Source organism: Klebsiella sp. JN_Kp127, assembly GCF_040062505.1.
In the GTDB taxonomy this organism is placed as follows: Bacteria; Pseudomonadota; Gammaproteobacteria; order Enterobacterales; family Enterobacteriaceae; genus Klebsiella; species Klebsiella quasipneumoniae.
The window spans coordinates 54,292-109,940 of record NZ_JBEAHS010000009.1 but is presented as its reverse complement, the minus strand read 5'-3'; the positions used below and the strand labels follow the sequence as shown (position 1 = coordinate 109,940).

The window sequence follows — 55,649 nt, the reverse complement described above, 5'->3', positions numbered from 1 at the left end:
GCTTCGCCAGGCCGCTGATCTCCTGCGAGATCGGCACCGGGACCTCGTTCATTAACCAGGACAAAGTGAATGGCTGCGTGATCCCGCCGAATGACAGCCAGGCGCTGGTGGAGGCGATGAATGAGCTCTGGCATAACGATGAAACCGCCAGCCGCTATGGCGAAAACTCGCGTCGTCGTTTTGAAGAGATGTTTACTGCTGACCATATGATTGACGCTTACGTCAATCTCTACACTACGCTGCTGGAAAGCAAATCCTGAGGCCAGCTACCCCCGCCGTTGCGGCGGGGGTCAACGCGTTAGTGCCGACTTTTCAGATTATCAATCACTTCCCCGAGATCCAGCCCCTGGTCCTGCAGCAGCACCAGCAGGTGATACATCAGGTCCGACGCCTCATTCTTCAGCTCGAAGCGGTCGTTCACCGTGGCGGCCAGCGCGGTCTCCACGCCTTCTTCCCCCACTTTCTGCGCAATACGCTTGGTACCGCTGGCATACAGCTTCGCCGTGTAGGAGCTCTCCGGGTCGGCGTGCTTACGCTCGGCCAGCAGCTGCTCCAGCTGATAGAGGAACAGCCACTGGTGGCCGGCGTCGCCGAAGCAGCTGGTGGTGCCTTTGTGGCAGGTCGGCCCGATCGGATTCGCCAGCACCAGCAGCGTATCGTTGTCGCAGTCCGGCGTGATGCTCACTACGTTGAGGACATGGCCCGAGGTTTCACCCTTGGTCCACAGCCGCTGTTTGGTGCGTGAGTAAAAGGTGACCTTGCCGGTGGCTTCGGTTTTCTCCAGCGCCTCCTTGTTCATGTAGCCCAGCATCAGCACTTCGCCGGATACGGCGTGCTGTACGATGGCCGGCATCATGCCGTCCGTTTTTTCCCAGTCCAGCTGTTCAGTCAACATACCCTTATCTCCACGCCCTGTGCCGACAGGTACGCTTTCAGTTCGCCAATATTAATAATCTGTTTGTGGAATACCGAGGCCGCCAGCGCGCCGTCAACGTTGGCGTCGCGGAAGGCTTCAAGGAAGTGTTCCATGGTGCCCGCGCCGCCGGAGGCGATCAGCGGCACATGGCACACTGCGCGAACCTTCGCCAGCTGCTGCAGATCGTAGCCGTTGCGCACCCCGTCCTGGTTCATCATATTGAGGACGATCTCGCCCGCGCCGCGCTTCTGCACTTCCTCCACCCAGTCGAGGGTTTCCCACTGCGTCACCCGGGTGCGGCTCTCGTCGCCGGTGTACTGATTGACGTGATATTTGCCGGTCTCTGCATCAAACCAGGTATCAATCCCCACCACAATGCACTGCACGCCAAAGCGGTCGGCAAGGCGGGTGATCAGCGTCGGGTCGGCGAGGGCAGGGGAGTTAATCGAGATCTTATCGGCGCCAAAGGAGAGGATCTGCGCCGCGTCTTCCAGCGACTTGATCCCGCCCGCCACGCAGAAAGGAATATCAATCACTTCCGCCACCCGCGACACCCAGCTCTTGTCGACCACCCGGCCGTCGCTGGAGGCGGTGATATCATAGAACACCAGCTCGTCGGCGCCTTCGTCGGCATAGCGCTTGGCCAGCGGGACGATGTCGCCGATGATCTCGTGATTACGGAACTGCACGCCTTTCACTACCTGGCCGTCGCGGACGTCGAGGCAGGGGATTATCCGTTTTGCCAGCATTGAATGGCCTCCGTTACGTTGAATTTACCTTCCAGCAGCGCGCGACCGACAATCACGCCGCGCACCCCGGTGCCGCGCAGGGCGGCAATATCATTGAGATCGCCGATGCCGCCGGATGACTGAAACGCCACCTGCGGGTAGCGGGCGCAGACTTCCTCATACAGCGAGACGTTGGAGCCCGCCAGCGTGCCGTCACGGGAGATATCGGTGCACAGCACATGCTGCAGGCCGACCGGCAGATAGCTCTCCACCAGCTCCTCCAGGGTCACGCCGGAGTTCTCCTGCCAGCCGCTGACCGCCACCTGCTTATTGCCGTCGGCGTCGATACGCACGTCGAGCGCCAGCACCAGCCGTTCAGGGCCAAAGCGTTTAAACCAGCCTTTCACTTCCTCCGGGGATTTCACCGCGGTGGAGCCGACCACCACGCGGGCGACGCCGGCGTCAAGCAGGGCCGCGACATCCGCCTCGGTCCGCACGCCGCCGCCGACCTGCACCGGGACGTCAACGCCGGCGACCAGCGATTTCAGCAGCGGGATCTGGCGCTTCGCCGGATCCTTCGCCCCGGTCAGGTCGACCAGGTGCAGGACTTCCGCCCCCTGAGCGGCATAGGACTGCAGGCGCGGCAGCGGATCGCTGCCGTAGTCGCGCTGCTGGCCGTAATCGCCCTGGTGGAGACGAACGACGGTGCCGTCGATTAAATCTAACGCAGGAATAATCATCACATCTCCAGGAAGTTTTTCAGCAGCTGCGCCCCGGCGCTCCCGGAGCGCTCCGGGTGGAACTGCACGCCAAAGAAGTTATCTTTCTGCACCGCGGCGGTAAACGCCTCGCCGTAATTGCACTGGGCGATGGTGTACGGGTTGACCGGCATGGCGTAGCTGTGGACGAAGTAGAAATACGCGCCTTCTTCAATGCCGCGGAACAGACGATCGCCCGCTTTGGCATACACCCGGTTCCAGCCCATGTGCGGCAGCGGCAGGCCGTGGTCGGTCATCTTCGGCACCTCTTCCTCGATAATGCCCAGCAGATCGACGCCGTTGTTCTCTTCGCTGCGCTTGCCGAGCAGCTGCATGCCCAGGCAGATACCCAGCACCGGCTGGGTACAGGCTTTGATCAGATCGATCAGCTCGCGGTCGCGCAGCTGGTCCATCGCCGCCTGGGCGGTGCCGACGCCGGGAAGAAACAGTTTATCGGCACGCAATACCACCTCCGGATCGCGGCTGACCACCGGCTCATAGCCGTGGCGGCCAATCGCCGATTTCACCGAATTGAGGTTGGCGCACCCGGTATCAAGGATCACCACATTCATTACAGCACCCCTTTGGAAGACGGCAGGGCATCGCCCTGGACGCGGATCGCCTGGCGCAGCGTACGGCCAAAGGCTTTGAACAGGCTCTCCACGCGGTGGTGATCGTTCTTGCCCTTGGTTTTCAGGTGCAGCGTCACCGCCATGGTGTAAGAGAGCGAGCGGAAGAAGTGTTCCACCATCTCGGTGCTCAGATCGCCGACGCGCTGGTAGGTGAAGTCCGCCTTATACTCCAGGTGCGGACGGCCGGAGATATCCAGCGCGCAGCGGGCGAGACACTCGTCCATCGGCAGCACGAAGCCGAAGCGGTTGATGCCGCGCTTGTCGCCGAGCGCCAGCTTCAGGGCTTCGCCGAGGGCCAGGCCGGTATCTTCCACCGTGTGGTGATCGTCGATGTACAGATCGCCGCCGACGTTGACCTCCATGCGGAAGCCGCCATGGGTGGCGATTTGGTCGAGCATATGGTCAAAAAAGCCGACGCCGGTGTGGATCTTGCTGCCGCCTTCGCGGTCCAGCCACACTTTCACATCCACCTGGGTCTCTTTGGTGATGCGCTCGACGTGGGCATAGCGGTCGCGGCGGGTCAGCTGCTCGCAGATGGTCGGCCAGTTCAGGGTCTCGCGGTCATAGCGCAGACCGATAATCCCCATGTTATCCGCCAGCTCAAGGTCGGTGGCCCGGTCGCCAATCACGTAGCTGTGGGCTTTATCCAGCACGCCTTCTTCCAGCCACGGCAGCACCAGCTGGGTTTTCGGTTTGCGGCAGGCGCAGTTGTCGCCCGGGAAGTGCGGACAAATCAGCACTTCCTCAAAGTTAACGCCCTGCGAGGCGAAGATCTGCATCATCAGGTTGTGTGGGCCATCAAACGCCTCCTGCGGCAGGCTGTCGGTACCCAGACCGTCCTGGTTGGTGATCATCACCAGCTTATAGCCTTCCTGCTGCAGCTTCAGCAGCGCCGGGATCACCTGCGGCTCAAACGCCAGCTTGTCGAAACGGTCCACCTGGAAATCTACCGGCGGTTCGGAAATCAGGGTGCCGTCACGGTCAATAAAGAGATACTTCTGGGTCATACATTCTCCGCAGTCAAGGCGTCAATCACGCGCTGGCTCTCGGCACGGGTACCGATAGTGATACGCAAACAGCCGCTCAATGAAGGTTGTTTATTCTGGTCACGTAAGATAATGCCCTGATCCCACAAAGATTTAAACACTGCGCTGGAGGCGGTTATCCGCGCCAGGACGTAGTTGGTCTCGGAATCGAAGACCTGCTCCACGCAGGCGATGCCGCGCAGCTGTTCCACCAGGTAGCGGCGCTCGTCGAGGATCTGCGCCACGCGCTGACGCATCGCGGCGATCCCTTCCGCGCTCAGCGCCTGGGCGGCGATATCGGCCACCGGCGTGGAGAGCGGGTACGGCGCGATCACTTTCAGCAGCACGTTAATCACCTCGGCGTTGGCGAGGGTGAAGCCGCAGCGCAGGCCGGCGAGGGCAAAGGCTTTGGACAGCGTGCGCAGCACCACCAGGTGCGGGTAGTCGCTGAGCCAGCCGGCGAGCGTCGCCTGCGGGCAGAATTCAATATAGGCTTCGTCGGCCACCACGATGGCTTTGCCGCGGGTCATCTCCAGCAGGTCGCGCATCGACTGCGGGTCGATAATCTGCCCGGTCGGGTTGTTCGGGCTGCAGACGAAGACCACTTTCACCCCGTCCAGCTTTGCCTCGATGCCCGGCAGGTCGAGCTGCCAGTCGGCCAGCGTCGGCACGGTGCGGCATTCGACGCCGATGGTCTCGGCGCTGACGCTGTACATGCCGTAGGTGGGCGGGCAGTAGAGCACCGCGTCTTCGCCTGGCTCGCAGAAGGCGCGGATCAGCAGCTCAATGCCTTCGTCGGCGCCGCGGCTGACCAGCACCTGCTCCGGTTTAACCCCGGCGTAGCGGGCGTAGTTCTCAATCACCGCCTTCGGCTGCGGCTCCGGGTAGCGGTTCAGCGTCTGCTCGGTCAGCTGGAAGGCCACGGCGGTGGGGAATTCGTTAGCGTTCAGCCAGACGTCGCCTTTCCCGCCCAGGCGGCGAGCGGATTGATACGGGGTCAGCGCACGGACGTTGGCGCGGGCTAAATCTTCAATGCTCATGCTTGCTCCTTCAGGGCGGCAACGCGCAGCGTTACGGCGTTTTTGTGGGCGTCAAGGCGCTCGGCGGCGGCCAGAATCTCAATCGTCGAAGCGAGGGCGGCAAAGCCGTCGCGCGACAGCTCCTGCACGGTCATCCGCTTCTGGAAGTCGGCCAGACCGAGGCTCGAACAGGTGGCGGTATAGCCATAGGTCGGCAGGACGTGGTTGGTGCCCGAGGCGTAGTCGCCCGCGGATTCCGGCGACCAGTCGCCAAGGAAAACCGAACCGGCGCTGGTGATGCTGTCCACCAGCTCTCGGGCCTGACGGGTCTGAATGATCAGGTGTTCCGGGCCATACTGGTTGGAGATAGCCACGCACTGCGCCAGGTCGCGGGCCACGATGATGCGGCTGGCGGAGAGCGCCACGCGGGCGGTTTCGGCGCGCGGCAGGGCGGCCAGCTGGCGCTCCACGGCCTCGGCGACGCGGCTGCCCATCCCGGCGTCCGGGGTCAGGAGGATCACCTGCGAGTCCGGGCCGTGTTCCGCCTGGGACAGCAGGTCAGAGGCGACAAAGTCCGGGTTGGCGCCGCTGTCGGCGATCACCAGCACTTCTGACGGGCCGGCCGGCATATCGATGGCCGCGCCGTCCAGACGCTGGCTGACCTGGCGTTTGGCTTCCGTGACGTAAGCGTTACCCGGGCCAAAGATTTTATCCACCTTCGGCACCGACTCGGTACCGAGGGAGAGGGCGGCGATGGCCTGCGCGCCGCCGACGTTAAAGATGGTTTTCACGCCGCACAGCTGCGCGGCGTAGAGGATCTCATCGGCGATCGGCGGCGGCGAGCAGAGCACCACCTGCTGACAGCCGGCGATGCGCGCCGGCGTCGCCAGCATCAGCACCGTGGAGAACAGCGGCGCCGAGCCGCCCGGAATATACAGCCCGACGGAGGCGATAGGGCGGGTCACCTGCTGGCAGCGCACCCCCGGCAGCGTTTCGACATCCACCGCCTGCAGCTGTTGCGCGTTGTGGAAGGTCTCGATGTTTTGCACCGCCACCGCCATCGCCTGCTTCAGCTCGTCGCTGAGGCGCTCGCCGGCGGCGGCAATCTCCGCCTCGCTCACCTGCAGCGCGGCGACGGTGGTTTTATCAAACTTCGCGCTGTATTCGCGCAGCGCCGCGTCGCCGTTGGCTTTGACGTTATCGAGGATCGCCGCCACCGTTTTACTGATGCTGTCGGAGGCGGAAATCGCCGGGCGCGTTAAGAGTTGTTGCTGTTGGTCTGCGCTACAGCCGTTCCAGTCGATGATTGTGTTGAAGCTCATGATTGTTTTCCCCTGTGTGTCCCATGACCGGCTGGCCGATTACTCCATCATCTTCTCAATCGGCAGCACCAGAATGGAGCTGGCGCCCAGCGCCTTCAGTTTTTCCATGGTCTCCCAGAACAGGGTTTCGCTGCTGACCATGTGCATCGCCACGCGCTGCTTGTCGCCCGCCAGCGGCAGAATGGTCGGCCTTTCGGCGCCCGGCAGCAGGGCAACCACTTCTTCCAGACGTTCGGTCGGGGCGTGCATCATGATGTATTTCGACTCGCGGGCCTGGATCACGCCCTGAATACGGGTCAGCAGGCGGTCAATCAGCTGCTGTTTGGCGTCGTCCATTTCGCCGTCGCGCTGGATCAGGCAGGCTTTGGAGCGGTAGATCACTTCCACTTCGCGCAGGCCGTTGGCTTCCAGGGTGGCGCCGGTGGAGACGAGGTCGCAGATGGCGTCGGCGAGGCCGGCGCGCGGCGCCACTTCCACGGAGCCGTTCAGCAGACAGGATTTAAAGGAGATACCTTTTTGATCGAGGTAGCGCTTCAGCAGGTGCGGGTAAGAGGTGGCGATACGTTTGCCGTCCAGCGCCGCCGGGCCGTTCCAGGCTTCATCCACCGGGGTCGCCAGCGACAGGCGGCAGCCGCCGAAGTCCAGACGACGCAGGGTGAAATAGCGCGGGTCTTCGCCCTGGGCGCGGCGGCTGAGCAGCTCTTCTTCCAGCACGTTTTCGCCGATAATGCCGAGGTCGACAACACCGTCCATCACCAGGCCCGGGATATCGTCATCACGCACGCGCAGAATGTCGATTGGCATATTTTCCGCCAGCGCAATCAGACGCTGGGTGTGCAAATTGACTTTAATGCCGCAGCGGCTGAGTAATTCGCGTGAATCTTCGCTTAAACGGCCTGATTTCTGAATAGCTATGCGTAAACGGGTGTTGTCTAACATTGTTCTTTTCCTCTGAATACCTGTCTGAATCTGTCCGAATTTGGTCCAAAAAAAAGCCCCCGGAAGTGAATCTTCCGGGGGCTCTCTGCGCGTTCATGCACCACTGGAAGATCCAAATGTCTTCCAGCACACATCGCCTGAAAGACTAGTCAGGATGATGGTGATGATGGTGGTGTTTAAATTGAACGCGGTTCATAAAAATTCTCTGTGAATGACTATGCATTTGATGTCCTTTAACCTAAACCACTTTCGCCGCAGAAAGCAAGGGCTTTTTTCTATCATTAATTCATTTCACATTGAGCGAAGAAATTGTCAGTTGCCGCTGGCTGGCGTAGCCTGTAATCAGCACAGCGAAAGAGTCAGGAGCCTGGGATGAAAAAGGTCGCGATAGTCGGTTTGGGATGGCTGGGGATGCCGCTGGCGCTGTCGTTGACGGCGCGAGGCTGGCAGGTCACCGGCAGTAAAACCACGCAGGATGGCGTGGAAGCGGCGCGGATGTGCGGGATCGACAGCTATCCGCTGCGCCTGGAGCCGCAACTGGTCTGTGATACCGAGGACCTCGACGCGCTGATGAACGTCGATGCGCTGGTGATCACGCTGCCGGCCCGGCGGACCGGGGCGGGGGAAGGGTTTTATCTGCAGGCGGTGCAAGAGATTGTCGATACCGCGCTGGCGTACCATATTCCGCGGATCGTCTTCACCAGCTCCACCTCGGTGTATGGCAACGCCAACGGTACGGTGAAAGAGAACTCCCCGCGCCTGCCGCAAACCGCCAGCGGGCAGGTGCTCAAGGAGCTGGAGGACTGGCTGCACAATCTGCCGGGGACCTCGGTGGATATTCTGCGCCTGGCCGGGCTGGTGGGGCCGTCCCGCCATCCGGGGCGTTTTTTCGCCGGCAAGTCGGCGCCGGATGGCCAGCACGTGGTCAACCTGGTGCATTTGCAGGATGTGGTGGCCGCCATCGAACTGCTGCTGCAGGCTCCGAAGGGCGGTCACATCTATAATCTATGTGCGCCCCGCCATCCGGCGCGCGGCCTCTTTTATCCGCAGATGGCCCGCGAGTTGGGGCTGCCGCCGCCGGTCTTCAGCGACAGCCCGGACGGCGGCCAGGGCAAGATTGTGGATGGCAATCGTATCTGCAATGAGCTGGGGTTTGAGTACCAGTACCCCGATCCGCTGGTGATGCCGATGGAGTGATCCGCCAGCGGTGATTCGCATACCGTAAGGGGGTAGCGATGAAACCACTGCTGGATGTCCTCGTGATCCTCGACGCGCTGGAAAAAGAGGGGAGCTTTGCCGCGGCGTCGGCAAAGCTCTTTAAAACGCCCTCGGCGCTGAGCTACACCATTCACCGGCTGGAAAGCGATCTCAATATTCAGCTGCTCGACCGCAGCGGCCACCGCGCGCGCTTTACCCCTACCGGACAGATGCTGCTGGAGAAAGGGCGGGAAGTGTTGCACATCGCCCGCGAACTGGAGATCCGGGCGGTTAAGCTGCAGCAGGGGTGGGAACATACCCTCCGCCTGGCGGTGGACAGCACCTTTCCCGTGGCGCAACTCTCGCCGTTGATCGCCGCCTTTTATCAACAGCAGCCGCTGACCCGGCTGCGCTTCACGCTGATCCCCTCGCTGCTGGACTGGCGGCCCTTGACGGAAGGGCAGGCCGATCTCCTGCTGGGGGCGCTCGGCGAGCCGCCGCCGCTGAGCGGCTATGATTATCTTCCCCTTGGCGAGCTGGAGCTGCTGCTGGTGGTCTCCCCGCAGCATCCTCTGGCGGAGCGCCGCGCCCCGTTGAGCTGGCGAACCCTGCGGCGTTACCGCGCGGTGGCCACCGGCGAGGGTGGGACGCTGCTCGCCGATCAGGATACCCTGACGGTGTGTGACGCCGCGGGGCAGCTGGCGCTGCTGCGCATGGGGCTGGGGTGGGGTTGCCTGCCGCGTTATCAGGTGCAGGGGCTGCTGGAGAGCGGCGAGCTGGTCAGCCTGGCCGTGCGCGGGCTGTCGCCTCGTCAGCGCGCGTGGATCGCCTGGAATGACGCCGCCTGCGGTTTGGCTGGGAAATGGTGGCGCGAAGCGCTATTAGCAAATAGTGCTATTTTTACAATTTATCATACGGAAATCGTATAGATATTAGCATCTTAAAAATTATGCTCACGCAATGAACTTCATAACATCTTGTCAACGCCGTTGATATTGTTGCAAAATATGCGGCCTGAAAACCAGAGACTAGCCGACGCTTTTTTTAAAGTGTCGGTTATTTTTTTGGTCGAAAGACACATCATTCAATACCAAGAGGCCGGGCTTCGTACCGGATAGATATTTACTAAAAACCGACAGTCGTTGTCGCTGAGGAATAGAAAGAAATGGGGCAATTTTTTGCTTACGCGCTGGCGTTCACCGTAAAAGGGGATAACTATGTCGCATAACGCTACTCCAAATACCTCTCGCGTGGAATTACGTAAAACACTTACGCTAGTTCCGGTTGTAATGATGGGCCTGGCCTATATGCAGCCGATGACGCTGTTCGATACGTTTGGTATCGTCTCTGGTATGACCGACGGTCACGTGCCGACGGCCTACGCCTTTGCGTTAATCGCTATCCTGTTTACTGCCCTGAGCTATGGCAAGCTGGTACGTCGTTACCCGTCCGCCGGCTCGGCGTATACCTATGCGCAGAAATCCATCAGCCCGACCGTTGGCTTTATGGTGGGTTGGTCCTCGCTGCTCGACTACCTGTTCGCGCCGATGATCAACATTCTGCTGGCGAAAATCTATTTTGAAGCGCTGGTGCCTTCGATTCCGTCGTGGGTGTTTGTTATCGCGCTGGTCGCCTTTATGACCGCCTTTAACCTGCGCAGCATTAAATCCGTGGCCAACTTCAACACCGTGATCGTGGTGCTGCAGGTGGTGCTGATTGCCGTTATCCTCGGCATGGTGATTTATGGCGTGTTTGGCGGCGAAGGCGCCGGTACGCTGGCCAGCAGCCGTCCGTTCTGGTCCGGTGACGCGCACGTGATCCCGATGATTACCGGGGCGACGATCCTGTGCTTCTCGTTTACCGGCTTCGACGGCATCAGCAACCTGTCTGAAGAGACCAAAGATGCAGAGCGCGTCATTCCGCGCGCGATCTTCCTGACCGCGCTGATCGGCGGCCTGATCTTCATCTTTGCCACCTACTTCCTGCAGCTGTACTTCCCGGATATCTCGCGCTTTAAAGATCCGGATGCGTCACAGCCGGAAATTATGCTCTACGTGGCAGGTAAAGCCTTCCAGGTTGGCGCGCTGATCTTCTCCACCATTACCGTACTGGCGTCCGGTATGGCGGCGCACGCTGGCGTGGCGCGTCTGATGTACGTGATGGGCCGTGACGGCGTGTTCCCGAAAAGCTTCTTCGGCTATGTGCACCCGACCTGGCGCACCCCGGCGATGAACATCATCCTGGTCGGCGCTATCGCCCTGCTGGCGATTAACTTCGACCTGGTGATGGCGACGGCGCTGATTAACTTTGGTGCGCTGGTGGCGTTTACCTTCGTTAACCTGTCGGTGATTTCGCAGTTCTGGATCCGTGAGAAACGCAACAAGACGCTGAAAGACCACTTCCAGTATCTGTTCCTGCCGATGTGCGGCGCCCTGACCGTCGGCGCGCTGTGGGTCAACCTGGAAGAGAGCTCGATGATTCTGGGCCTGATCTGGGCCGGTATCGGTCTGGTCTATCTGGCCTGCGTGACCAAAAGCTTCCGCAACCCGGTGCCGCAGTACGAAGACGTGGCGTAAGGCGTAGCGTGATGTGAATGAGAAAAGCCGGAGGGAAACCTCCGGTTTTTTTTCGTCTGCTGTCTGCGTCTGGGGCTGCTTTTTTGCCCGGCGGCGCTGCGCTTGCGCGGGCCTACGGTGATGGTTAACCTTCTGAAATTAAATGGTTATGTAGGCCGGGTAAGCGAAGCGCCACCCGGCAACATATTGGGCACGGAGCCTGATGTATTGCCCGGCGGCGGTGGAGACTGTTATCGGTTTACCACGTTTTCAGACTCCGTAGGCCGGGTCAGGCGCAGCCGCCACCCGGCAATATGTTGGCCACGGAAACGATGGCCGGACAGTTCCGTCTCCCTTGGGGAGAGGGCCAGGGGGAGGGGAAGCAACGCCGTGTGGTCATTTATGTTATCTGTGGCTTCAGCGCACATTGCGCTCCCGGTTAATTTTTCTGCGTAATGTCTCACACCGCACAGGGAGCGCACAGGGGGCGGCCAGTCGCCGCCGCCCCCTGTGCCCCCGGGCTCCGGCCAGCAAAATCGCCGCTACGCGGTACCTTCGACTTATCCCTGCAGGCTTCGGGTCGGGCCGAGGCAGCGTCCGTGCAAAACACGGCCCTCAGCCCGCATCCATGCGGGCTGCCCCGGCCTTCCGGGAACGTCTCAGCGATTTTGAGGCCGCCAGCACCGGCAGTTTCAGCAAGGCTGGTGAATAAATTAACGACAGGTCGCACGAACTCCAGGCCGGGTAAGGCGCAGCCGCCATCCGGCACACAAGCGGCACTGCGCCCGCTGTCCTTGCCCGGCGGCGCGGCGCTTGCCGGGTCTGGGGTGTTGAGTAGCCTTCTGATAGGTAAATGGCATTGTAGGCCGGGTAAGCGAAGCGCCACCCGGCACACAAGCGGCACCGCGCCCGCTGTCCTTGCCCGGCGGCGCTTGCCGGGTCTGGGGTGTTGAGTAACCTTCTGATAGGTAAATGGCGTTGTAGGCCGGGTAAGCGAAGCGCCACCCGGCACACAAGCGGCATCGCGCCCGCTGTCCTTGCCCGGCGGCGCGGCGCTTGCCGGACCTGGGGTGTTGAGTAACCTTCTGATAGGTAGATGACTTTGTAGGCCGGGTAAGCGAAGCGCCACCCGGCAGAAATCCGCGTAAAGCGGTTAAACAGGGGCATTTTTGGGGCAGCCGCAGGGGCACCTGCGGGGTGTCTATTGCGGCGGCGGTTCGAAGCAGCGGCTACGCTCCAGGCATTCGTCGCAGCTCGGCGAGCGGCAGACGATCTCCCCCTGCGACTGCAGGCAGCGCTGGCGATAAAAGAACTTCTTCCAGCGCATATGGTGGACGTTCTGCGCCACCAGCTGCGGAAAGCAGTCGCTCATCAGCCGGCCCAGTTCCGCCCGCGAATCCAGACCCAGATCCTCCCATAGATGATTAAACGCCAGCGCTGCCCCGGCGACGATCGGCGCCATCGGTTCGGCTCCCGGCGCGATCCACTCCGCCAGCCATCGCGCCAGCTGGCGGCGCTCTTCGTCGCGGGTGGCATTCAGCTCCGTCATCAGCCGGCGACGGCTCAGCGCCTCGCTGTCCAGCGGCGTCGCCACCTCGCCCAGCCGCTGCTGCAGGGCCAGCCACGCCTCGACGCTCAGCCCCATGCGCAGCGGAAAGCAGCCTTTTCCGGCGTGATACCGTCGCCACAGGCGGGTCAACCAGTCGACCGGCGCCATCAGGCGACCCCCTGACGCAGGCGCGATGCCGCCAGGCTCTGTCGCCGCCGCTGCCACCAGGCGGGCAGCACCTCGGCGACCGACCGCCACGCGCCGTCCACCTGCGGCTCAATGCCCTGTCGCTCGAGCTGTTGCCATGGCGTATGGCCGATACGCACGCAGAACACCGCTTTCACGTCGGCGAGCAGCGCGAGAAGCGCCGCCAGTCTGGCTTCGTTCTCCTGTGGCTCGCACTCCTCCGCGCCGCGGCAATATTTCGGCGTAAAGCGCTCGCCCACCAGCACCATGCCGGCGGCAGACAGGCTGTAGATCGAGAAGCGGTCGGCATGGCCAAAATGACAATCAATTACCTCGCCGCGGCTGGAGGCCACGGCCACCAGACAGGCATCATCGGCCTCCGACTCTCCCCGGGTGGCGAGGCTGGCATGAAGTTCGGCGCGCTGATGGAGGATGGGCAGCCAGTCGGGGAGGCTGTCCGGGTCCGGCAGCTGGGTAAACTGCTGGCTGCGGTCTTCGCCCAGCATGCCGATGGCGTCGGCGCGGCACTGGTGGCAATGCGTCATCTGCGGCATCGCGGCCCCGCACTGGCTGCGGATCGCGGCGAGCATCCCGGCGTCCGGCTCTGGCTGGCCGTTGAGGCCAAAGACCGTGCCGTGCTCCGGTCTGGCAATCAGCGGCATAATATTGTGAATAAACGCGCCGCTTTCCCGCAAACAACGGCTGACCTCGGCCATGCCGCTGTCGTTGATCCCCGGGATCAGCACCGAGTTTATCTTGACCAGCACCCCGGCGTTGGTCAGCCTGCGGACCCCCTCCAGCTGGCGGGCTATCAGGATCTCCCCGGCTTCCCGCCCGCGGTAGCGTTCGCCGTCGAGCCACAGCCAGGCGTAGATTTGTCCGGCGATGCCGGCATCCAGCGTATTGATGGTCACCGTAACGTGATCCACACCGACCTCCAGCAGGCGATCCACCGCGTCGGGCAGCATCAGCCCGTTGGTCGACAGGCATAATTTCAGGTCCGGAAGCTGATCGCGGACCAGCTCCAGGGTGCGGAAGGTGCGGGTCATATTGGCCAGCGGATCGCCGGGCCCGGCAATGCCGACCACCGACAGCTGCGGGATGGCCTGGGCCACCTGGCGCACTTTCAGCACCGCCTGCTCGGGGGTCAGCAGCGTCGAAGACACCCCGGGGCGGGATTCATTGCTGCAGTCGAATTTACGGTTGCAGTAGTTGCACTGCAGATTGCAGGCCGGAGCGACCGGGAGATGCATCCGGGCGAAACGGTGGTGCCCGCTGCGGGAATAGCAGGGGTGCGCGGCGACCTTATCGGCCACCCGCGGCGCTAACGCGCTGGCGTCCGCCGACTGACAGGCGTTGCCGCCGGAAAAAGAAGAGCAGGAAGTCATGGTCGTACCTTCTTGGTTGGGCGATACCTTCCTGCTGCAAAGGGCATACCAGAGAGGGATTTTTTATCATGCTGAAAAGAAAGGTGTTATTCCGCATCCCTGCGGCAAAATATTGTCGCGTTCCCGCCGCGCAGGCGACAATGTCCTGAACCTGACACCGTGGCTTACAGACGCGGCAGGGTGATATCCATGATCTGGATCCGGTAGGCGACCTGGCGCGGCGTCATCCCCAGCAGCCGCGCCGCCTTGGCCTGCACCCAGCCGGCTTTTTCCAGCGCGGCGATCAGCCGCTGGCGTTCGTCCAGGCTGTTGTCCAGCCAGCTGTCTTCCGCCGGCCCGCTGGCGGGCAGGGCTTTGGCCGGACGTTCCTGGTGGGTGAAGAGGATCACGTCGCGATCGATCAGGCCGCTCTCGGACATCACCGCCGATCGTTCGAGGCAGTTCTCCAGTTCGCGAACATTGCCCGGCCAGCTGTACTCCATCAGCAGACGGATCGCCCCCTCGCTGATCCGCAGCGTGCGCCCTTGATGCTGGCCAATTTTGCGCACCAGAAAGTGCGCCAGCTCGGCGATGTCCTCCTGACGCTCGCGCAGCGGGGGCAGGGCGATGGGCATCACGTTCAGGCGATAGTACAGATCCTCGCGGAAGTGGCCCAACCGGACCTCCTCCTCCAGGTGGCGGTTGGTGGCGGCGATGATGCGGACATTCACCCGCAGGGTCTCATCGCCGCCGACCCGTTCCATCTCTCCCTCCTGCAGGATGCGCAGCAGCTTAGCCTGGAACGAGGCGCTGCTTTCGCCAATTTCGTCGAGGAACAGGGTGCCGCCATCCGCCAGCTCAAAACGCCCCTTACGCTGGCGCACCGCGCCGGTAAAGGCGCCTTTTTCATGGCCGAACAGTTCGCTTTCCAGCAGGTTGTCCGGCAGCGCCGCGCAGTTAAATTTGACGAAGGCGGCGCCAGCCCGCGGGGAATGGTGGTGGATGGCATTGGCGATCAGCTCTTTCCCGGTACCGCTTTCGCCGCGTACCAGCACAGTGGTGTCCCAGCGCGAAACCTGGCGGATCACCTCCACGATCTGGCGCATCGCCGGGCTCTTGCCGACCATATTGTCAAGGCCCACCCCGCGCGACGACGAGCAGGCCGGCGGCCGTTCCACCTTCGGCGGCTGGCGGCCCGGCAGGGTGGCGGAGGCCGGGAGGAGCATCAGCCGGATGGTCTGGGCGATGAGGTTGGCGACGGTTTCGAGAAAGCGGGTGCAGGCCGGCAGCCGCTCTTCCTGGCGCGCCATCGGCTGGGCCGCCAGCACTCCCATGGGCCGGGCGTTGGGCCCCATTAGCGGCACGGCGATAAACGGCAGATCGTAATCGTAGAGGCTCAGGCGGTCGAGAAAACGCTGATCGTCGGCGACCCGGGGCAGCACCAGCGATTGCCCCTGGGCCAGCACCGTCCCCACCAGCCCCTCGCCGGGACGATAGCGGATCTGCGCGCTGCCGGGGAGAGTCTGCTGCTCGGTTTGCTGCAGCGCTTCGATACTGAGGATCTCCTGCTCGCTGTCGTACAGACAGATCATCCCGTGCTGCATAAAGGCATCGTTGTGCAATACGCTGAGCACCTCCTGCAGCGTTTTGCTGGCCTCGGTGGCGCGGCTCAGCACCACGCTTATCCGCTGCATGGCGGTGAACTGCTGAGAGAGGTCGAAGCGTCTGACGGTGGTGTCCGGGTCGGATTCGGGGATCATGCTTCACCTCCGGTCAGGGTGTTAAACAGCGGGAAACGCAGGGTCAGGCAGGTGCCGCCCTGCGGCCGGGAAGTCAGCTCGATGGCCCCGCGATGGTGCGCCACCAGGGTCTGGATCAGCCGCAGCTCCATGCCTTTGCCCGGCGAATTCAGCGCGTCGGGGGAGTGGGCGTAGCGCACCTGCAGCAGCGGCACGTTGTCGGTCAGGTACAGCGCCAGCCAGCCGTCGTTTTCCTCGGCATAGAGCTGCATCGCCAGCGGGACGGAAGGCAGCTCGGCGGCGAGGGCCAGGGTGCGGTCGAACCACAGGCTTAAGCACGCCAGCAGCTGAGTGCGCTGGCCAAAACCGATCAGATGCGGCGAGGCCATGTCCAGCTGCAGCCCCTCGGCATCGAAGCGGGTGCGGTAGAGGGCGCACAGGTCGTCGAAAAAGGGCTGCAGCGGCCAGACGGCGGGGTTTTCGAGATCCAGCGACGGGCGACAGCGCTGGAGCCGGGCCATCGCCTCTTCCCCTTCGCGCCAGGCGGCCTCCAGCGCCACGTTGCCGCTGCTCTCGCCGTTCAGCCGACGGGCCGCCGCCAGCATGTTAATCGGGCAGTTCAGCTGGATCAGCGCGGCGTCCAGCGACTCGCGGATCGCCGCCAGCAGCTTGCCGGCGGTCATTTGCTGCTTCAGCCGGTCGAGGCGGCCCTGCTCCTGCTGCTGGCGCTGCTGGGTACAGTCGGCGATCACCACCAGGGTTCGCGCCAGGGCGCTGTCAATAAAGTAGCGGCTGGCCTCTTCGCTGACGCCGGGCAGCGGCCAGCAGGTCACCGACAGCCAGCGCGCGGCCCCGCGTATCGCCACCGGCAGGATCTGCTCCACGCCGGGCGTCATCCGGCCTGGGGAGACCTGCAGCTCGGTGAGCAGCTCCCGGCCGCCGCAGTCGGCGCAGAAGGTTTTATAGGCAAGGTTGTCCATCACCACCCGATCCTGCTCGTCCACTACCACCACGGCGGCGGGAATATTATTCAGCACCGCCTCCATCAGGGTCATATGGTTGCGCAGCCGCTGCTCCAGGGTATAGCTGACGCTGATATCCCGCTGCATCGCCAGATAATGCTCCAGTTCCCCTTGCGGACTGAGCACCGGAGTGATGTCAATCTCCACCAGGTACAGGCCGCCGTCCCGCCGCTGGTTAATCAGCTGGCCGCGCCACGGCTGACGCTGGAGCAGGGTATGCCACATCTCCTGATAGATCTCGCGTGGCGTCTGGCTGCTGGCCAGCAGGCGCGGGTTCTGATTTAACAATTGCGCCAGCGAATAGCCGGTCTGGCGGCAAAACGCCGGGTTGGCGTAGATGATCCTGGCGCTGGCGTCGGTGAGGGAAATCGCCACTGAGGCCTGTTCCACCATGGTAAAAAACAGCCCCGGATGTTGTTGAGTCAGCGCGCCGGCGATGGCTTCCGGCGCGGCGTTATCGAGCATCATATTCAGGGTCATCGCAAACTCCTGTGTCGCAGTTATGACAAATTGTCCGACACCCTGCGCGGATCGCGGCGGGCTGAGCCGAACCCGGATAACCATGCAAACGGTGCGCCCTTATCGAAACGACCGAACGAAACATTGATCCGACAGGGGGAAAATCCGCTGATTTTTACCTTTCGGTCCGCCGGGGGCGCCTTGCGCGGGCGCTGCGGCGGCGGAAAGCGATCCTGATGGGGCAGGGATGAGCCGTCACGGTGCAGGGCAACCTGGCACAGCCTTCGCAATACCCCTGCGGTAATCCCTATTTCCGACACCATTCCGACAGGAGCGTACTATGGCGAACATTGGCATTTTCTTTGGCACCGATACCGGTAAAACCCGCAAGATCGCGAAACTGATCCACAAGCAGCTGGGGGAGGCCGCCGCCGCCCCGGTCAATATTAACCGCGCCACGCTGGCGGACCTGCTGGCCTACCCGGCCCTGCTGCTGGGCACGCCGACGCTGGGCGACGGCCAGCTGCCGGGCCTTGAGGCCGGGGGCGAGAGCGAGTCGTGGGCCGAGTTTATCCGCAACCTCGGCGACGTCAGCCTGCAGGGAAAAACGGTGGCGCTGTTTGGCCTCGGCGATCAGCGCGGCTATCCCGATAACTTCGCCAGCGGGCTGCGGCCGCTGTACGACGCCCTGCGCGCCCGCGGGGCGACGATGATTGGCAGCTGGCCGAACGAGGGGTATGAGTTCAGCGCCTCATCGGCGCTGGAGGGGGAGCGGTTTGTTGGGCTGGTGCTGGACCAGGATAACCAGTTCGACGAGACCGAAACGCGTCTGGCGACCTGGCTTGAGGAGATCAAACCGCAACTGCTGTAGACGCTGGCGGGTGGCCTGCCGGCTACCCGCACAGCCCCGGCTGGCGCGCTAACATCTCAGCCAGCCACTGGCGCTGGTGGCGGCGCTGGCTCTGTTGAATAAGGTAATCGCGGGCGCTTTCCAGCGCCTGTTCAGGCGTCATCGGCGCGGCGGGGCGGATGGCTTCGCACCATACCAGGTGCCAGCCCAGCTCGCTGGCCACCGGCGCGCTCAGCGCATTTTCCGTCAGCGCAAACAGGGCCTCCTCCAGCTGCGGATAGAGCAACCCCCGCCCGATCCACCCCAGTCGCCCGCCGTCCAGCGCGCTCGGGCAGTGGGAGTGTCGCTGGGCCAGCGGCGCAAACGCCTCGCGGGAGGCCGCGATTTGCCCATGAAGCGCCTGGATGCGCGAGTAAACCGCCTGCTCATCGCCATCGACGGTGAGCAGCAGATGGCGGGTCAACCGCTGTTCCGGGCGCATAAACTGCGCCTGATGCCGCAGATACCAGGCCTGCACCGCGGCGGGATCCGGCTGCGGCGCCTGGTTGGCAATCCCGGCGAAGGCGGTTTCCAGCCGGGCATGGTGCAGGACGATCGCCGCCTGCTCCGGCGGCGTAAATCCGCCCTCATCCAGCCAGAGGCGCAGCGAAGCGGCGAGGCCTTCCCGTAGCGCGGCGGGGATCGCCTCTGGCGCGACCTCGGCGACCAGCGCCTGCTCCACGCGGGCCTGACGCTGCCAGGCCGCCTCGAAGGCCTCCCGGTCCGCCGCGGCGATGGCCGCCGGTTCGCAGTTCCAGCGGCTCTGCGCCAGCCGCCGCCGGCCAAATCGTTGCCATGGCTGCATTATTCTTCCTCCTCTGCCAGGGCCAGCGCGGTCACCGGAACCTGGAACCAGCGGCCGCCGAAGTCGACGATATAGCCGTCCCCGCGCTCGCCCCGATCGGTGGCCTCAATACGCCCCTGCTGACCGACGCTGACCACCACTTCGCCCTGCAACGTCAGCGCCGTCTGGCAGGTGACGTTATCGCCATACTGCAGATTCCCCGCCAGCCAGGGACGATCGCCGGCAATCAGCTCCTGTTCGCGGCAGCCGACGATCCGGTCGCTCTCCGGGAAGTGGACCTGGTAGATGACCTGGTCCTGCAAGAATACCCCCCAGTCGCGGACATAGCCGATGCTGCCCCGGCGCACCAGCAGGGCGCCGGACGGCAGGCCCGCATAGGTGCCATCGTTACGGATGGCGCGCACGACGCGGACCGCTTCGCTAAAGGTAAATGTGGGTCTCATGGCGTGTTCTCCTCGAACTGCTGCTGATAACTCTCCGCCAGCAGCCGGCGCGCCAGCAGCCAGTGGGCGCGCGGGTTCTCCTCCAGCTGGTTGAGCAGGGGCACTTCCGCCCGCAGCTTGCGGTGAAAGGCGGCCAGCACCGGCAGGCTGCAATGGGCCAGACGCTCGGGCTGGTAGGGAACGGCGAAAAACTGAAAGAAGGCGTCGGCGGAGCGCAGGTCGTCTACGCCGGGGATCTGATAAAACCACTCCATGCTTACCCCCTGGCCTGCAGCGTTTCGGCGCCGCAGAGCGCGTGATAGATTGCCGCCAGCTCTTCATCCCGCGGGCTGCGTTTGCCGGTTTCCGCAAAGTGGCGGAGCGCCGGCAGCAGCTGGTCAATTTGCGCTGACGTCAGGTGATAGCCCATCCGGTCGAAGACGCCGTTAACCGCCTGGCGACCGGAGTGTTTGCCCAGCACCAGCCGATAGCCGCGGCCCAGCAGGGCGGGGTCGATCGCCTGATAGCTCTCGCTGTCGCGCAGTAGCGCCGCGACGTGCACGCCGGACTCATGGGTAAAAACCAGCTCGCCCACCAGCGGCTGCTGGGGATCGACAGGGCGGCGGGTGGCGAGGGCCACCTGTTCGCACAGCGCCGGCAGGGCGGTGAAACGCACCCCGGTCTCGACGCCCAGGCAGCGCTCCAGCCCAAGCGCCACCGTTTCCAGCGCCGCGTTGCCCGCCCGTTCGCCCAGGCCCAGCACGGTGGTGTTCACGCTGGTGGCCCCGGCGCGTACCGCCGCGAGGGTGTTGGCGGTGGCCAGCCCGAGATCGTTATGGGCGTGCATCTCGAGTTCGCCGGGCCAGACGTTACGCAGGGCGGCGATCTGCGCCGCGGTGGTAAACGGGTCGAGGATACCGACGGTGTCGGCATAGCGCAGACGGGCAGCCCCCGCCTCGCCGGCCTGCCGGGCAATATCCCGTAGCGTCGCGTCGCTGGCCCGCGAGGCGTCCTCACAGCCAATGCAGACCTTCAGGCCAAGGGTATGGGCGAGGTGGATCAGACCCGTCAGCCGCTCCAGCAGCAGCGGTAAGCTCTCGCGCAGTTTGTACTGCCGCAGCTTGTCGGAGGCGGGGATGGAGATATCCACCCAGTCCATGCCCAGCTCGGCGCTCAGGCGAATTTCGCCGGCCTGCATCCGGCACCAGGTCATCAGCGTGGCGCCAGGGAGCTGACGGCGCACCAGCCGGATACGGGCGCACTCCTCCTCGCCCATCGCCGGGGTGCCGACCTCCAGCGCCTCGATCCCCGCCGCGTACAGCGCCTCGGCGATGGCGATTTTTTCGCTGGCCTGGAAGGCCACGCCGGGACTCTGTTCGCCATCGCGCAGGGTGGTGTCATTGATCAGTACGCGTCCCATTGTCGTCTCTCCGTCTTAACCGAAGACCGGCGCGAAGGCGCCATCCTGCAGGAGCGGCTGGCCGTTTCGCCAGTAGGGCGACAGGGCGCGCAGCCGGTCGATAACAGGAGGCAGGGCGGCGATGACGTAGTCGATCTCTTTTTCCCGGGTGTAGCGCGAGAGGGAGAAGCGAACGGTGCCGTGGGCCGCGGTGTAAGGAATATTCATCGCCCGCATGACGTGCGACGGCTCAAGCGAGCCGGAGGTGCAGGCGCTGCCGCTGGAGGCGGCGATCCCGGCCTGATTCATCAGCAGCAGGATCGCCTCGCCTTCAATGCACTCGAAGGCCAGATTAAGCGTGCCGGGCACCCGCGGCTGGCTGCCGCCCATCACCGTTACCGCCGGAATGGCGCTCAGGAGTTGATGTTCAAGGCGATCGCGCAGTTGGCTAATCTGCGCCATGCCCGGGAGGTGGACCTGCGCCAGCTCGCTGGCGGCGCCCATGCCGACAATGCCGCTGATATTTTCCGTACCGGCCCGCCGGCCATGCGCCTGGTGGCCGCCGCGCAGCAGCGGTCGAAAACGCGTTCCCCGCCGCAGCCAGAGGCAGCCCACCCCTTTGGGGCCGTGGAATTTATGCGCCGAGCAGGAGAGCATATCGATCCGCGTCTGGCTGAGCGCCATCGGGATTTTGCCCACCACCTGCACGGCGTCGCAGTGAAACAGCGCGCCCTGCTCATGGGCCAGCTCCGCCAGCACGGGCACCGGGAACATGACGCCGGTTTCGTTATTGGCCCACATGATGCTGACCAGCGCCACGCGTGGGCTAAGCGCCGCCCGAAACTGCGCCATATCCAGAGCGCCCTGCCGATCCACGGCGATACGGTGGATCAGGTATCCCTGGCGCTCCAGCTGTTCGCACACCGCCAGGGTGGCGGGATGTTCGACCGCGCTGGTGATGATCTCGCGCCGCTCCGGCATCAGGGCCACCGCTGAGGCGATGGCGGTGGTCGTGGCCTCGGTGGCGCAGGAGGTAAAAATGATCTCGCTGGGGTAGTCGGCCCCGAGCAGAGCGGCCACCTGCTGGTGCGCCCGTTCAAGGGCGGCCTGCGCTGGCAGACCAAAATCGTGAATCGACGAGGGATTGCCGTAAAAGTCGGTCAAAAAGGGCATCATCGCGTCGAGAACCATCGGGTCGAGACGGGTGGTGGCGTTGTTATCGAGATAAACAGGTTTCATTGTGTCCCCCTTGGGTTAGTTAACCGCGGCCGGGGCCGCCACCACATCCATGTAACTTCCGGTGCGCTCCATCAGCTTTTGCTGCAGCCAGGCGAGGGTCATGTCGGTCATCATGCAGCCGCTGCAGCTGCCGGAGAGGCTGACGGTGACCTGGCGCGGGGTGACGCTCACCAGCGTCATGTCGCCGCCGTCGGCCTGAATGTGCGGGCGCAGCTCGTTGATGGTATCGACCACGCTTTGCCACTGCGCATCGTGGGCCGTCTCCGCCGGCAGGGGGGCGGGCGGCTGTTGGGCGAGGATCGCCGCCAGCGCCAGCTCAATTTTTTCATGGCAGGCGGTACAGCCCCCGCCGGCCTTGGTGTAGTTGATCACCTCCTCGAGGGTGGTCAGGCCGTTGTTCACCACGGCCCGGCGAATATGTCCTTCGTCGACGCCGAAGCATTTACAGATCAGCTTGCCCTCCTCATGCTCCTCCTCAAGGCTTTCGCCGCGAAAATGGGCGATAGCTGCACGCAGCGCCTCCTGGCCCATCACCGAGCAGTGCATTTTCTCCGGCGGCAGGCCGTCGAGGTAGTCGGCGATCTGCTGGTTGGTGATCTGCCCGGCTTCGGTCAGGGTGTGGCCGATAATCAGCTCCGTCAGCGCTGAAGAGGAGGCGATGGCGCTGCCGCAGCCGAAGGTCTGGAAGCCGGCCTCCTCGATGATCTCGGTGTGCGGATCAACCCGCAGCATCAGGCGCAGCGCATCGCCGCAGCTTAATGAACCCACATCGCCCACCGCGTTGGCGTTGTCGACCACGCGCGCGTTGCGGGGATGAAAAAAATGGTCTTTCACTTTCTCGGAGTAGTTCCACATGCTGTCAGCTCCAGGGATGATGACGAAAACGCCGGGGCGCGGTGCACCGCAGACTGGCGGTGGTACTGTTCCCCAAGCAATTGCGGTACCAACGCATAAAAACCTTATTTGTTAATGACCTGGCGGGTTAACCGCCCCCGACAGAGCCGACACTGTTGTGGCGTTTTGTGGGCTTTGTCACATAAACGACAGGCTCAGGGCTGCGGGTCGGGCTCCTCCCGCCACGTCTGCTCTTCCAGCAGGCGGTTAAAGCGCTGCGGATCGCGTTGCCGCGCGCTGCGGCGCTGCGCTTTTTCATACCAGGAGAGCTGGATCTCCTGCAGTAAGCCGAGGATGGTGGTCTGATCGGGAACCCGTTCGGCGCGGACGCCCACCTGCAGCAGCTGGCGAAAAACCGCCTCGCCAATCGCCACGCAGAACAGGGTGACGCAATCCTCCAGGGCGTGGATGCGCTCGGCAATTTTCTCGGTCTGATGGCCGCTGACGACCGGGAACTCCACCACCCGCAGCAGGGTGACCCGATCCGCCTTGACGCCGTAGACCACCAGCCGCGGCGTGGCGCCAAAATGCTGATCGACATGGCGGTAATCGGAGCTGGCGAAGGCGACTTTCATCGACCACTCGTCGGCGTGGACCATCTCAAACTGACGGTTAATGGGCGGCATAATCGTCTCCTGAAGCTTGCTGGGGGTCGGCGCCCTGGCGAAGCGGCGATCGGTAGAGGGCGGTGTGGTGATGGCGGTCGCGCAGCAGATTGGCCAGCTCAAACAGCGTGTCGCGCATGCCGGCGTACCCCTGGCGAACCCGGCGAAACTCGCCGAGCCGATCGAAAAGAGGAAAGCCGACGCGGATCAGCGGCAGGGCAAACTGCTCCGCCAGATCGCGGGCGTGAGAGTTAGCCACCAGCAGATCGGCGGGTTGCTGGCTCAGCAGCTGCTGGAGATCCTCCAGATCCCCCGGCACCACCTGCTCGACCGGCAGCTGGCGCAGGCTGGGGTGGCTGGTGGGGGCGACCAGCGGGCCGGGCTGTATCCCCTGGCTGCGGGCGAAATCACACCAGGCCGCCAGCAGGTCGCCCTCCGCGGCCATCGCCATGCGCTGGCCCTGCAGCCACATATGGCAGTCGATCATCGCGTCCTGCAGCTGGCCGCGCTGGCGCTCAATCCAGGCCGGTACGCGGCGCCCGGACAGCTTCGCCAGCTGATGAATAAAGGTATCGCAGTGGCCGAGGGTCATCAGGTGCGGCAGGGCGATCACCTCTCCGCGGCTGCGCTGGCTCAGCAGCGATGCCGCCCGCTGCAGCGACACGCCGATGGCGAAGCTGCCCAGACTCTGGCCCATCTGCGCAATCTGGCGCAGCGAGGCGCCGCCCTGGGTCAGGGGCGTAAAATCCCCCTGACCCAGGTGGCCATCCATCGACAGCGAGAGGTCCGGCAGGACCACCGGCTGCAGGCCAAAGGCCTCCACGCAGCGGCTCAGCCATTCGATATCCCCTGGCGAACAGAGGTGGCTGACCAGCAGGTTGACCCGCCGGGGCCGCTGCCCCGGACGCGGCGTCGGCGCCACCCACTGCTCGATGATGCTCTCGATCACCGCGCTGTAGCCGTTTTCCATGGAGCCAAAAAAATCCGGGGTGTTGACGGTGAGGATCGCCACGCCGTTATGGCGGGGATGCGCCTCGCGAAACTGGCGTACCACCCGGGCGATATCGCTGCCCTGCGCCTCCGCCAGTCCGGTGCTGAGCAGCACAATGGCCTGCGGACTGTGGCGCTGGCAGAGGGTGTCGAGCGCGGTGAAGATATTGCCGTCGGCGCCCATGATCGTGGCGGTCGGATCCATGGCCGTCGACTGCAGGGGCACCGGGTCATGAAAATGTTGAATAAAGAAAACTTTGGCGAAGGCGCTGCAGCCCTGGGCGCCGTGGACCAGCGGGATGGCCTGGGCCAGCCCAAGGCTGGCGAGGATCGCCCCGAGCGGTTGCCCGGTTTTAATCGGGCTCACCGCCAGCGGTTTTTCGCTACGGATAAGGTCTGCCATGGTGTTCTCCTAGCGCCACGGGGCGCGGGCATGCGTTTGCGGCCAGACGGGGCTGGCGAGGGTCAGACAGAGCTGGCGGGCGAGGGTGATGATGCCCTGGTAGCCAGCGTAGGCGTGCTCCCGCTCCTGATTGATATCGAGGAACGGCAGCCGGGCTTTCCAGGCGGTGTACATATTGCGTCCGCCGGCGATCATCAGATCCGCCTGATAGCGGTACACCACGTCGAGCAGGGTGCGGGCGTTGCCCTCCTCAAGCATCACCGCCTCGTCGCCCATCAGCTCCCGGATCCGCTGTTTGTCCTCCTCGGTGGATTTCCGCGTGCCGGTGGCCACCACGGTCATGCCGAGATCCTGCAGGGCCGAGACCACCGACCAGGATTTCACGCCGCCGGTATAGAGCAGCACTTTGCGCCCGCGGAGCTGCTCGCGCCACGGCGCTAGCGCCTGCTCCGCTGCTCGCTCCTCGCGGGCGATCAGTGCCTCGGTGCGGCGGCACAGGTCGTCATCCCCCAGCAGCGCCGCCAGCTGGCGCAAGGCGTCGGAGGTGGCGCGGATCCCGTAGAAGCTGCCCTCAAACCACGGCGTGCCGTAGCGTAGCTCCAGCCCCCGGGCGACGTTGATCAGCGCTCGCGAGCACACCAGCATATTGGCCTGCGCCCGGTGCAGGGTCTGGATCTCGGCAAAGCGGCCGTCGCCGGAGAGGCTGCCGAGGACGCGGATCCCCAGCTCGTCGAGCAGCGGCTGGACCTGCCAGAACTCGCCGGCGATATTGAATTCGCCAATCAGGCCGATATCGTGGCGCTGGGCCGGGGCAAAGGGCGTGTTGTCCGGCCATGGGGCGGGTTCGCGCTGGCCAATCACCTGCCTGAGCATTACGTCACCCGCCATCCGGTTGCCAAGATTTTTGCTGCCGTAGAAGCCGGCGGCGTCAATGGCGATGACCGGGACGCCGGTGGCGGTCTGCGCGGCCTGGCACACCGCCTCAATGTCATCGCCTTCCATCGCTGGTACGCAGGTGTTGTAGATAAAGACCGCCGCCGGGCGATAGCGGTCGACGATGTGACGCACGGCATGGAACAGGCGGCGTTCGCCGCGGCCCATAATCACATCCTGTTCGTTGAGATCGGTGGTAAAGCCGAGCCGGTTGAGGGCCGGGCCGGCGCTGACGCTGCCGCGGTTATCCCACGAGCTTCCCGCGCAGCCGATAGGGCCGTGCACCAGGTGCGCGACGTCGGCGATGGGCAGGAGCGTTATCTGCGCGCCGTCGAAGGCGCAGCCGCCGGCGGTGGCGCCGGGCTTAGGGGCGCTGCAGCCGGATTTTTGCTTCTGGTTGTGCTCGCAGGCGGGTTCGTCCAGCAGCGCCAGAATTTCCTTTCCCTTCATAGTGACCTCGTTGACGGTGGGAGACCGGGGAGGTGATGCAATTCGCGCTCCAGGGAGAGGGGGGTTGATTTTTAAGGAAAAAGGGTTGTGGGCTTTGCGACAAAGGCAACAATCAAACAGGGGTAAGGCATGATTTATCGCGCTGATAACTGGATTTACCGCGACAGTATTGCCGCATATTGGCGAATGACGGGAAGCGTCGATAAGGTGGAATATTCCGTTCACCAACCTTCCTCTCTATTTCATCGCGCCCTCTGCGGGTGAACGGCATGGGGGGCGTTTCGCCCGCCCCCCATGACCCCCCGCATGGCGCTGAAAATTGCCGCTGCGCGGTCCGCTCCACTCCGGCTTCATCTGGCGGAACGGGCGGACTCGACATCCTTGTCTCGACCGCCCTCTGGCCGCCGTCCTGGCGGCCAGTCCTGGATGCGCGCCTGCGTTCTCGCCAATTTTCCTGATGCGCCTAACCCCCCGCTGTCACTTTTGTCCCTGTCCTGCGGCGCTTGCCTTGCTGAAAGAAAGGATGTCACCTGCAGGGGCAAAAAAAGGCCCGCGGGGTCGGCGGGCAACAAGCACAACACAACGATTAAAAAACACGTTCCTCCAGAGGGTTATCCCGGTTGAGGCGCTTCGCCAGCCACGGCGGCAGCCGACCGGCCAGCATCGCGCTCACCGCGGCGCACTGGGCCTGGATCGTCGTGCCCGGCGGCGCTTTCATCGGATGGATCTGATGGCGGATCAACCTCGCGGCGGCAGGCCCGCCAATCTCCTGGCAAAACAGCAAATGGCAATCCTCCAGCAGCCTGGCGCGCATCTCGCTGGCGTCAGACGTCGCCGAAGGGGAGGCATAGCGGCGCAGATCCGCCAGCCAGCCGCCCTGGTCATCGAAGGCATAGATAAAAAACAGCCGGTTCTGGCCAAAATGACCATTGATGACCAGGCCATCCTGCGAACAGAAGGCGACCCGCAGCTGCGGCGTCCGCTGGGGTGACCGGGCGATGCGCAAATGGCCGGGCAGCACCCCCTGCAGGCAGGCGATGACCCGCGCCCAGCGGGCCGGGGACATCACCGCCGTCGCCGAAGGAAAGCTGGCGGCCAGCTGAGGCTGCGTCAGGGTGGTTAACCGTTCCGGGGTCAAGGTTTCGCCGCACTCCTGCGCCAGCCAGTCGACGACTTGCACCGGCTGCAGCTCCGGCAGCGTCTGGAACAGCGCCAGCAGACGCCAGAAAAGGGTATCGTTATCGGACATTTCCAGCTCCTTATAGCAGCGTGCTGCGGGTGGCGCGCAGACTTATCGGAAAGACCGGCCGCCCCGGCTGCGGATTGACGTAGTAGCGACGTCCCCCTTCAAGGGCAATCGCGCCGCCCCAGCGGTCCGTCTCGTCATGTTCGACCTGAAGCACCCGGGCCTCCAGATCCTGTTTGGCGATATAGGCATACAGCGCCTCGCCGCGCTCACGGAAAATCACGATGGGCATACTCCCTCCTGGCCCCGCCTGCGGCGGGGCGCCTGATGGTTAACGAACGAGGTCGAAGCTGTAATCGGTTTTGCCCAGCTGGCTGGTGTCGTGGTCCAGTTTTTCCAGCACGGCGTTCACCAGCGTCGTGACGATGTTCATCGCGCCTTCATAGCCCCAGGTGGTCTGGCGGTGCAGATGATGGCGGTCGAACAGCGGAAAGCCGAGACGGATCAGCGGCACTTCGAAGGCTTTGCCCTTCGCCAGGGTATCGCGCTGGATAAACTTGCCGTAGGAGTTACCGATCATAAAGTCCGGCTGACGGGTGAACATCAGCGACCGGAAGTGCCACAGGTCGCAGTTGATGAACACTTCGCTGTCCTGGCCGTAGGGCGAGGCGTCGAGCATTTTCTTCATCGCCTTTTGCCAGCGTTTATTGGCGTTATGGCTGAGGATCACCGTCGGCTCGCAGCCCAGCTCCAGCAGGAAGCGCGTCAGGCCCATCACGAAATCCGGATCGCCGTAGAGGCCGAATTTTTTGCCGTGCAGCCAGGTGTGGGAGTCCAGCATCATGTCCACCAGCCGGCCGCGCTCAAGGGTCAGGGCGTCGGCGATCGGTTTGCCGGTCAGTTGACTGACGGTCATCAGCAGCGCGTCGGTAGCGGCCAGACCCAACGGAACGGCCACCTCCGTGGCGGGCTGATTCCACATCTCCTGAACCACCTTTTTGCTTTTCACCAGCTGCCACGGCTGCAGCAGCAGGGTGTCAATGGCGTCCGGCGCGGTTTTGATCTCCTGCTGGCTGGTGCCGCCGGCGTACATCCGGTAATGGCCGTCGGCGGGGGTGTCGAGCACCTCTGAAGGGTCGGAGAGCAGGCTGCAGGGGACATCCATCTGCGCCATCATCCGCTTCAGCACGCGGAAGTTGCCGAGATAGGTCTCAAATCCGGTCACCAGATTGAGCTTTTGCAGTTTGCCCGGCTGCCCGGCGTAGTCAGCGGTAAAGGTCTTCGCGAACCCTTCGAACATATTGTCCCAGCCGGTGACATGGCTGCCGATAAAGCTGGGGGTATGGGCGTAAGGAATGGCGATACTGTCGTCAACAAATCCCTCTTTTTTGGCGTTGGCGATAAACGCCTGCAGATCGTCGCCGATCACCTCGGCCATGCAGGTGGTGGAGACGGCGATAATCTCGGGTTTATACAGCGCGCTGGCATTCTGCAGGCCCAGATTCATGTTGTTGTTGCCGCCGAATACCGCCGCGTCCTCGGTCATCGAGTCGGAGACGCAAGCCACCGGCTCCTTAAAATGGCGGTTAAAGTAGGTGCGGAAATAGGCGACGCAGCCCTGAGAGCCGTGGACGTAGGGCAGGGTGCCGGCGAACCCCAGCGCGCAGAGCACCGCCCCGAGCGGCTGGCAGGCTTTGGCCGGGTCGACGGTCAAAGCCTCGCGCTGGAAGTTCAGCGCTTCATACTCGGCGGTGGTGGTCCAGGCAAATACCTCCTGGACGCGCTGCGCGTCGTGCGCCTCTTCAAGGCTCTTTTTGTTCTGGAACAGGGTCTGGTATTCATCCTGTTCAAACAGCGGATAACAGCTGTGAATTTTATCGATCGTTTGGCTCATGGTGTTCTCCTCCCGCGCCACAAATCGGTGGACTGACGGGACAGTGAAGGGGCAATCACGCAGACTTCAGCCACGGGGCAGTCAGTTCGTTCCACGCCGGATTGTTCAGGGTCATATCCATATCGCGGGCAAAGATGGCGAAGCCGTCATAGCCGTGATAGGGGCCGGAATAGTCCCAGGAGTGCATCTGGCGGAACGGCACCCCCATTTTCTGGAAGATATATTTCTCTTTGATCCCGGAGCCGATGAGGTCGGGCTTCAGCGCTTTGACGAAGGCCTCCAGCTCATAGCTGCTGGCATCGTCAAACAGCAGAGTGCCCTCTTTCAGGTCCGGCAGGGTGCGGTCGTAATCATCGTTATGGGCAAACTCGTAGCCGGCGGCGATGATCTCCATCCCGAGATCCTCATAGGCGCCGATGACGTGGCGCGGCCGCAGCCCCCCCATGTACAGCAGCACTTTGCGCCTCTCCAGCCGCGGGCGATATTTGGCGATGATGGCCGCCATCTGCCCCTCATATTTGGCGATCACCGCTTCCGCATTGGCGCGAATGGCGTCATCAAATTGATCGGCGATCTTGCGCAGCGATTCGGCGATTTTGGTCGGGCCGAAGAAGTTATATTCCATCCACGGGATCTGATGTTTCTCCTCCATATGGCGGGCGATATAGTTCATCGAACGGTAGCAGTGGACGAGGTTTAGCTTAACGAACGGGGTGTTCTCCATCTCCACCAGGGTGCCGTCGCCGGACCACTGCGCCACTACGCGCAGCCCCATCTCTTCCAGCAGAATGCGCGAGGCCCAGGCGTCGCCGCCGATGTTGTAATCGCCAATGATGGCGACATCATACGGGGTGCTGGCAAACGGCTGCCCTTCGCGGTTGTTCAGCACCCAGTCGCGCACCACGTCGTTGGCGATATGGTGGCCCAGCGACTGCGAGACGCCGCGAAAGCCTTCGCAGCGCACCGGGATCACCGGTTTATCCAGCGCCTTGCTGCTGGCGTTGGCCACGGCGCTGATGTCATCTCCGATCAGGCCCACCGGGCACTCCGACTGAATAGTGATCCCTTTGGTCAGCGGGAACAGTAGCTCCATCTCTTCAATCAGTTTGCTCAGCTTTTTATCGCCGCCGAAGACAATATCGCGCTCCTGAAAATCAGAGGTGAAGTTCAGGGTGCCGAAGCTGTCGACACCGCTGACGCCGGTATAGTAATTGCGCCGTCCGGCGCGCGAATACTGGCCGCAGCCGATGGGGCCGTGCGAGATATGGGCCATGTCTTTAATCGGCCCAAACACCACCCCTTTCGAGCCGGCGTAGGCGCAGCCGCGCACGGTCATCACCCCGGGCTGCGATTTACGGTTCGAGATAATGCACTTGCCGACGCTCTCCATCTGCGGATCGCTGATCATCATGTGCTTTCTGCGCTCTTTGCGCGCGGTTTCGGGAAACACCTCCAGGACTTCCTGGATGAGCGCAAGGTTACGTTCGCCTGTTGCGTTGGTCATGGTGAGGATCCTGTGCTCAGGCCGCGTTTTCTTCAGCGGCGGTTTTACCAATGATGCTGGTGTCTTCTTCTTCCATGATGCCGAACTCCATCAGCAGCGACTCCAGCTCGTCCATGGTGCAGGGGGTCGGCACCACTTTTTTGGTGTTATTGACGATCTTCTGCGCCAGCTGACGATATTCGTTGGCCTGCTGACAGGTCGGGTCGTACTCGATCACCGTCATTCGGCGGATCTCTGCGCGCTGCACAATGTTGTCGCGGGGAACAAAGTGGATCATCTGGGTGCCGAGCTTTTCCGCCAGGGCGATGATCAGCTCGTCTTCGCGGTCGGTTTTGCGCGAGTTACAGATCAGGCCGCCGAGGCGTACCTTGCCGGATTTGGCGTACTTCACGATCCCCTTGGAGATATTGTTGGCGGCATACATCGCCATCATCTCCCCGGAGCAGACGATGTAGATCTCCTGGGCTTTGTTTTCGCGGATCGGCATGGCGAAGCCGCCGCAGACCACGTCGCCGAGGACGTCATAGAAGACGAAATCCAGATCTTCTTCATAGGCGCCTTCTTCTTCGAGGAAGTTGATGGCGGTGATCACCCCGCGTCCGGCGCAGCCAACGCCTGGCTCCGGGCCGCCGGATTCGGCGCAACGTACATCGCCATAGCCGATTTGCAGTACGTCTTCGAGCTCCAGATCCTCGACCGAGCCCACTTCCGCCGCCATCTCCATAATGGTGTTCTGGGCTTTCGCGTGGAGGATCAGACGGGTGGAGTCCGCCTTCGGATCGCAGCCGACGATCATCACTTTCTTACCCATCTCGGCGAGGGCCGCAACGAGATTCTGGGTGGTGGTGGATTTACCGATACCGCCTTTACCGTAGATAGCGCATTGACGCATGGTCATGGTGACTTCTCCTGTTGTTGAGTGTTTGCCAGCAGAGAAGTGCAGGGAACATACCAGCTGTGATTTTTTATTCAGTCTTTTGATAAATAAGTGTTTTCTGTAAACCGGCCGCGCCGGGGGCCTGCGCAAACGGCACAATAACGCCACCAAATGTGCGAAACAGAACAATTTCCCGCCACCGGCCCGGCGCGGCGATTTGTCGCCTGTTCAACAGCTTGTCGCGCCCTGTGTCTTATTCCCCGCAATTCCGCCGGACGGACCTGCGCCTTTCTTCCCTTAACCTGTTGAATTAATAAGCGACAGGCGGCAATCCGCGAGCTGGCACAGGCTGTGCTTGAAGAGGAAACAGGGTTTGCCGCGGGCTGTCGCGGTAAAGAGAACGCTCACCTTCGAGGATTGAACGATGTCCGGAAACATGAAAACAATGGATGGCAACGCGGCGGCGGCCTGGATCTCCTACGCCTTTACCGACGTGGCGGCCATCTATCCCATTACCCCCTCCACCCCGATGGCGGAGAATGTCGATGAATGGGCCGCTAAGGGGAAAAAGAACCTCTTTGGTCGGCCGGTGCGCCTGATGGAGATGCAGTCTGAAGCCGGCGCCGCCGGGGCGGTGCACGGCGCGCTGCAGGCGGGGGCGCTCACCACCACCTACACCGCGTCGCAGGGGCTGCTGCTGATGATCCCCAATTTGTACAAAATTGCCGGGGAGCTGCTGCCGGGCGTCTTTCACGTTAGCGCCCGGGCGCTGGCGACCAATTCGCTGAATATTTTTGGCGACCATCAGGATGTGATGGCGGTGCGCCAGACCGGCTGCGCCATGCTGGTGGAGAATAACGTTCAGCAGGTGATGGACCTGTCGGCGGTGGCGCATCTGGCGGCGATCGCCGGGCGGATACCCTTTATCAACTTCTTCGACGGCTTTCGCACTTCGCACGAAATACAGAAGATCGAGGTGCTGGAGTATGAGCAACTGGCGGCGCTGCTGGACCGCCCGGCGCTGGAGCGCTTTCGTCGTCAGGCGCTGCATCCGGATCACCCGGTGATCCGCGGCACCGCGCAAAACCCGGATATCTACTTCCAGGAGCGGGAGGCCGGTAACCGCTTCTACCTCGCGCTGCCCGATCTGGTGGAAAGCTATATGGCGAAGATCACCGCGCTCACCGGGCGGGAATATCACCTGTTTAATTACCACGGCGCGCCGGACGCCGAGCGGGTGATTATCGCCATGGGCTCAGTGTGCGACACCGTCCAGGAGGTGGTGGATGCGCTGAATGCGGCGGGGGAGAAGGTGGGGCTGCTCAGCGTTCATCTCTATCGGCCGTTCTCGCTGGCGCACTTCTTCGCGCAATTGCCCGCCAGCGTGCAGCGCATTGCCGTCCTTGACCGCACCAAAGAGCCGGGGGCGCAGGCGGAACCGCTGTGCCTCGACGTCAAAAACGCTTTCTATCAACGCGAAGATGCGCCGCTGATTGTCGGCGGCCGCTACGCCCTCGGCGGTAAGGATGTGCTGCCCAACGATATCGCCGCGGTGTTTGACAATCTTCGGCAGCCGCTGCCGAAGGACGGGTTTACCCTGGGCATTGTCGATGACGTCACCTTTACCTCGCTGCCCGCCCGGCAGGTGCCGCTGGCGGTCTCCCACGCCGGGATCACCGCCTGCAAATTCTGGGGCATGGGCTCGGATGGCACCGTCGGGGCGAACAAAAGCGCCATCAAGATCATCGGCGATAACACGCCGCTCTATGCTCAGGCCTACTTTTCCTACGACTCGAAAAAGTCCGGGGGGATCACTGTCTCGCACCTGCGCTTTGGCGACCGGCCAATCACCTCGCCCTACCTGATCCACCGGGCCGATTTTATCGCCTGCTCTCAGCAATCCTATGTCGACCGCTACGACCTGCTGGAGGGGCTGAAGCCGGGAGGCACCTTTTTGCTCAACTGCAGCTGGTCCGAGGCGGAGCTGGAGCAGCACCTGCCGGTCAGCGTCCGGCGCTATCTGGCGCAGGAAAAGATCGACTTTTATACCCTCAACGCCGTGGACATCGCCCGCGAGCTGGGCCTCGGCGGGCGCTTTAACATGCTGATGCAGGCGGCGTTCTTTAAGCTGACGGCGATTATCGATCCGCAAACCGCGGCGGACTATCTCAAACAGGCGGTGGAGAAAAGCTATGGCAGCAAAGGGGCGAGCGTCATTGAGATGAACCAGCGGGCGATCGAGCTGGGGATGGCGGCGCTGCGTCGGGTGACGGTTCCCGCCCACTGGGCGACCCTCGAGGCGCCGGCGCCGCAGGCGACAACCCTGATGCCGGACTTCATCCGCGATATTCTGCAGCCCATGAACCGCCAGCGTGGCGACCTGCTGCCGGTGAGCGCCTTCGCCGGGATGGAAGACGGCACCTTTCCCTCCGGCACCGCCGCCTGGGAGAAGCGCGGCATTGCCCTGGAGGTGCCGGTCTGGCAGCCCGACGGCTGCACCCAGTGTAACCAGTGCGCCTTCGTCTGCCCACATGCGGCGATCCGCCCGGCGTTGCTGAACGCTGAAGAACAGGATACGGCGCCCGCCGGGCTGCTGAGCAAACCGGCCCAGGGGGCCAAAGACTACCACTATCATCTGGCTATCTCGCCGCTGGACTGCTCCGGCTGCGGCAACTGCGTGGAGAGCTGCCCGTCGCGCGGCAAGGCGCTGCAGATGGCCTCCCTCGACAGCCAGCGCGCGATGGCCCCGGTCTGGGACTACGCGCTGGGGCTGGCGCCAAAAGATAACCCGTTTCGCAAAACGACGGTCAAAGGCAGCCAGTTCGAAACGCCGCTGCTGGAGTTTTCCGGCGCCTGCGCGGGCTGTGGCGAAACGCCCTATGCCCGGCTGATCACCCAGCTGTTTGGCGACCGGATGCTGATCGCCAACGCCACCGGCTGCTCTTCGATCTGGGGCGCCAGCGCGCCTTCGATGCCCTATACCACCAACCACCGCGGCCACGGGCCGGCCTGGGCAAACTCGCTGTTTGAGGACAACGCCGAGTTCGGGCTGGGCATGATGCTCGGCGGCCAGGCGATCCGCCAACAGATCGCCGGGGAGATGACTCGCGCCCTGGCGCTGCCGGTCAGCGACGCGCTTCACGCCGCGATGCGGCAATGGCTGGCGCAGCAGGACGAGGGGGAGGGGACCCGCGAACGTGCAGACCGCCTCAGTGCGTTGCTGGCGGCGGAAAAAGAGGGGGTTCCGCTGCTGGAGCAGCTCTGGCAGAACCGTGACTATTTCGTCCGGCGTTCGCAGTGGATTTTCGGCGGCGACGGCTGGGCCTACGATATTGGCTTCGGCGGTCTCGATCATGTGCTGGCCAGCGGGGAAGACGTCAATATTCTGGTGTTCGATACCGAGGTCTACTCCAACACCGGCGGCCAGTCGTCCAAATCGACCCCGGTGGCGGCGATCGCCAAGTTTGCCGCCCAGGGGAAACGCACGCGGAAAAAAGATCTCGGCATGATGGCGATGAGCTACGGCAATGTTTACGTTGCGCAGATCGCCATGGGCGCCGATAAAGATCAGACCCTGCGGGCCATCGCCGAGGCTGAAGCCTGGCCGGGACCGTCGCTGGTGATCGCCTACGCCGCCTGTATCAACCACGGCCTGAAAGCCGGGATGCGCTGCAGTCAGCGCGAGGCGAAGCGGGCGGTGGAGGCGGGATACTGGCACCTGTGGCGCTACCATCCACAGCGCGAAGCCGAGGGCAAAACGCCGTTTATACTGGACTCCGAAGAGCCGGAAGAGAGCTTCCGCGACTTTCTGCTTGGCGAGGTGCGCTATGCCGCGCTGCACAAAACCACCCCGGATCTGGCGGACGCGCTGTTCCGGCAAACGGAGGAGGATGCCCGGGCCCGTTTCAGGCAGTACCAGCGGCTGGCGGGGGAGTAGCAGGCAGCAGGTTAGCGATTCACGACTGCTGCATCACGTTCAGCAGCGTATCCAGCAGGCCGGGAAAACGGGCGTCCAGATCTTCCCGGCGCAGCGAAATCATATTCTCCCGTCCCTGAGGCCGCTGCCAGATCACACCGCTGTCGCGCAGGACGCGCCAGTGGTGGGTCATGGTGGACTTGGCCACCTCTTCCTGACGCAGAGCGTTACAGCTCTGCTCGCTGCCGTCGGCCAGCGTGCGGATGATCTCCAGTCGCAGCGGGTTGCCGAGCGCGGAAAGGACATTTTCCAGGCGAATTTGTTCTCGTTCAGGGTGATTGGCGATCATAATAATCCTGTGTCGGCGGTGGCGCGGCGCATGGCGGTCGCAGCCCGTATCGGCGGCTGGCGGCTACTATACCCAAACTCCTGTTCGCATGCCACGCGCGCCGCCGCAACCTGACCAATCATAATAATAGTAAAAATAGTTCGAATATACTCGTACAATTGTACTATCATAAGCGGCAGTGAAATGAACTGCGGATCATTCCGACCGCAGACTGACAGTCAAAACGACTAAGGACGCATCATGCCCCGACCCATCCCCCTCGAACGTTATCGCAACATCGGTATCTCCGCGCATATCGATGCCGGTAAAACCACCACCACCGAGCGCATCCTGTTTTACACCGGGATGAGCCATAAGCTGGGTGAAGTACACGATGGCGCGGCAACCACCGACTGGATGGCCCAGGAGCAAGAGCGCGGGATCACCATTACCTCGGCGGCGGTGAGCTGCTTCTGGCCGGGTATGGACCGCAGCTTCGAGCCGCACCGGATCAATATCATCGACACCCCGGGGCACGTGGATTTCACCATTGAGGTGGAACGTTCCATGCGCGTGCTCGACGGCGCGGTGATGGTGTATGACTCCGTCGGCGGGGTGCAGCCCCAGTCGGAGACCGTCTGGCGCCAGGCGAATAAATACCATGTCCCGCGGCTGGCCTTCGTCAACAAGATGGACCGCCCCGGCGCGGACTTCTTCCGCGTGGTGCAGATGATGATCGACCGCCTGAAGGCCAACCCGGTGCCGATTGTCATCCCCATTGGCGCCGAAGAGCATTTCACCGGCGTCGTCGACCTGGTGAAAATGCGCGCCATCCTGTGGGATGACGCCACCCAGGGCATGACCTTCAGCTACGGGCCGGTCCCTGACGATCTGCTGGCGACTGCCCGCGAGTGGCGGGAGAAAATGGTCTCGGCGGCGGCGGAGGCCAGCGACGCGCTGATGGATAAATACCTCGAAACCGGCGAGCTGGACGAGGCGGAGATCGTCGCCGGTCTGCGCCAGCGCACGGTGAAGGGTGAAATCCAGGCGGTGCTCTGCGGTAGCGCCTTTAAAAACAAAGGCGTGCAGCGCATGCTCGACGCGGTGGTGGAGCTGATGCCGTCGCCGCTGGATATTCCGGCGATACAGGGCGTGGATGAGAAAGGCCAGCCGGCGGAGCGCCATCCGAGCGACGATGAGCCGCTGTCGGCGCTGGCGTTCAAACTGATGACCGACCCCTACGTCGGCCAGTTGACCTTTATCCGCGTCTACTCCGGGACGCTGAAGAAAGGCGATGCGGTGTGGAATCCGGTGAAGGGCAAGAAAGAGCGCATCGGGCGTATCGTCCTGATGCAGGCCAACGATCGCCACGAAGTGGACGAACTGCACGCCGGGGATATCGCGGCCTGCGTCGGCCTGAAGGATGTCACCACCGGCGACACGCTGTGCGACCCGGATGCGGTGATTACCCTTGAGCGGATGGAGTTTCCGGAGCCGGTGATTTCGCTGGCGATTGAGCCGAAGACCAAAGCGGACCAGGAGAAAATGGGCATCGCGCTGCAGCGGCTGGCGGCGGAAGATCCGTCGTTCCGTCTGCATACCGATGAAGAGTCCGGCCAGACGATTATCTCCGGCATGGGCGAGCTGCATCTGGAGATCATTGTCGACCGGATGAAGCGCGAGTTTAACGTCGAGGCCAACATTGGTCGTCCGCAGGTCACCTACCGCGAAACCCTGCGCAAGAAAGTGACGGACGTGGAGGGCAAATTTGTGCGCCAGTCCGGCGGTAAAGGACAGTACGGGCACGTCGTGCTGACCCTTGAGCCGCTGGAGCCGGGCAGCGGTTTCGTCTTCGAGGACGCCACCAAAGGCGGGGTAGTGCCGCGCGAGTACATCCCTTCCGTGGAGAAAGGGCTGCGCGAAGCGATGGGCACGGGCGTGCTGGCGGGCTATCCGGTGGTTGACGTGAAAGCGACCCTGACCTTCGGATCGTACCACGATGTGGACTCCTCGGAGATGGCGTTCCGCATGGCGGCGATCTTCGGCTTCCGGGAAGGGGCGCGCAAAGCGGACCCGGTGATCCTTGAGCCGGTGATGCACGTGGAGGTGGAAACGCCGGAAGAGTACGCCGGGAATATCATGGGCGATCTCTCTTCCCGTCGCGGGATGGTGCAGGGGATGGAAGAGCGCTTCGGCAGCCAGATCATCCGCGCCGATGTGCCGCTGGCGGAGATGTTTGGTTATTCCACCACGCTGCGCTCGATGTCTCAGGGACGAGCAACCTATAGCATGGAGTTCCACCACTACGCGGAAGCGCCGCGCAACGTAGCGGATGAAATCATCGCCAGCCGCGCGAAAAGTTAAGCAACGTTCCCGGGTGCGACGCGAGGCGTCTTACCCGGGCTACGAGTCCAGCCATCGTTTGTAGCCCGGGTAAGGCGTTAGCCGCAACCCGGGAATTTCAGCCAATCAGACGATATCCTGTGCGTACTGCCACAGCGCCTTCAGCTGCGCCAGCTTCTCTTTATCATCCGCATACAGCTGATACAGTTTGTAGCCCGGGTAAGGCGGTAGCCGCAACCCGGGAATTTCAGCCAATCAGACAATATCCTGCGCGTACTGCCACAGCGCCTTCAGCTGCGCCAGCTTCTCTTTATCCTCCGCATACTGCTGATACAGCATCTGCAGTTCATCGGCATAGGCCTGCAAAAACTCAGGCGTAAATACCTGACGACGGTGCTCTAACCAGCGCTGCTGCTCGGCTTCATCGAGCGTGCCGGGAAAGTTGCGCGCCCGGTAGTTAAACAGCAGGCGTTCGATGCGCTTGTCGGCGAAGGTGATATCCAGCGCCGGCAGATTGCGCGGTTCCGTTTCCAGCACGATTTTCATCGCCGCGCGGTCGGCATCGCTAAAGAACCCATTGTAAAGCTGGGCGTCGACGTTTTCGGACGGCACGAACGGCTCGGCTTCGGCATACACCGCCACCACTTTCTCCCGCACCTGCGGATTCGCCCGCAGCAGTTGGGCATTCTCCAGACAGCGCTGAATGGAGAGCCCCAGCCGGTCGGCATCCTGCGGGCGCAGGGTATTGGCCTGAGCCAGCACCGGACATTTATTGAGATGCACCAGCTTGATCGGCGCCGCCGGCAGATCGCCAAGCTCGGCGCGCGGGGTGTAAAGCCGCTCGCGCAGGGCGTCCGCATCCAGCTCCAGCAGCGGCGCCATATCCCCCGCCAGATCGACCATAATCACCGCATTGCGGTTTTCCGGATGCCAGGCCAGGGGCGCCACCAGGCTGGTGTTGCCGCGCGCGGCGCCGAACATGCCGGAGACATGCACCAGCGGCTTCATCTGCGGTACGTCGATGAGCGTCGCCAGCTTGCGCTTATTGCGGTGGCTGTAGAGATAGTCAAACAGCCGCGGTTGCCGGGTTTTCACCAGCTTCGCCATGGCGATGGTGGCGTACACGTCGGCCATCGCGTCATGGGCGTTCTGGTGTTCAATACCGTTGGCGACGGTCAAATGTTCAAGGCGGAAGCTCGGCAGACCCTCGTCATTTTCCGGCCAGGCGATCCCTTCCGGACGCAGGGCATAGCAGGCGCGCATCACGTCGAGCAGATCCCAGCGCGAGTTATCGTGCTGCCAGCTCCAGGCATAAGGGTCATAGAAGTTGCGATAGAAGATATTCCGCGTCACTTCGTCATCAAAGCGCACGTTGTTATAGCCGACGATGCAGGTTTGCGGCACCGTGAACAGATCGTGGATGCGGCGGGCAAACGCGGCCTCGTTATCCCCTTTGGCCAGCGCTTCCTGCGGGGTGATCCCGGTGATCATTACCGCCTGCGGCTGCGGCAGGTAATCGTCAGCGGGCTTGCAGTAAAACACCTCGGGCTCGCCCAGCACGTTTAACTCCGCGTCGGTGCGGATGGCGGCGAACTGCGCCGGCCGGTCAAGGGAAGGGCTGGTGCCGAAGGTTTCATAATCGTGGAATAAAAATCCGGGCTGGTTGACGCTGTCTTGCATAGTCTGTTCATTATCCGTGGTGGCGTGCGACCGGTATGGTAAACGATTTGCCCGGTCATCAGAAGGGTAACGGCAAGCAACATCCTCCGCCGTGTCATATTTTCTTGCAATTAAACCCTGATATGAAACGCGAAGTTCCGTAAAAAGGACGGCGGATCTGTAAATCTAGAGGATATGCCGTTGAAAGGCCGTTTGTTTATTGCTGTATCTTTGCTCGCTTCGAGCGTTTCCTGCGCATTTGCCGTCGACTTACCTGCTACGGTCGCGCCGCCTTCCATTCAGGCTGGCTCCTGGGTGCTGATGGATTACACCACCGGTCAGGTACTGACCGCGGGTAACGAACATCAGCAGCGCAATCCTGCCAGCCTGACCAAATTAATGACCGGCTACGTGGTCGATCGCGCCATCGACAGCCATCGTATCACCTTTGACGATATCGTCACCGTGGGGAAAGACGCCTGGGCGAAGGGCAACCCGGTGTTCGACGGGTCATCCCTGATGTTCTTAAAGCCAGGGGATCGCGTCAGCGTCCGCGACCTCAGCCGTGGGCTGATTGTCGACTCCGGCAACGACGCCTGCGTCGCGCTGGCCGACTATGTCGCCGGCGGTCAGCCGCAGTTTGTCGCCCTGATGAATCAGTATGTCGAAAAACTGCATCTGCAGGATACCCATTTCGAAACCGTCCACGGCCTCGATGCCCCGGGCCAGCATAGTTCGGCCTATGACCTGGCGGTGCTGTCGCGGGCGATTATCCATGGCGAGCCTGACGTCTACCACATGTACAGCCAGAAAAGCCTGACGTGGAACGGCATTACCCAGCAAAACCGTAACGGTCTGCTGTGGGATAAAACCCTGAACGTCGATGGCCTGAAAACCGGCCACACGTCGGGCGCCGGGTTTAACCTGATCGCCTCGGCGGTGGATGGCCAGCGTCGGTTGATCGCCGTGGTGATGGGTGCCGACAGCCCGAAAGGCCGCGAGCAGCAGGCCGCGAAACTGCTGCACTGGGGGCAGCAAAACTTCGACACCGTGCAGGTGCTGCAGAAGGGGCAGAAGGTCGGCAGCGAGCGCATCTGGTACGGCGATAAAGAGCAGATTAAGCTCGGCACCGATCAGGATTTCTGGTTAGCGCTGCCGAAGGCGGAAGTGTCGCGGATTAAGGCGAAATACGTGCTGGATAAAAAGGATCTGGAGGCGCCGATCGCCGCCAACCAGCGGGTCGGCGAGATTTCGCTGTATGACGGCGACAAGGTCGTGGGCCACTATCCGCTGGTCACCCTCGAAAGCATTAATAAAGGCGGGGTGTTCTCGCGAATGAGCGATTACCTGCACCACGAGCTGTAACCACGCCAACCGCCTCTTTGCAGGCGGTTTTTTTTCGCCTGCCGCCCGGCAGACGCGGTGACAACATCGCCGTTTTTTTCATCAGCCGCAATGGCGACTCTGTGAATTCGCGCACATACTGAGGGGGGATCTCCTGTTAAATTAACTGTATATTCATACAGTCATTTATCTCCAAAGGAGGCAAGATGAACTACAGCGTCACCCCCCTCGGCAAGAAAACCATTGCCGGTTTCCATCTGGTCGGGCCCTGGGATCAAACCGTCAGGCAGGGGTTTGAGCAACTGATGATGTGGGTTGAGGGCCGGCAGGTGCCCGCCCGCGAGTGGCTTGCCGTCTACTACGATAACCCGGAGGACGTGCCGGCGGAAAAACTGCGCTGCGCCACCGTGGTCGCCGTTGACGAGGATTACGTCATTCCCGCTAACAGCGAAGGGGTGATCATAACGGCGATTGCCGGCGGGGATTACGCCTGCGCCCGCGCGCGGGTGGTGGATCACGACTTCGCCACCCCGTGGAGGCAGTTTTTCGACAGCCTGCTGCAGAGCACGGCGTATCGCATCGCCCCCCAGCCCTGCTTTGAGGTCTATCTTAACGACGGCAACCACGACGGCTACTGGGATATCGACATGTATGTTCCCGTCGCCCGCGTCGCGTCGTAGCGATTTACCCCTGTTCCGGACAAGGATTTTTACATTCCCGGCACGCTCCGGGCGAAAAAGCAGTTACAATTGGCCTTTTCGTTTTGCCGGAGAGGGTTGTGCGCGCTGATAAATCACTCAAGCCATTTGAGATCCGTTTGTATCGCCATTATCGGGTGGTGCATGGTGTGCGGATTGCGCTGGCCTTTGTGCTCACCTTTTTGCTGGTGCGGCTGCTGAACGTGCCTGAGGGGACATGGCCTCTCATCACCCTGGTGGTGGTGATGGGGCCGATCTCCTTCTGGGGCAACGTCGTGCCGCGGGCGTTTCAGCGCATCGGCGGCACGATCCTCGGCTCGGCGCTGGGGCTGGTGGCGCTCAAGCTTGAGCTTATCTCCCTGCCGCTGATGGTCCTCTGGTGCGCGGCGGCGATGTTCCTCTGCGGCTGGCTGGCGCTGGGCAAGAAACCCTATCAGGCGCTGCTGATCGGCATCACCCTGTCGGTGGTGGTCGGGGCGCCGCCGGGCGATATGCATACCGCCCTGTGGCGAAGCGGCGACGTGATCTTCGGCTCGCTGCTGGCGATGCTGTTTACCGGTATCTGGCCGCAGCGGGCGTTTATCCACTGGCGCATCCAGATGGCCAGCTATGTCACTAACTTCAACCGCCTCTACCAGGCCGGCTTCTCGCCAAATCTGGTGGATCGGCCGCGGCTGGAAAAGCATCTCCAACAGGCGCTCAACGACGTCGTCAAAATGCGCGGGCTAATCACCCCCGCCAGCAAAGAGACACACATCCAGAAGGCGATCTTCGAGGCTATCCAGACCGTCAGCCGCAACCTCGTGTGCATGCTGGAGCTGCAGATCAACGCCTGGTGGGCAACCCGTCCGGGCCACTTCGTCATGCTCAATGCGCACACCCTGCGGGAGACGCAGCAGATGACCCAGCAGACGCTGTTGGCCATCGCCCACGCCTTGTATGAAGGGAACCCTCAGCCTGTGCGCGCCAACAATGAAAAGCTGAATGAGATCGTCCTCGAACTGCGCCAGCTGATGAAAGAGCAGGGTGACGATAGCCTGGCGGAAACCCCGATCCATGGCTATGTTTGGCTCTCTATTGAACTGGCGCGCCAGCTGGAGCTGCTGTCGCATCTGATCTGCCGCGCGTTGCGCAAATAAGCACCAGATGCACCGGGTAACTGCACGGGTTGTTTCGATTCAGCAGCGTTTAGGGTTATGATAAACGCAAAGGAAAAAACATTGTCATCAGCGACTGCTAGCAGTTATGTTAGCCCTATAACGCAGTCGCTTTACGAATCCGAATCTCAATTATTAGGGGTGTAAAAATGGAAACAACTAAGCCTTCTTTCCAGGACGTACTGGAGTTTGTTCGTCTGTACCGTCGTAAGAACAAACTGCAGCGTGAAATTCAGGACGTTGAGAAAAAGATCCGTGATAACCAGAAGCGCGTTCTGCTGCTGGACAACCTCAGCGACTACATCAAACCGGGCATGAGCGTGGAAGCCATCCAGGGCATCATCGCCAGCATGAAGAGCGATTACGAAGACCGCGTTGATGACTACATCATCAAGAATGCCGAGCTGTCCAAAGAGCGCCGCGACATCTCTAAAAAACTGAAAGTGATGGGTGAAGCCAAAGTCGAAGGCTAATCCCAGCTGTCCGGCGGCGGTCAGCGTCGCCGGGCTGTTCTGCACTACCACCTCCCGTCTCTTTTTCTGCGAAAACTTTGTCCCGGCAACTGCCTCTCTCCACCGACTCTTTGCTATACTGCCCCGCGAAAACGTATTGATATCGGAAAGGTTTCTCTCATCCTGGCCGGGCATCTGACGCAGCGGCGTCAGGGCGATATCTCAACACCTCTCACCTCTCCGACGATCGATTCGCCAGAAGACAAACTCAGGTGCTGACCGGGCGCGACAGAATCTCTTCCGCTGCTTTCGCCGACAGGAGTCAACCCCACGTGATTAAGTCATTCTTTGCCGCACTCTCGTTTATCAGCCGTCTGCCGGTCCCGGCGCGGTTATCTCAGGGCCTGGAGATCGAACAGTACCAGCGCAGTATCGTCACCTTCCCGCTGGTCGGTTTACTGCTCGGCGCCATCGCCGGCGCGGTGGTGTACCTCCTGCAGCCGTGGTGCGGCGTCCCGCTGGCGGCGCTGTTCGGCGCGCTGGCGCTGGCGCTGCTCACCGGCGGATTTCACCTTGACGGGCTAGCCGATACCTGCGACGGCATCTTCTCCGCCCGCACCCGCGATCGAATGCTGGAGATCATGCGCGACAGCCGGCTGGGTACCCACGGCGGGCTGGCGCTGATTTTTGTGCTGGTGGCGAAGGTGCTGGTGGTCGGCGAACTGCTGCTGCGCGATGTCAACCCCATCGCGGCGCTGGCGGCGGCCTGCGCCGTCGGTCGCGGAATGGCGGTGCTGCTGATGTATCGCCATCGCTATGCGCGGGAAAAAGGGCTGGGCAATCTGTTTATTGGCAAAATTAGCCTGCAGCAGACGCTGGTGACGATGGCGCTGGCGATCGCGCTGGCCACCGCCCTGCTGGGGCTGCATGGGCTGTGCGCCGCGCTGATCGCCCTGGTGCTGATCTGGGGTCTGGGGTGGGCGCTGAAGCGAACCCTCGGCGGGCAGACCGGGGATACCCTCGGAGCGGCGATCGAGCTGGGTGAATTACTCTTTTTACTGGCGCTACTGTAAGGCCTGGCATCAACGGTGAGGAACAGAATGGAAACACTTTCGGCGTTACTGGCTGTCATTCCGCAGCCCGATGTGACGGGCATGGCGCGCGCGCAGCAGCATATTGATGGCCTGTTAAAGCCGCCCGGCAGCCTTGGCCGTCTGGAGAGCCTGGCGGTACAGCTGGCCGGTCTGCCGGGGCTGCAGGGGCAGCTGGCGCTGACTGAAAAAGCCATCGTGGTCATGTGCGCCGACCACGGCGTCTGGCATGAAGGCGTGACCCCTTCCCCGCAGGCGGTGACGGCCATTCATGCCGGCAATATGGTGCGGGGCAATACCGGCGTCTGCGTGCTGGCGGCGCAGGCTGGCGTGAGAGTGGAGGTGGTGGATGTCGGCATCGACGCCGAGCCGCTGCCGGGCCTGATCAACCTCAAGGTGGCCCGCGGTAGCGGGAATATCGCCCGGACGGCGGCGATGAGCCGTCAGCAGGCGGAGACGGTGCTGCTGGCCAGCATGCGTTTCGCCCGCCAGCTCGCCGCCGACGGGGTGAACGTCTTTGGCGTGGGGGAGCTGGGGATGGCCAATACCACCCCGGCCGCTGCGACGATCAGCGTCCTGACCGGCAGCGACCCCGACGCGGTGGTGGGCTGCGGGGCCAATCTGCCGCTGGCGCAGCGGGGCCATAAGGTGGCGGTGGTGCGCCAGGCGATCGCTCATAACCAGCCGAACCCGGCGGACGGGCTGGACGTGCTGGCGAAGGTGGGCGGTTTTGATCTGGTGGGTATGACCGGGGTGATCCTCGGGGCGGCCTCCTGCGGCCTGCCGGTGGTGCTGGATGGCTTCCTCTCCTACGCTTCGGCTCTGGCGGCCTGCCGCATGGCCCCGGCGGCGCACCCGTATCTTATCCCTTCGCACCTGTCGGCGGAGAAAGGGGCGCGGATCGCCCTCGACGCGCTGGGTCTGCGCCCGTATCTCGATATGGACATGCGCCTGGGGGAGGGCAGCGGCGCCGCGCTGGCCATGCACCTGCTGGATGCCGCCAGCGCGATGTACCACCAGATGGGGACCCTGGCGCAGAGCAACATTGTGCTGCCCGATAGCGCGCCAGCGTCCTGATGATAAAGCGCATCGTCTCGAGGATGGGGGACGGTGCGCCGGGTTTACAGCGCCTGCTGCCAGACCGCCTGCGGCAGCAGGTAAACCTGCGCCGGGGCGCGCATACCGTCGCTGACAATATGGCCGATACCGCTGGCCATCACCGCCAGGGTGACGTCAAAGGCGTTAAGGCTGTCGCCGAAGCCGGCGGTCAGGTTGAGCATCGAGCCATTGGCCATCAGGTAGACGGTTTTGTCAGCCATGCGGTAGGCGTTGATATACGGCATCACCTCTTCCTGAGGGTACTGGCGCAGGTACTCGCCGTCGATCTCTTCCGCCACGTGGCCGACGTTAAGGATAAACACGCCCGCTTTCGCCCGGTCCAGCGCCTGGCGATTAACCACGTTTTTACCGCCTGTCGCGGTGGCTACCACGTCCGCCGAGGCGATAGCCTCCTGGAGATCGACCACGTGCCAGCCGTCATAGGCCGCCTGCAGCCGACGGGCAGGATCGATCTCCGCCACCATCACCTGGCCGCCAAAGGCTTTTGCCGCCGCCGCGACGCCCTGGCCAACCAGGCCGTAGCCGATCACCAGCACTTTTTTCTCATGCAGGGTGAGATGAGTGGTCTGGAAGAAGGTGTGCCAGGCGGTGAGTCCGACCATATGGCGGTTATGCAGCCCCTCTTTGACCGGCAGATCGTCCCAGTTAAAGATCGGATAGCCGGGCTGAATATCCCCCAGTCGATTGACGCCGGAGCCGGTGGCTTCCAGACCCGCCACGATGTTGCCGAACTCGCCGCGCTGGTGAAGGAGGGTGGTGATATCGGCCCCCATTTCGCACAGGTGAGTGGGCTGCCAGGCGATCGCTTTTTCCCATGACTGTTGCCAGTCGGCATCGCTCATATTGCGCCAGGCGCAGGCCTCGGCGCCGCGCTCCACCAGCCAGGCCACCACGTCGTCCTGCACGGTGGTGGGGTTACAGGTGGTTAAAAAGACCTGAGCGCCCTTGTCGAGGATCCCCTGCACCAGCGGGATCATTTTCATGTCGAGGTGCATACAGCAGGCAAGGCGGACGCCGCTGAGGTCGGGCAGGGCGGCGACCTGACGCAGGGTACGCGGCATATTCTGGCTGGCCCATGCCACTTCTTTCGCTAAAGAGATTTTATTATTCACTGGGTTATGACCTTCAGTTCGCAAAAGGGGTATCCCCCTGACAGAAAAGGGATTCTATCAGCCCGGGCGAGAATTCACAGCCCTGCGCCGCCCGGAAATCGCCGCCCGCGCGATCCCCTGCTAAATACAGGGTTGTTAATGTAAGGTTAAAAAAAGAAAATAAAATATAAGTAACTCCTATGATCTGAGCGATAAAGCGATGTTGAGTGTTATTCCCGCAGGCCTGTTTTCACGGCTGCGGATTTTCCTTGGGCGGCTGAAGCCGCACGCGCTGCCGGTGGCTCGTCGGCATATTGTGCTGGGCTCCATCGGCGCCGGTACCGGGCTGGCGGTGACCAGCATGTTCAGCCACTGGCTGCTCGGCGAAGTCAACCTGTGGTTTATTGCCCCCATGGGCGCATCGGCGGTACTCCTGTTTGGCGTGCCGAGCAGTCCGCTGGCGCAACCGTGGTCGATTGTCGGCGGCAATGTGCTGTCGGCGCTGATCGGCGTCACGGTGGGTATGCTGGTGCCCGACCCGGCGCTGGCCTGCGGGCTGGCGGCGGCGCTGGCCATCGCCGGGATGTATTTTCTGCGCTGCCTGCATCCTCCCGGCGGCGCGGTGGCCCTGACGGCGATCCTCGGCGGCGCCGGGGTGCACAGCGAAGGCTATCACTTTGTGCTGACGCCGGTGCTGCTCAACTCGCTGATGCTGGCGCTGCTGGCCATCGTGTTTAACAATCTGGTTGGCCGCCGCTACCCCCATCCGCTGGCGGCGGAGGAGGTCAAATCCCGTGCGGTGCCGCTGGGCATTTCGGTTACCCGGGAAGATATTCACGCCGCCCTGCTGGAAGGCCAGTTCCTCGACATTGACGAAGACGATGTCCAGGAACTGCTGGAAAATATCGAACAGCAGGCGCGCCAGCGCATCGCGGCGGCAGGCCGCCGCTGACAGCGCCCTCCCGGCGGCGGGTTAGAGATCGCCGGTAAGATACTGCGCGACCCCGCGGCCAAAACTCCAGTCGCCTTTCTGGTTGCTGATAATCGACACCAGCACATCATCCCCGCTCAGGCCGCAGTGCTCCGCCAGCTCCTCCTGCAGAATGGCGAAGAAACGCTGCTTCTGCGCGTCGCTGCGCGGGCTGGTATAGACCCGCACCACCACCTGATCCCGCGTGCGGGTCAGTCCGAGGCCGGTGTCTTCAATCACCATATGGTGGGCTTTGTTTTCGTGAACAATCTGGTAGCGGTCGCGTTCCGGTACCTCGAAGGCGCGCAGCACGGCGCGATGAGCGGCATCCAGCAGGGTTCTGATCTCCTGTTCCGTACGGCCTTCAATCAGGTCAAATGTCAGTAATGGCATGCAGGTGGTCCTTATCGTTAGGGAATAATCGCTGTCTGATATGGATGCTAGCCGATGCCGTCGCGGGCAAAAACCGCTATAGTTGAATACATTGTTTTTACTGGTGAACAATCAATATGAGCGAGAGTCGTCCGGAGAGTTACTGGGCCCATCTCTACTGGCTGACGGTGCTGGAAGAGCAGAAAAGCTATACCCGGGCCGCGGAAAAGCTGGGGATCAGCAAGTCGGCCATCAGCCAGAAAATCAGCGAGCTGGAGCGGGTGACCGGTAAAACGCTGGTCCATCGCACCACTCGCAGCGTCAGCCTCAGCGACGACGGGCTACGGCTGGTGGCGGAGCTCAGTGAGCCGTTTGGCCAGCTGCGGGATATTTTCACCGGCGCCTGCGATGAGGGCGGACCGCTGCGGGGGACGTTGCGCCTGACCGCGCCGGTGGCCTTTTCCCGTCAGCAGCTGGTGCCGGCGATCGCGCCCTTTTTGCATCAGCATCCCCAGCTGCATCTGCAGCTGGAGGTGACCGACCGGCTGGTCTCTCTCGGCAGCGAAGGGTTCGACCTCGCCATCCGCCACTGTCGGCGCGAGGCGCTCCCGGACACCCACGTCGCCTGGCCGCTGTGCCACACGGCCACGCTGATCGTCGCATCCGCCGACTATATTCGCCGCCATGGCCGCCCGGAGACGCCTGACGATCTGCGTCAACACCAGTGCCTGACCTATCCCCGTGGGCCCCAGCGCCCGCAGTGGACGTTCGCCTCCCGCCAGACGCCCGATGAGCGGGTGACCATCAACGTGCAGGGGCCGTTCGCCACCAACAACAGCGAGTCGCTGCGCGATGCGGTGCTGGCGGGGTTGGGGGTGGCGCTGCTGCCGGATTTTAGCGCCCGGGAGGCTATCGGCCGCGGGCTGGTGCAGGAGCTGCTGCCGGCGTGGCAGCCGGTGGAGGTGTTCGCCGATCGGCTGTACGTCATCCGGCCCTATACTCCGCGGGTGTCGCGCGCGGTGGAGACCTTTAGCCGCTACCTGAAAGCGACCTTCAGCGAGCCGCGTCCAGCTCCCGGGCCAGCGCCTCGCTGAAGCGGGGGAGCAGATGGCGCTCGCCGGGAAGCAACTGCGCCAGGGTGACGGTTTTGTCGGCGCGGTAGACCCGCCCGCTGCCGAGCTGCGCTTCGAAGGCGTTCGCCGCCTGATGCGCCGCGCTAAGGTCGGCGTCAATAAGGATCACCGCATGGGCCAGCACCACATGGCCGCCGCTCGCCGTCTGCGGCCGCCAGTACTGGGCGGTACCGACAATCTTGCGCGCCTCCTCTCCCTCTCCGCAGGCGAGGTTATACCGGCCATCGCAAAAGGAACCGCTCACCGCCCGGGCGTGGCTGGCAACGCCGAAGCGCGCGAGGGTGCGCTGCAGCACAGCGCACAGGGAGTGATAGATGGGTTCGGCGGCCTCGCCGAGCGGCTGCTGCACCGGCCAGGCGAGGCTGAGGTTGATAATCCCCGGCCCCTGGGGCACCAGACCGCCCCCGGAGCGGCGGAGCCATACCGGCCAGCCCCGCGCGGCAAAACGCGCGCTGACCGCCGGCAGGTCCGCAAACTGACGATAGCTCCCCGGCACCACGAATCCCTGCGGCGCCTGCCAGAGCTGGGCGACGGCCTCGCCGGCGCCGGCTTTGGCAAACAGCGGTTGTTCCGCCTGGGTGGGGTCCTCGCAAAACTGCAGCGCCAGCGAGGCGGGGGTAAAGCGGCGTGGCCAGCAGTCGGCCAGGGGCAACAGAGACATGCGTTCTCCTTACCGGAGGGCGCGGGTCGCGCCCTCCGAAAGCTGGTCAGTCGACGGTATGCTTTTTCATCAGCAGCGCGGTGAGCGCTGACAGCAGGCAACCCGCGGTCAGATAGAGGGCCACGCTGTGCCAGGAGCCCCCGGAGAAGGTGACCAGCGCCGCGGCGATAAAGGGCGTAAAGCCGCCGCCGACCACGCTCGCCACCTGGTAGCCGACGCCGGCGCCGCTGTAGCGATAGCTGGCGCCGAACAGCTCGGTAAACATCGGCTGCTGGACGCAGACCACCATATCATGGGCGATATTGGCCAGCATCAGGGCGAAGAACAGGATCCAGAAAACGGACTGACTCTCCAGCGCCATAAAGAACGGAAAACCGCTCAGCGTGCCGATCAGCGCCCCGGTAATATAGATCCGCCGACGGCCAAAGCGGTCTGCCAGCCAGGCGAAGCAGGGGATAGTCAGACAGCTGAGGCCGCCCACCAGCAGGCCGATGTTGAGGAACAGCTCGCGCGGCAGGCCGAGGTTTTGCGTCGAGTAGTTGAGGGCGAAGGCGGTGACGATGTACATGGTCAGCAGTTCGCACAACCGCAGGGCAATAATCAGTAAAAACGCCCCGGGATGGCGAAGCAGGGCTTCCACCACCGGCAGTCGCTTTTTCACCTGCGGCGCGTTGGCCTGGCTCTGCTGGGCTTCAAACTCCTGCGATTCGGCCATACCGTTACGGATCCACAGCGCAATCAGAACCAGCGCCACGCTGAACAGGAAGGGTAAGCGCCAGCCCCAGCTGAGGAACTGCTCGTCGGTGGTCAGGCTGCTGATCAGCGATACCAGCCCGGTGGAGAGCAGCAGGCCGACGCCGTAGCCCACCTGCACCCCGCTGCTGTAAAAGGCTTTTTTCCCTTCGGCGCGTTCTCCACCGAGAGCAGCGCCGCGCCGCCCCATTCGCCGCCGACGGCAAAGCCCTGAACCGCCCGCAGGAACACCAGCAGCACCGGCGCCCACCAGCCGATCTGGCTGAATGAGGGGAGCAGGCCGATGCAGGCGGTGGCGATACCCATCATCCAGACGGTCATCATCAGCATCCGCTTGCGCCCGAGACGGTCGCCGAAGTGGCCAAAGATAATCCCGCCCAGCGGGCGAAAAAGAAACCCGACGCCGAAGGTGGCAAACGCGGCAAGGGTGCCCATCGCCGGGCTGATTTGCGGGAAAAATTCGCGGTTGAACACCAGCGCGGCGGTAATGCCATAGAGAAGAAAATCGTACCAGTCGACCACGGCGCCGGCAAAGCTGCCCCATGCCGCCCGCCGGGCCCGATGGAGCGAATCCGGCGCCTCGCCGGGCTGCACGCTTATTGTTGAATCCATACCCTGTCCTGTCAGTCACGTAATTCGTTGTTATTGGAATGAGACGCTTTTCGCGTAGCGTCTGCACTGAGACTACCGCGCAGCGGCCGTGGAGGAAAGTAGTTTGCCTGCTAAGCGGCGAGCTGGTGCAAAAATAAGCGACCGGAAAGGCGGGCGAAATCACACCCTTTACTCAACATTCTGGCAATTTGCCAGCAAGCTTATACTTTTAATTAAATCAACGGATAACAAAGAGGAGCACCTTTTAAGAATTGACGTAAATGGTTTACACTTAACATGTCTCCTTCTCTGGAATGGTGAGTTAAATGCGTCTACTTCTTGCAGTTTTATTTTGTTCTGTCATGTTGCCTTCTGCTTATGCTGAAAAACTGCCTGCGCCGACAGGAAAACCTGTACTGACCATTTCCGGCAAAATCGGAAATACGAACGTCGGTGACAAGGCGGTTTTTGATCTCGCGATGCTGGAAAAGCTGGGCATGAAGACGGTGGAAACCACCACCCCCTGGTACACCGGCAAGGTCCGTTTTGACGGCATTCCCCTTAATAAACTCATGGATTTAGTCGGCGCTAAAGGTCAATCCGTCCGCGTGCTGGCGCTCAACGACTACACCACCATTATCCCGATGGACGATTTTTATAAATTCCCGGTCATTATGGCGTTAAAAATGAACGGCCAATATATGCGCGTTCGGGATAAAGGCCCGTTATTTATCGTCTACCCTTACGACAGCAGCGCTGAATTACAGAACCAGATCTATTATTCCCGATCGGCCTGGCAAGTTTCTAAGATTATAATAGAGTAAGGGTCGGATCTTGAATCGAATACTCACGGCTATTATTTTGTCGTTGTTTATTGTGACTGGATATATTACTTATCTGGTGCATGAGCGACAAAGTGAGTTACAAAAATTTACCCGCTATACGGACTCGTGGTCAATGTCGCAGATGGTATCGGAATATATGCGACTGGAGTCTCGTCTGGCGGGAATGGCGATTGGGGCCGAAGGGGCGGACCACGATGAGGTGCGCCTGCGCCTCGAGATCATGATGAGCCAGATCGAACTCCTGCAGGAGGGCGATCTGGGTCGCTTTATTAATAAAAGCGAACAGCGGAAGGCGGTGGTCGCCACGCTGATCCGCAATCTCCATTTGCTTGATAAACAAGTTGATACCATGACGCCGGCGCAGGTTAAAGCGATCCTGCCGGTGTTAAGCGAGCTGGATGGCCCCCTGACCTCAATGGCGGCCGCCACGCTGACGCAAGATATTAACATCGTTAATATCACCCATGATAAAATTCAGCATCTCTATTATATCTACTCGGTGATCTCCATTCTGCTGATCGCCATGTGTATTTCCCTCGGTCTGCTGATGCTGCGGCAGAATAATAACCTGCGGCGCGCCCACGTTCGTATGAAAACCCTGGCCAACGATCTGCAGGCCTCGAAAGAGAAGCTGCAGGTGCAGAACCGTCGACTGCAGTACGATGCCTACCATGATTCGCTGACCGGTATGCCAAACCGTCTCTCTTTCTGGCAGCGTCTGCAGGAGATCGTCAATCAGGTGCGCCCCTATAATGGCTGCGCCGTGGTGATGCTTTTCGACCTCGACAGCTTTAAGGATGTAAACGATACCCTCGGCCATGACGCCGGCGATAAGCTGCTGCAGGATCTGGCCAGCCGCCTCTCTTTTTTCCGTAAAACCTCAGAGACGCTGTATCGTCTCGGCGGCGATGAGTTCGCGATGCTCTCTTACGATCTGACCGAAGAGATGGCGCTTGAGCGGGCCAATGTTATCCGGGAGAAGATCAGCCAGCCCTATCAGATCTACGATGCGCAGATTAATATCGACGCCTGCATCGGGATCGTGATCTCTGATGGCGAAAGCCGGACCGATTATCTGTACAAGTGCGCCGACCTCGCCCTGTATGAGGCGAAAAAAGAGGGCAGCGGCCATGTGCAAATCTTCCGGCCCGGAATGCTGCAGCGTCTGCAGGAGAATAAATCGTTTGAAGACGATCTGCTGCAGGCCCTGGCCCATGACGAATTCAAAGTCTACTACCAGCCGATCGCCGATACCGTTACGCGCGAAATCTACGGTTATGAAGCGCTGGTTCGCTGGTTCCATCCGGTGCGCGGCGCCGTGCCGCCGACGGTGTTTATCCCGGTGGCAGAGAAAATCGGCCTTATCAATGCCCTCGGCGAGTGGGTGCTGAAAACCGCCTGTGCCGAAGCGGCCAGCTGGGCGACGCCGCTCAAGGTCTCGGTTAACGTTTCACCGATTCAGCTGATGAACACCTCGCTGACCGACACCATTATCAGCGTATTACAGCAGACTGGCCTCGACCCGCGACGGCTGGATCTGGAGATCACCGAGTCGGATGTGTTCAATGAGAACACCCGTTCGCTGGAAATTCTCAGCCAGCTGCGCGAGCAGGGCATTCAAATCTCCATCGATGACTTTGGTACCGGCTATTCTTCGTTGTCGCGTTTAAGCTACTTCCCGTTCGATAAAATCAAAATCGACCGCTCGTTTGTTATCAATATTCCGGAGCAAAAAGACGATCTGGATATCGTGCGCCTGATTATCAGCATGGGAAAGAGCCTGCATATGCGCATTGTGGCTGAAGGCGTAGAGACCGAAGAGCAGTTGGCCTCGCTGCAGGCGCTGGGCTGCGACCTGGTGCAGGGCTATTTAATCGGCAAACCGAGTCCTCTGCGCTAAATGAAATATGAAGGCCCTTAAAGATATTATTCCGGGCGATTTCAGCAAGCTGGAATCGCCTTTTTTATTTTCTCTTAGCGCTAATCCCAGAGGGGTATAAAAAGGAGTAGAGATAAAATTCGCCAGGAAAATAATATCCTTCACCTTTGAAAGAGGTATATGATATGAATCATATAGGCTATTTCTGACCGTATCCTTTGCGACGGTAAAGTGAGGCGCAATCATGCAGCGAATTATTATTCCCACCCATTACGTTCATACCCGCAGCACGCCGCTGTGGACTAAGGAGACCGCTCCGGCCTCTATCTGGCGCCGCCATCTGGACGCTGGCACCCGCCAGGGGGTCTATCCCCGGCTGTCGGTGATGCAGGGGGCGATCCGCTATCTCGGCTATGCCGATGAAACCAGCCCCGAACCGGTTGAAACGCTGACCATTGAAGCCGGCCAGTTTGGCGTTTTTCCGCCGGAAAAATGGCACTGCATTGAGGCCCTCTCGGAGGACACGGTATTTAATGTCGACTTCTATGTTGATCCGAAAATTCTCATCGAGGGATAAAATTATGAACAGTGAAAATAAAGGTTATACCTTAGCGGTAGAGAATGGCCGGCTTCAGCGGAAACAAGAAAAAATATTCCTCAAACCGATGGTCTTGTATATTCCGCAGCAGGCGGTAGAGGCCGTTAATGGGCTGCTGAGCGATCTGCCGGACGACAATTTAGAGGGGGAGTTTGTGCTGACGGTCACCAATAACAATAACGGCGTCTCGGTCGATAAAAGCTTTTCCTCGCTGGCGGCGCTGCGCGACCCGCTTACCGCGGCCGATGCGGTGAAGGAGCTGATCAATATCGTCCGCGGCTATGAGTCCGACGAAGAGACCAACGTTTGCGGCTGGTAAGGCCGCTATCCCGCTGCCGGCTGGCCGCTGTCGACCAGGGCCATCTGACCCACCAGCCACTCCCGCAGCGCGATAATATCCGCCCGCTGCGCTGCCGCTTCGGTGGTGACCAGATAGTAGCTGGCGCCCGGCAATGCGCCGCTGAATGGCGCGGATAACACCCCGCGCTGCAGCAGATCCCGCGCCAGCAGTTCGCTGGCGATCACCGCCCCCTGGCCGGCCACCGCCGCCTGCAGGGCATGGGTTTCATCGCTAAAGGTTAACCCCGCGTCAATATTCAGCGTCGGCGGTCCATAGCGGCGACGCCAGTTCTCCCAGCTCGGCGAATCGGCCGGTACGTGCCGGTTGGCGACGTGAAACAGCGTCACCTGCGCCAGATCGTCAGGCCGGCTGAGGGCCAGCGTCGGGCTGGCGACCACGATAAAGC

At 62.1% G+C, this 55,649-nt stretch carries 54 protein-coding genes, 1 pseudogene and 1 other annotated feature (2 of these 56 only partly in view); of the genes and pseudogenes, 19 read left to right on the top strand and 36 right to left on the bottom strand.

Annotation, left to right across the window (positions count from 1 at the left end; genetic code table 11):
- A protein-coding gene (wbdC, locus tag ABLV04_RS06565; RefSeq protein WP_004184789.1) for an N-acetyl-alpha-D-glucosaminyl-diphospho-ditrans,octacis-undecaprenol 3-alpha-mannosyltransferase WbdC crosses the window boundary here: on the top strand, positions 1-260 show its 3' end. Its footprint begins 856 nt before the window's first position; the window shows 260 of its 1,116 coding nt (coding positions 857-1,116); its start codon lies off the left edge, out of view; its stop codon occupies positions 258-260.
- 38 nt (positions 261-298) lie between these two features.
- On the opposite strand, the gene hisIE is transcribed toward wbdC, so the two are convergent.
- The 9 genes from hisIE to hisL form a co-directional block, all read right to left on the bottom strand.
- On the bottom strand, positions 299-895 hold the full coding sequence (gene hisIE, locus ABLV04_RS06560) for a bifunctional phosphoribosyl-AMP cyclohydrolase/phosphoribosyl-ATP diphosphatase HisIE (protein ID WP_282279253.1): 597 nt from the start codon (positions 893-895) through the stop codon (positions 299-301).
- A complete protein-coding gene (gene hisF / locus ABLV04_RS06555; RefSeq protein ID WP_282279254.1) occupies positions 889-1,665 on the bottom strand; it encodes an imidazole glycerol phosphate synthase subunit HisF in 777 nt (258 codons plus the stop codon). Before hisF ends, hisIE begins: the two co-directional genes overlap by 7 nt.
- Positions 1,647-2,384: a 1-(5-phosphoribosyl)-5-[(5-phosphoribosylamino)methylideneamino]imidazole-4-carboxamide isomerase gene (gene hisA / locus ABLV04_RS06550; protein ID WP_032453443.1), complete on the bottom strand. Its 738-nt coding sequence runs from the start codon at positions 2,382-2,384 to the stop codon at positions 1,647-1,649. Before hisA ends, hisF begins: the two co-directional genes overlap by 19 nt.
- Positions 2,384-2,974: an imidazole glycerol phosphate synthase subunit HisH gene (gene hisH, locus ABLV04_RS06545; protein WP_002912227.1), complete on the bottom strand. Its 591-nt coding sequence runs from the start codon at positions 2,972-2,974 to the stop codon at positions 2,384-2,386. Before hisH ends, hisA begins: the two co-directional genes overlap by 1 nt.
- Positions 2,974-4,041: a bifunctional histidinol-phosphatase/imidazoleglycerol-phosphate dehydratase HisB gene (gene hisB, locus ABLV04_RS06540; protein WP_017899706.1), complete on the bottom strand. Its 1,068-nt coding sequence runs from the start codon at positions 4,039-4,041 to the stop codon at positions 2,974-2,976. Before hisB ends, hisH begins: the two co-directional genes overlap by 1 nt.
- On the bottom strand, positions 4,038-5,099 hold the full coding sequence (gene hisC, locus ABLV04_RS06535) for a histidinol-phosphate transaminase (protein WP_032453441.1): 1,062 nt from the start codon (positions 5,097-5,099) through the stop codon (positions 4,038-4,040). The genes hisB and hisC overlap by 4 nt, the downstream gene beginning before the upstream one ends.
- Complete coding sequence (gene hisD, locus ABLV04_RS06530; RefSeq protein ID WP_348815499.1) at positions 5,096-6,400, bottom strand: histidinol dehydrogenase; 1,305 nt, start codon at positions 6,398-6,400, stop codon at positions 5,096-5,098. Before hisD ends, hisC begins: the two co-directional genes overlap by 4 nt.
- Positions 6,401-6,439: 39 nt before the next feature.
- On the bottom strand, positions 6,440-7,339 hold the full coding sequence (gene hisG / locus ABLV04_RS06525) for an ATP phosphoribosyltransferase (protein ID WP_023290356.1): 900 nt from the start codon (positions 7,337-7,339) through the stop codon (positions 6,440-6,442).
- A gap of 47 nt (positions 7,340-7,386) precedes the next feature.
- Positions 7,387-7,509: a sequence feature (His leader region), on the bottom strand.
- Positions 7,485-7,535: a his operon leader peptide gene (hisL, locus tag ABLV04_RS06520; protein WP_004899375.1), complete on the bottom strand. Its 51-nt coding sequence runs from the start codon at positions 7,533-7,535 to the stop codon at positions 7,485-7,487. Its footprint overlaps the feature before it by 25 nt.
- Positions 7,536-7,711: 176 nt before the next feature.
- Between hisL and ABLV04_RS06515 the strand changes: the two genes are divergently transcribed.
- The 3 genes from ABLV04_RS06515 (at position 7,712) to plaP (ending at position 11,112) form a co-directional block, all read left to right on the top strand.
- Complete coding sequence (locus ABLV04_RS06515; protein ID WP_023290355.1) at positions 7,712-8,536, top strand: SDR family oxidoreductase; 825 nt, start codon at positions 7,712-7,714, stop codon at positions 8,534-8,536.
- A 38-nt stretch (positions 8,537-8,574) separates the two neighbouring features.
- Positions 8,575-9,465, top strand: coding sequence for a LysR substrate-binding domain-containing protein (locus ABLV04_RS06510; RefSeq protein WP_248569081.1), 891 nt, complete (start codon positions 8,575-8,577; stop codon positions 9,463-9,465).
- A gap of 288 nt (positions 9,466-9,753) precedes the next feature.
- Positions 9,754-11,112: a putrescine/proton symporter PlaP gene (plaP, locus tag ABLV04_RS06505; protein WP_004203583.1), complete on the top strand. Its 1,359-nt coding sequence runs from the start codon at positions 9,754-9,756 to the stop codon at positions 11,110-11,112.
- A 1,180-nt stretch (positions 11,113-12,292) separates the two neighbouring features.
- Here plaP and ABLV04_RS06500 read toward each other — a convergent pair.
- The 4 genes from ABLV04_RS06500 to nifL all read right to left on the bottom strand — a co-directional run bounded on the left by ABLV04_RS06500 (position 12,293) and on the right by nifL (position 17,434).
- Complete coding sequence (locus ABLV04_RS06500) at positions 12,293-12,808, bottom strand: nitrogen fixation protein NifQ (RefSeq protein WP_102004737.1); 516 nt, start codon at positions 12,806-12,808, stop codon at positions 12,293-12,295.
- The gene (gene nifB / locus ABLV04_RS06495; RefSeq protein WP_048297859.1) at positions 12,808-14,214 is read right to left on the bottom strand and encodes a nitrogenase cofactor biosynthesis protein NifB; all 1,407 of its coding nucleotides are present in this window, start codon (positions 14,212-14,214) and stop codon (positions 12,808-12,810) included. Before nifB ends, ABLV04_RS06500 begins: the two co-directional genes overlap by 1 nt.
- A gap of 164 nt (positions 14,215-14,378) precedes the next feature.
- Positions 14,379-15,953 carry a nif-specific transcriptional activator NifA gene (gene nifA / locus ABLV04_RS06490; protein ID WP_135732560.1) on the bottom strand — a complete coding sequence of 525 codons (1,575 nt, stop codon included), beginning with the start codon at positions 15,951-15,953 and terminating at the stop codon, positions 14,379-14,381.
- A complete protein-coding gene (gene nifL, locus ABLV04_RS06485) occupies positions 15,950-17,434 on the bottom strand; it encodes a nitrogen fixation negative regulator NifL (protein WP_023290350.1) in 1,485 nt (494 codons plus the stop codon). Before nifL ends, nifA begins: the two co-directional genes overlap by 4 nt.
- A gap of 319 nt (positions 17,435-17,753) precedes the next feature.
- Here nifL and ABLV04_RS06480 point away from each other — a divergent pair, with 319 nt between their 5' ends.
- Positions 17,754-18,284, top strand: coding sequence for a flavodoxin (locus tag ABLV04_RS06480; protein ID WP_044524061.1), 531 nt, complete (start codon positions 17,754-17,756; stop codon positions 18,282-18,284).
- 22 nt (positions 18,285-18,306) lie between these two features.
- On the opposite strand, the gene nifM is transcribed toward ABLV04_RS06480, so the two are convergent.
- From nifM to nifH, 14 genes are all read right to left on the bottom strand, one after another.
- Complete coding sequence (nifM, locus tag ABLV04_RS06475) at positions 18,307-19,107, bottom strand: nitrogen fixation protein NifM (RefSeq protein WP_050533850.1); 801 nt, start codon at positions 19,105-19,107, stop codon at positions 18,307-18,309.
- Complete coding sequence (locus ABLV04_RS06470) at positions 19,107-19,550, bottom strand: nitrogen fixation protein NifZ (RefSeq protein ID WP_050533849.1); 444 nt, start codon at positions 19,548-19,550, stop codon at positions 19,107-19,109. Before ABLV04_RS06470 ends, nifM begins: the two co-directional genes overlap by 1 nt.
- A complete protein-coding gene (locus ABLV04_RS06465) occupies positions 19,547-19,804 on the bottom strand; it encodes a nitrogenase-stabilizing/protective protein NifW (RefSeq protein ID WP_023290346.1) in 258 nt (85 codons plus the stop codon). The genes ABLV04_RS06470 and ABLV04_RS06465 overlap by 4 nt, the downstream gene beginning before the upstream one ends.
- A gap of 2 nt (positions 19,805-19,806) precedes the next feature.
- On the bottom strand, positions 19,807-20,949 hold the full coding sequence (gene nifV, locus ABLV04_RS06460; protein ID WP_065812882.1) for a homocitrate synthase: 1,143 nt from the start codon (positions 20,947-20,949) through the stop codon (positions 19,807-19,809).
- 15 nt (positions 20,950-20,964) lie between these two features.
- A complete protein-coding gene (gene nifS / locus ABLV04_RS06455) occupies positions 20,965-22,167 on the bottom strand; it encodes a cysteine desulfurase NifS (protein ID WP_110237416.1) in 1,203 nt (400 codons plus the stop codon).
- A gap of 15 nt (positions 22,168-22,182) precedes the next feature.
- Complete coding sequence (nifU, locus tag ABLV04_RS06450; RefSeq protein ID WP_032454927.1) at positions 22,183-23,022, bottom strand: Fe-S cluster assembly protein NifU; 840 nt, start codon at positions 23,020-23,022, stop codon at positions 22,183-22,185.
- Positions 23,023-23,216: 194 nt separating this feature from the next.
- The gene (locus ABLV04_RS06445) at positions 23,217-23,687 is read right to left on the bottom strand and encodes a NifB/NifX family molybdenum-iron cluster-binding protein (RefSeq protein WP_023290342.1); all 471 of its coding nucleotides are present in this window, start codon (positions 23,685-23,687) and stop codon (positions 23,217-23,219) included.
- Positions 23,674-25,059, bottom strand: coding sequence for a nitrogenase iron-molybdenum cofactor biosynthesis protein NifN (gene nifN / locus ABLV04_RS06440; RefSeq protein ID WP_044524058.1), 1,386 nt, complete (start codon positions 25,057-25,059; stop codon positions 23,674-23,676). The genes ABLV04_RS06445 and nifN overlap by 14 nt, the downstream gene beginning before the upstream one ends.
- Positions 25,060-25,068: 9 nt before the next feature.
- On the bottom strand, positions 25,069-26,442 hold the full coding sequence (nifE, locus tag ABLV04_RS06435) for a nitrogenase iron-molybdenum cofactor biosynthesis protein NifE (RefSeq protein ID WP_032454924.1): 1,374 nt from the start codon (positions 26,440-26,442) through the stop codon (positions 25,069-25,071).
- Positions 26,443-27,028: 586 nt separating this feature from the next.
- Positions 27,029-27,691: a NifB/NifX family molybdenum-iron cluster-binding protein gene (locus ABLV04_RS06430; RefSeq protein WP_101978590.1), complete on the bottom strand. Its 663-nt coding sequence runs from the start codon at positions 27,689-27,691 to the stop codon at positions 27,029-27,031.
- 10 nt (positions 27,692-27,701) lie between these two features.
- Entirely contained in the window at positions 27,702-27,920 is a 219-nt protein-coding gene (nifT, locus tag ABLV04_RS06425) for a putative nitrogen fixation protein NifT (protein WP_004203557.1), read from the bottom strand.
- Positions 27,921-27,959: 39 nt separating this feature from the next.
- Positions 27,960-29,522 carry a nitrogenase molybdenum-iron protein subunit beta gene (nifK, locus tag ABLV04_RS06420; protein ID WP_023290338.1) on the bottom strand — a complete coding sequence of 521 codons (1,563 nt, stop codon included), beginning with the start codon at positions 29,520-29,522 and terminating at the stop codon, positions 27,960-27,962.
- A gap of 55 nt (positions 29,523-29,577) precedes the next feature.
- Positions 29,578-31,026 carry a nitrogenase molybdenum-iron protein alpha chain gene (nifD, locus tag ABLV04_RS06415; RefSeq protein ID WP_348815492.1) on the bottom strand — a complete coding sequence of 483 codons (1,449 nt, stop codon included), beginning with the start codon at positions 31,024-31,026 and terminating at the stop codon, positions 29,578-29,580.
- Between the two features lie 16 nt (positions 31,027-31,042).
- Positions 31,043-31,924 carry a nitrogenase iron protein gene (gene nifH / locus ABLV04_RS06410; protein ID WP_004203553.1) on the bottom strand — a complete coding sequence of 294 codons (882 nt, stop codon included), beginning with the start codon at positions 31,922-31,924 and terminating at the stop codon, positions 31,043-31,045.
- Positions 31,925-32,327: 403 nt separating this feature from the next.
- On the opposite strand from nifH, the gene nifJ reads away from it, so the two are divergent.
- Positions 32,328-35,840: a pyruvate:ferredoxin (flavodoxin) oxidoreductase gene (gene nifJ / locus ABLV04_RS06405; protein WP_147733335.1), complete on the top strand. Its 3,513-nt coding sequence runs from the start codon at positions 32,328-32,330 to the stop codon at positions 35,838-35,840.
- A gap of 19 nt (positions 35,841-35,859) precedes the next feature.
- On the opposite strand, the gene ABLV04_RS06400 is transcribed toward nifJ, so the two are convergent.
- Positions 35,860-36,168 carry a helix-turn-helix domain-containing protein gene (locus tag ABLV04_RS06400; RefSeq protein WP_023290335.1) on the bottom strand — a complete coding sequence of 103 codons (309 nt, stop codon included), beginning with the start codon at positions 36,166-36,168 and terminating at the stop codon, positions 35,860-35,862.
- Positions 36,169-36,408: 240 nt separating this feature from the next.
- Between ABLV04_RS06400 and fusA the strand changes: the two genes are divergently transcribed.
- Complete coding sequence (gene fusA / locus ABLV04_RS06395; RefSeq protein WP_032453436.1) at positions 36,409-38,511, top strand: elongation factor G; 2,103 nt, start codon at positions 36,409-36,411, stop codon at positions 38,509-38,511.
- A gap of 105 nt (positions 38,512-38,616) precedes the next feature.
- Here fusA and ABLV04_RS06390 read toward each other — a convergent pair whose 3' ends face one another.
- Positions 38,617-38,745: a hypothetical protein gene (locus ABLV04_RS06390; protein ID WP_256207303.1), complete on the bottom strand. Its 129-nt coding sequence runs from the start codon at positions 38,743-38,745 to the stop codon at positions 38,617-38,619.
- Positions 38,746-40,170 (bottom strand): exodeoxyribonuclease I, encoded by a 1,425-nt coding sequence (gene sbcB, locus ABLV04_RS06385; protein WP_180265561.1) that lies wholly within the window; start codon positions 40,168-40,170, stop codon positions 38,746-38,748.
- Positions 40,171-40,350: 180 nt separating this feature from the next.
- On the opposite strand from sbcB, the gene dacD reads away from it, so the two are divergent.
- The 6 genes from dacD (at position 40,351) to cobT (ending at position 45,968) form a co-directional block, all read left to right on the top strand.
- The gene (gene dacD, locus ABLV04_RS06380) at positions 40,351-41,514 is read left to right on the top strand and encodes a serine-type D-Ala-D-Ala carboxypeptidase DacD (protein WP_023290332.1); all 1,164 of its coding nucleotides are present in this window, start codon (positions 40,351-40,353) and stop codon (positions 41,512-41,514) included.
- A gap of 185 nt (positions 41,515-41,699) precedes the next feature.
- The gene (gene sbmC / locus ABLV04_RS06375; protein ID WP_048336055.1) at positions 41,700-42,173 is read left to right on the top strand and encodes a DNA gyrase inhibitor SbmC; all 474 of its coding nucleotides are present in this window, start codon (positions 41,700-41,702) and stop codon (positions 42,171-42,173) included.
- 98 nt (positions 42,174-42,271) lie between these two features.
- A complete protein-coding gene (locus ABLV04_RS06370; RefSeq protein ID WP_004203544.1) occupies positions 42,272-43,330 on the top strand; it encodes an FUSC family protein in 1,059 nt (352 codons plus the stop codon).
- A 167-nt stretch (positions 43,331-43,497) separates the two neighbouring features.
- Entirely contained in the window at positions 43,498-43,821 is a 324-nt protein-coding gene (locus ABLV04_RS06365; RefSeq protein WP_002911883.1) for a DUF496 family protein, read from the top strand.
- Between the two features lie 311 nt (positions 43,822-44,132).
- Positions 44,133-44,873 carry an adenosylcobinamide-GDP ribazoletransferase gene (gene cobS, locus ABLV04_RS06360; protein WP_180265562.1) on the top strand — a complete coding sequence of 247 codons (741 nt, stop codon included), beginning with the start codon at positions 44,133-44,135 and terminating at the stop codon, positions 44,871-44,873.
- Positions 44,874-44,900: 27 nt separating this feature from the next.
- Positions 44,901-45,968, top strand: a complete 1,068-nt coding sequence (gene cobT, locus ABLV04_RS06355) for a nicotinate-nucleotide--dimethylbenzimidazole phosphoribosyltransferase (RefSeq protein ID WP_080901765.1) — start codon at positions 44,901-44,903, stop codon at positions 45,966-45,968.
- Between the two features lie 44 nt (positions 45,969-46,012).
- Here the strand turns inward: cobT and ABLV04_RS06350 are convergent, their stop codons facing one another.
- Positions 46,013-47,122 (bottom strand): adenosylhomocysteinase, encoded by a 1,110-nt coding sequence (locus ABLV04_RS06350; protein ID WP_004203536.1) that lies wholly within the window; start codon positions 47,120-47,122, stop codon positions 46,013-46,015.
- A 199-nt stretch (positions 47,123-47,321) separates the two neighbouring features.
- On the opposite strand from ABLV04_RS06350, the gene ABLV04_RS06345 reads away from it, so the two are divergent.
- Positions 47,322-48,053 (top strand): HPP family protein, encoded by a 732-nt coding sequence (locus ABLV04_RS06345; protein WP_023290328.1) that lies wholly within the window; start codon positions 47,322-47,324, stop codon positions 48,051-48,053.
- 21 nt (positions 48,054-48,074) lie between these two features.
- On the opposite strand, the gene ABLV04_RS06340 is transcribed toward ABLV04_RS06345, so the two are convergent.
- Positions 48,075-48,464, bottom strand: coding sequence for a tautomerase family protein (locus ABLV04_RS06340; RefSeq protein ID WP_348815489.1), 390 nt, complete (start codon positions 48,462-48,464; stop codon positions 48,075-48,077).
- A gap of 116 nt (positions 48,465-48,580) precedes the next feature.
- Between ABLV04_RS06340 and ABLV04_RS06335 the strand changes: the two genes are divergently transcribed.
- The gene (locus ABLV04_RS06335) at positions 48,581-49,537 is read left to right on the top strand and encodes a LysR family transcriptional regulator (protein ID WP_048297844.1); all 957 of its coding nucleotides are present in this window, start codon (positions 48,581-48,583) and stop codon (positions 49,535-49,537) included.
- On the opposite strand, the gene ABLV04_RS06330 is transcribed toward ABLV04_RS06335, so the two are convergent.
- Together ABLV04_RS06330 and shiA are read right to left on the bottom strand one after the other, a co-directional pair.
- On the bottom strand, positions 49,497-50,237 hold the full coding sequence (locus ABLV04_RS06330; protein ID WP_032453426.1) for a lipoate--protein ligase A: 741 nt from the start codon (positions 50,235-50,237) through the stop codon (positions 49,497-49,499). The genes ABLV04_RS06335 and ABLV04_RS06330 overlap by 41 nt on opposite strands.
- A gap of 46 nt (positions 50,238-50,283) precedes the next feature.
- Positions 50,284-51,602 (bottom strand): annotated as a pseudogene (shiA, locus tag ABLV04_RS06325) (shikimate transporter).
- Between the two features lie 341 nt (positions 51,603-51,943).
- Here shiA and ABLV04_RS06320 point away from each other — a divergent pair.
- Both ABLV04_RS06320 and ABLV04_RS06315 read left to right on the top strand, forming a co-directional pair.
- Positions 51,944-52,405 carry a molybdopterin-dependent oxidoreductase gene (locus ABLV04_RS06320; protein WP_023290323.1) on the top strand — a complete coding sequence of 154 codons (462 nt, stop codon included), beginning with the start codon at positions 51,944-51,946 and terminating at the stop codon, positions 52,403-52,405.
- A 10-nt stretch (positions 52,406-52,415) separates the two neighbouring features.
- Positions 52,416-54,326 (top strand): EAL domain-containing protein, encoded by a 1,911-nt coding sequence (locus ABLV04_RS06315; RefSeq protein WP_032428929.1) that lies wholly within the window; start codon positions 52,416-52,418, stop codon positions 54,324-54,326.
- Here the strand turns inward: ABLV04_RS06315 and ABLV04_RS06310 are convergent.
- Positions 54,297-54,551, bottom strand: coding sequence for a hypothetical protein (locus ABLV04_RS06310; RefSeq protein WP_060590509.1), 255 nt, complete (start codon positions 54,549-54,551; stop codon positions 54,297-54,299). The two genes, ABLV04_RS06315 and ABLV04_RS06310, sit on opposite strands and share 30 nt — an antisense overlap.
- Between ABLV04_RS06310 and ABLV04_RS06305 the strand changes: the two genes are divergently transcribed.
- Both ABLV04_RS06305 and ABLV04_RS06300 read left to right on the top strand, forming a co-directional pair.
- On the top strand, positions 54,550-54,882 hold the full coding sequence (locus tag ABLV04_RS06305; protein ID WP_002911866.1) for a DUF1971 domain-containing protein: 333 nt from the start codon (positions 54,550-54,552) through the stop codon (positions 54,880-54,882). The genes ABLV04_RS06310 and ABLV04_RS06305 overlap by 2 nt on opposite strands.
- Before the next feature lie 4 nt (positions 54,883-54,886).
- Positions 54,887-55,222, top strand: a complete 336-nt coding sequence (locus ABLV04_RS06300) for a DUF1869 domain-containing protein (RefSeq protein ID WP_043520610.1) — start codon at positions 54,887-54,889, stop codon at positions 55,220-55,222.
- A 5-nt stretch (positions 55,223-55,227) separates the two neighbouring features.
- Here ABLV04_RS06300 and ABLV04_RS06295 read toward each other — a convergent pair whose 3' ends face one another.
- Positions 55,228-55,649, bottom strand: partial view of a LysR substrate-binding domain-containing protein gene (locus tag ABLV04_RS06295; RefSeq protein WP_064154372.1) — the final stretch only. The gene runs 493 nt beyond the window's last position; 422 of the gene's 915 nt are visible here — the last part of the coding sequence; its start codon lies beyond the right edge, outside the window; it ends in the stop codon at positions 55,228-55,230.

Excerpts from the sequence above, each read along its gene's own strand:
- hisIE (WP_282279253.1), bottom strand. The coding sequence starts at position 895 with ATGTTGACTGAACAGCTGGACTGGGAAAAAACGGACGGCATGATGCCG.
- hisF (WP_282279254.1), bottom strand. The coding sequence starts at position 1,665 with ATGCTGGCAAAACGGATAATCCCCTGCCTCGACGTCCGCGACGGCCAG.
- hisA (WP_032453443.1), bottom strand. The coding sequence starts at position 2,384 with ATGATTATTCCTGCGTTAGATTTAATCGACGGCACCGTCGTTCGTCTC.
- hisH (WP_002912227.1), bottom strand. The coding sequence starts at position 2,974 with ATGAATGTGGTGATCCTTGATACCGGGTGCGCCAACCTCAATTCGGTG.
- hisB (WP_017899706.1), bottom strand. The coding sequence starts at position 4,041 with ATGACCCAGAAGTATCTCTTTATTGACCGTGACGGCACCCTGATTTCC.
- hisC (WP_032453441.1), bottom strand. The coding sequence starts at position 5,099 with ATGAGCATTGAAGATTTAGCCCGCGCCAACGTCCGTGCGCTGACCCCG.
- hisD (WP_348815499.1), bottom strand. The coding sequence starts at position 6,400 with ATGAGCTTCAACACAATCATCGACTGGAACGGCTGTAGCGCAGACCAA.
- hisG (WP_023290356.1), bottom strand. The coding sequence starts at position 7,339 with ATGTTAGACAACACCCGTTTACGCATAGCTATTCAGAAATCAGGCCGT.
- ABLV04_RS06515 (WP_023290355.1), top strand. The coding sequence starts at position 7,712 with ATGAAAAAGGTCGCGATAGTCGGTTTGGGATGGCTGGGGATGCCGCTG.
- ABLV04_RS06510 (WP_248569081.1), top strand. The coding sequence starts at position 8,575 with ATGAAACCACTGCTGGATGTCCTCGTGATCCTCGACGCGCTGGAAAAA.
- plaP (WP_004203583.1), top strand. The coding sequence starts at position 9,754 with ATGTCGCATAACGCTACTCCAAATACCTCTCGCGTGGAATTACGTAAA.
- ABLV04_RS06500 (WP_102004737.1), bottom strand. The coding sequence starts at position 12,808 with ATGGCGCCGGTCGACTGGTTGACCCGCCTGTGGCGACGGTATCACGCC.
- nifB (WP_048297859.1), bottom strand. The coding sequence starts at position 14,214 with ATGACTTCCTGCTCTTCTTTTTCCGGCGGCAACGCCTGTCAGTCGGCG.
- nifA (WP_135732560.1), bottom strand. The coding sequence starts at position 15,953 with ATGATCCCCGAATCCGACCCGGACACCACCGTCAGACGCTTCGACCTC.
- nifL (WP_023290350.1), bottom strand. The coding sequence starts at position 17,434 with ATGACCCTGAATATGATGCTCGATAACGCCGCGCCGGAAGCCATCGCC.
- ABLV04_RS06480 (WP_044524061.1), top strand. The coding sequence starts at position 17,754 with ATGGCGAACATTGGCATTTTCTTTGGCACCGATACCGGTAAAACCCGC.
- nifM (WP_050533850.1), bottom strand. The coding sequence starts at position 19,107 with ATGCAGCCATGGCAACGATTTGGCCGGCGGCGGCTGGCGCAGAGCCGC.
- ABLV04_RS06470 (WP_050533849.1), bottom strand. The coding sequence starts at position 19,550 with ATGAGACCCACATTTACCTTTAGCGAAGCGGTCCGCGTCGTGCGCGCC.
- ABLV04_RS06465 (WP_023290346.1), bottom strand. The coding sequence starts at position 19,804 with ATGGAGTGGTTTTATCAGATCCCCGGCGTAGACGACCTGCGCTCCGCC.
- nifV (WP_065812882.1), bottom strand. The coding sequence starts at position 20,949 with ATGGGACGCGTACTGATCAATGACACCACCCTGCGCGATGGCGAACAG.
- nifS (WP_110237416.1), bottom strand. The coding sequence starts at position 22,167 with ATGAAACCTGTTTATCTCGATAACAACGCCACCACCCGTCTCGACCCG.
- nifU (WP_032454927.1), bottom strand. The coding sequence starts at position 23,022 with ATGTGGAACTACTCCGAGAAAGTGAAAGACCATTTTTTTCATCCCCGC.
- ABLV04_RS06445 (WP_023290342.1), bottom strand. The coding sequence starts at position 23,687 with ATGCCGCCCATTAACCGTCAGTTTGAGATGGTCCACGCCGACGAGTGG.
- nifN (WP_044524058.1), bottom strand. The coding sequence starts at position 25,059 with ATGGCAGACCTTATCCGTAGCGAAAAACCGCTGGCGGTGAGCCCGATT.
- nifE (WP_032454924.1), bottom strand. The coding sequence starts at position 26,442 with ATGAAGGGAAAGGAAATTCTGGCGCTGCTGGACGAACCCGCCTGCGAG.
- ABLV04_RS06430 (WP_101978590.1), bottom strand. The coding sequence starts at position 27,691 with ATGTCCGATAACGATACCCTTTTCTGGCGTCTGCTGGCGCTGTTCCAG.
- nifT (WP_004203557.1), bottom strand. The coding sequence starts at position 27,920 with ATGCCCATCGTGATTTTCCGTGAGCGCGGCGAGGCGCTGTATGCCTAT.
- nifK (WP_023290338.1), bottom strand. The coding sequence starts at position 29,522 with ATGAGCCAAACGATCGATAAAATTCACAGCTGTTATCCGCTGTTTGAA.
- nifD (WP_348815492.1), bottom strand. The coding sequence starts at position 31,026 with ATGACCAACGCAACAGGCGAACGTAACCTTGCGCTCATCCAGGAAGTC.
- nifH (WP_004203553.1), bottom strand. The coding sequence starts at position 31,924 with ATGACCATGCGTCAATGCGCTATCTACGGTAAAGGCGGTATCGGTAAA.
- nifJ (WP_147733335.1), top strand. The coding sequence starts at position 32,328 with ATGTCCGGAAACATGAAAACAATGGATGGCAACGCGGCGGCGGCCTGG.
- ABLV04_RS06400 (WP_023290335.1), bottom strand. The coding sequence starts at position 36,168 with ATGATCGCCAATCACCCTGAACGAGAACAAATTCGCCTGGAAAATGTC.
- fusA (WP_032453436.1), top strand. The coding sequence starts at position 36,409 with ATGCCCCGACCCATCCCCCTCGAACGTTATCGCAACATCGGTATCTCC.
- sbcB (WP_180265561.1), bottom strand. The coding sequence starts at position 40,170 with ATGCAAGACAGCGTCAACCAGCCCGGATTTTTATTCCACGATTATGAA.
- sbmC (WP_048336055.1), top strand. The coding sequence starts at position 41,700 with ATGAACTACAGCGTCACCCCCCTCGGCAAGAAAACCATTGCCGGTTTC.
- ABLV04_RS06365 (WP_002911883.1), top strand. The coding sequence starts at position 43,498 with ATGGAAACAACTAAGCCTTCTTTCCAGGACGTACTGGAGTTTGTTCGT.
- cobT (WP_080901765.1), top strand. The coding sequence starts at position 44,901 with ATGGAAACACTTTCGGCGTTACTGGCTGTCATTCCGCAGCCCGATGTG.
- ABLV04_RS06345 (WP_023290328.1), top strand. The coding sequence starts at position 47,322 with ATGTTGAGTGTTATTCCCGCAGGCCTGTTTTCACGGCTGCGGATTTTC.
- ABLV04_RS06340 (WP_348815489.1), bottom strand. The coding sequence starts at position 48,464 with ATGCCATTACTGACATTTGACCTGATTGAAGGCCGTACGGAACAGGAG.
- ABLV04_RS06335 (WP_048297844.1), top strand. The coding sequence starts at position 48,581 with ATGAGCGAGAGTCGTCCGGAGAGTTACTGGGCCCATCTCTACTGGCTG.
- ABLV04_RS06330 (WP_032453426.1), bottom strand. The coding sequence starts at position 50,237 with ATGTCTCTGTTGCCCCTGGCCGACTGCTGGCCACGCCGCTTTACCCCC.
- ABLV04_RS06320 (WP_023290323.1), top strand. The coding sequence starts at position 51,944 with ATGTTGCCTTCTGCTTATGCTGAAAAACTGCCTGCGCCGACAGGAAAA.
- ABLV04_RS06305 (WP_002911866.1), top strand. The coding sequence starts at position 54,550 with ATGCAGCGAATTATTATTCCCACCCATTACGTTCATACCCGCAGCACG.
- ABLV04_RS06310 (WP_060590509.1), bottom strand. The coding sequence starts at position 54,551 with ATGATTGCGCCTCACTTTACCGTCGCAAAGGATACGGTCAGAAATAGC.
- ABLV04_RS06300 (WP_043520610.1), top strand. The coding sequence starts at position 54,887 with ATGAACAGTGAAAATAAAGGTTATACCTTAGCGGTAGAGAATGGCCGG.